The organism is Microbacterium sp. 70-16 (assembly GCF_001898315.1).
GTDB lineage: Bacteria > Actinomycetota > Actinomycetes > Actinomycetales > Microbacteriaceae > Microbacterium.
On record NZ_MKTQ01000029.1, the window covers coordinates 1 to 55,299 of the forward strand.

Here is a 55,299-nt window from a genome sequence, read left to right on the forward strand (position 1 = left end):
ACGAAGTAGGGGTTGATGTAGCCCTTGTCGAAGCGCATGCCCTCGGTGAGCTCGAGCTCGGTGCCGAAGGTGTTGGACTCCTCGACGGTGACCACACCCTCCTTGCCGACCTTGTCGATCGCCTCGGCGATCAGCTCGCCGATCTCGGGGTCTGCGGCGGAGATGGATGCCGTGGCGGCGATCTGCTCCTTCGACTCGACCTCCTTGGCCGAAGCCAGCAGCTCGTCGGAGATGGCCGCGACGGCCTTCTCGATGCCCTTCTTCAGGGAGATGGGGTCGGCGCCGGCTGCGACGTTGCGCAGGCCCTCGCGCACGAGCGCCTGAGCCAGGACCGTGGCGGTCGTGGTGCCGTCACCGGCGACGTCGTCGGTCTTCTTGGCGACCTCCTTGACGAGCTCCGCACCGATCTTCTCGTACGGGTCGTCGAGCTCGATCTCCTTGGCGATCGAGACGCCGTCGTTCGTGATCGTGGGGGCGCCCCACTTCTTCTCGAGCACGACGTTGCGGCCACGGGGGCCCAGGGTCACCTTGACGGCGTCGGCCAGGATGTTCAGGCCGCGCTCGAGGCCACGGCGGGCCTCCTCGTCGAAAGCGATGATCTTTGCCATAAGTGTGTCGTCCCTCCCGGACGTGAGGATGAGTCTTTAGCACTCGCAAGGATGGAGTGCTAACTCATTCTGGCACTCGGGCATGACGAGTGCAAGCCGCCGCGGACGCGCGGGCAGCGGGGAGGAAACGGGGACTCAGGCGATAACGCGGACCGACTCGGCCTGGGGCCCCTTCTGGCCGGTTCCGACGGTGAACTCGACGGCCTGACCCTCTTCGAGCACGCGGAATCCGGTCATGTCGATGTTCGAGTAGTGCACGAACACGTCCTGACCGCCCTCGACCGTGATGAAGCCGAAGCCCTTCTCTGCGTTGAACCACTTGACGGTGCCGTTGGTCATGCGAAATCTCCTGATGCTGCGGTGGGACTTCGCCATGCTAACCAGCGCGGATGCCGCGAAATCGCCGATCCCGCGACTGTTGACACGCGCGCATCGAAGAGTTCACACGCGTGAAACACACACCGCCCGTCGGGGCGTGCGGCAGGGTCAGCCCGCGTCGGTGCGGTCGAGGCCGATCACGATGACCAGCTGCTTGACCGTCTCGTCGCCCCACAGGCCCGCGTACGCGTCGCTGAGTTCGACGGCCGCTCCCCCGATGGCCTCGGCGAGGCCGCGGGCTGCGCCCTCGTCGGCCGCATCGGAGTAGAACACCGTCGTCGTCGCGAAGTCCTCCGACCCCGCACCGCCCGCCGTGATGTCGTCGGCCGACCAGCCTGCCGCCACGAGCGTGTCGCTCATGGTGCCGGCCAGGCCCTCTTGCGGGGTCGCGTTGAGGATCGTCACCTTGTACGACGTGTCGAGCACCGGGTCAGCCGTGGGCGCGACCGTGGCTACGGGCGCGGACGTCAGCGAGAACGTGATGCGGCCCGTCGCGAACAGCGTGCCGAACACGCCGATCGTCACGAGGACGATCGTGGCGATCGCCGACCACAGCAGCACGACACCGCCGCGCATGCGCGGGTTCTCTGCCCGGTGCGCCCCGACGCGTCCGGCGTCAGCGGGAAGCTCGTCGAAACGGTCTCTCGGCGGCGGGGTCTTGGGCACCAGAGAATGTTACCCGGCCGCGCCTGTGCGCACGCGCGACGCCCGCTCGCGGGCACGCGTCTCGCGCAGCCGCCGCAGCCGGTGCACGAGCAGGGCGTCGTAGGCCGCGGCATCCGGATGATCGATCGCGCGCTCGAGCAGCTGGTAGTAGCGGGCCGGCGTCAGTTCGAGCTGACGGCGGATCGCCTCTTCCTTCGCGGCGCCGTGACCGTTCCAGCGGGATTCGAAGTCCAGCAGGGTTCGGTCGCGGTCAGAGAGGGGCACCATCTCAGGCTACGGTCGGTGCGCGCAGAAACCCGGATGCCACTCGGTGTCACCGCGACATCGCGAGCCAGCCGCCGAGTGGATCGGTCGCGGCGAGCACGTCGCCGTCCAGCGCGAGCGCGAATCCGCCCGGCCACGCGGCGGTGTCGACCGGCGTCGCCCAGCCCTCGTGCAGACCCGGAGCGTCGAGCGTGATCCAGCGGCCGGTGCCGCGGGCGGCCGCGATGAGCTCGTGCCGCGCCACCCACGGGATGTGCGCGAGCACGCCGGGTGTCTGGACGACCAGCGTCGCCTCCGCGGGGGCTGCCGCTGCGACCTCGGCGAGCAGGTCGGCACCGTCGCCCGCGACGAGCAGGGGCGGGTCGGATGCCGCGATGCGCAGCGCCGCGTCGACGCGGTCTGCCCGGCCCGCCTCCCCCGGCCATACGAGGCCGGTGAGCCAGGCGTGCGTGTCGGGCGCGGCCGGGTTGAGCGGGGCGAGGTCGATGCCGGCCCGCCACACGATGTCGGGCAGGGAGACCTCGGGCATCCGCTCACCGCGAACCTCGCACTCGAGCACGACCGGCGACGGCCCGCCGGCGGGGTCGAGGGCGATCTCGCCCGCGGCGCCGCGGTAGCGGTACGAGTAGCGGTCGGGAAACAGGCACAGCCCCGCGCTCGCGCCGATCTCGAGCAGCGCGATGGGCCCGGGGATGCGACTGAGCGCCGGCAGCAGCGCGGCGCAGCGCAGCGGCTCGTTCGTCTGCAACGACCGCTGCTCACATTCACGGACGACGGCGTCGGCGTGCACGAGCACCCAGTCGCGCCACGTCGCGGCGTCGGGCTCACCGGCGCCGAGCAGGCGCGTGACGGCGAACACGAGCGGCGGTTGGCGGTGTCGCGCGGGAATGCGCGCGAGCACGCGCTGCAGCTGCGGGTCGGCCGCGACCTGCGCGGCCCACGCGGCATACAGGTTGGAGCGCCCGGGAGCCTCCTCGCGGGCGAACCGCTCGTACCGCGCGGCGACGGCCTCAGCCTCGGCATCCATGCCCCCAATCATGCCGGTCGCACAGGAACAGGATGGGCGCTCTTCGGGTTGAATAGTGGTGGAGTAGAGGAGTCCCCGATGACCTACCAGGTGAACAAGACAGACGAGCAGTGGCGGGCCGAGCTCAGCCCCGAGCAGTACGCCGTCCTGCGACAGGCGGGCACCGAGCGCGCCTGGACGGGAGAGCTGCTCGACGAGCACCGCGCGGGCCTGTACACGTGTGCCGCGTGCGGGGCGGAGCTGTTCCAGTCGGGCACGAAGTTCGACTCGCACTGCGGCTGGCCGAGCTTCTACGAGTCGGTGCGGCCCGAGGCCGTGCAGCTGCTCGAAGACAACAGCCACGGGATGGTGCGCACCGAAGTGCGCTGCGCGAACTGCGGATCGCACCTCGGCCACGTGTTCCCGGACGGGTTCGGCACGCCGACCGGTGACCGGTACTGCATGAACTCGCTGTCGCTCTCGTTCTCGCCGAAGGCATGAGCGAGGTGTCTGCGCGGCCCGCTCTCGAGGCGGTCCGCGCCCGGCGATCGTGGTCGAAGGTGACCGATGCCGCGCCGGATGCCGCAGAGTTGCTCGAGCTCGTCGCTGCGGCGGGGCGTGTCGCCGACCACTCGTCGCTGCGGCCGTGGCGGATCATCGAACTGCGCGGCGATGACCGCCTCGCGCTCGGCGCGGCGATAGCGAAGGCCGACGGCGACGACAAGCCCTCGACCAAGCCGCTGCGCGCTCCGTTGCTGATCGCCATCGTCGCGAGCTACCGCGACAGCGGGAAGGTGCCGCACTGGGAGCAAGAGGCGGTCGCTTCGGGCGTCGCACACGTGCTGAGTCTGCTGCTGGACGAGGCCGGGTGGGGCGTCATCTGGCGCACCGGCCACTACACGCGCAGCAAGGCCGTCGCGCAGGCGCACGGGCTCGGCAAGCACGAAGAGCTGCTGGGCTGGCTGTACGTGGGCGGCAAGCCCGAGCGCAGTCGCCCCGAGCGGCGCAAAGCGGTCGACGCGAGTGGATTCGTGAGCCGGATGCCCGCCGTCACGACGGTGCCCGATCAGCCGAGCCTGCCTGACCAGCCGAGCCTGCCGGGCGAGATCGCGCACTGGCGCAATAAGCCCGACAAGGGCAAGAAGCACAAGAAGGCCGACAAGGGCGAGAAGAAGAAGGCGAAGAAACCCGATAAGGGTTAGCCGATCCCGGCCGTCAGCGGCCTCGCCCGTCCTTGCCGGTCAGCGGCGGCGCCACGGTGCGGCCGCGACGGCGACCCCCGAGCCGGCGACGATGACCATCGCGAGCTCGATGAGCCATCCCGTTCCCGCGTCGGCGGGCCACAGGGCGTCCAGCGCGAACGCCGTCACCAGCTGCCCCGCCACCGCACCGAGCCCCAGCAGCAGGACGCCGGTGTGCACGACGAGCGCTGCCGACATGAAGATGTAGACGACGCCGACGACCCCGCCGAGGTACAGCCACGGGTCGGTCGGATAGGCGGCGGGCGGGCCCGCGATCACGGTGTGGATGACAGCCACGGCCAGCAGGATCGCGGTGCCGCCGATGAAGTTGACCAGCGTCGCCGTGAGCGGCGTGCCGACACGCTGCCGCAAGCGGCCGTTCGTGGCCTGCTGCCACGCGATGCCGGCACCGGCGATGACCGGCATGACGAGCATCCACCACGGCACCCGCTCGAGCACACCGCCCTGCAGCGAGATCGCGACGGCGGCAAGGGCCAGCCCTCCCCCGGCGACGCGCGGCATCGTGACGGCGACGACGCCGGCGGGGCCGTACCCGATGCGGTCGAGGACGAGCCCCGACAGGGTCTGGCCCGCGACGACACCCACCGTGAACAGTGAGACGCCGATGATCGCGACGGCGAGTCCCTGCGTCTCGACGGTGAAGGCGCCGGCTGCCCCGCCGGCGAGCATCCACCACGGGATCGTGCGAGCGCGCACCCCGGATGCCAGGGCGCGAAAGCCGCGTCTGCCTGCCGGCAGCAGTGCCGACAAGACGATCAGCACGACAAGTCCTGACCCGAAGGAGATGACGGCGGCGGTGAAGCCGTCATCGAGCCGCAGCCCGAGCTGACCGTTGATGCGCGCCTGGATCGCCGTGAGCACGCCGACCAGGACGGCACCGGCGAGCGCGACGGCCGCTGGCAGGCGGTGCGGGGTCGTCGTCACGGCCACCCAGCCTAGCCGGGCGCCGCGATCAGGCGTGTCTGCTCAGTGCCCGCTCAGCGTCCGCTCAGTCGTAGCCGAGAACGCAGATCGCCTCGGTGATGGTCTCGGGTTCGGTGCGGGGGTGCGGCTCTTCCACGTTCCCGAATCTATCCGGATGCCGCAGTCTCCACCCCGACGCATCGCCGGTGAAAACCCACGTAGGCTCCCGCGTGTGACGATCTGGACCGACCTTGCCCCGACCCTGCTGGGCGTCGCGATCCTCGCGGCGATCACGGTCGCCGTGCTGTCGGCCTTCCGGGTCGCGCGTTCGTGGGAGCCGCTGCTGGCGATCGTCCGCGGTGCGCTGCAGTTGGCGGTCATCAGCGTCATCCTGTCGGGGATCATCTCCGACCCGCTGTGGATCGCGCTGGCCCTCGTCGTGATGTTCACGATCGCGTCGGCGGTCGCGACGGGCCGTCTGGGCTGGTCGTGGCGGACGGGCGGGCTGACCGCGGCGGCGATGGCGACAGGCATCCTCACCGCGACGCTGTTCGTGTTCGGCACGCACGCCCTCGAGTTCACGCCGCGCTACGCTCTCGCGATCGGCGCGATCATCATCGGCAACTCGATGAGCATCGCGACCCTGACCGGCCGCGACCTCGTCGCCGTCATCGACGACCACTGGGACGAAGTGGAGGGCTGGCTGTCGCTCGGCGCGACGCCGCGCCAGTCGACCATCATGCTGGCCCGCCGCGCCGTGCGCGAGGCGCTGATCCCCTCAATCGACCAGACCAAGACGACGGGCCTGGTCGTGCTGCCGGGCGCCTTCGTGGGGGCGATCTTCGGCGGGATCTCGCCGCTGGAGGCGGGGCGCTTCCAGATCGTCGTCCTGGCGGCGATCCTGGCCGCAGGGTCAATCACGTCGGTGCTCGTCGCGCACTTCCTGGGCGACGTGCGCACGCGGCCCATGCGACGCTGACGCGGCGCGGCGGTCGGTGAGACGGTGCCGGCTACAGGACTTGAACCTGCAACCCCCTGTTTACAAGACAGGTGCGCTACCAATTGCGCCAAGCCGGCGGGGCGGCATCCAGTCTACGGTGCCGGGCGGTGCCTGCTGTGACGACTTACGGGGTGACGGATGCCGTCGGTGTCGGCGTCGCGCTCTGCGCCTTGGCGGACTTGCCGCTCGCGGTCGTGAGCACGAACTGCGAGAACTCGGCCGGGTCATCCGACGCGCCGACGTAGGCCTGGCCGTTCACGGTGACCAGCGAGTTGCCCGTCAGCGCAAGGCCGTCGGTGCCGTCGATGCCGGCGACGGCGCTCTCGGTGGACGTCTTGACCCACGAGGCGAACGCCTCGGTCTCGATGCAGTCGCGCAGCCGCGTCAGGTCGTCGCCGCCGTTGGCCTGCGCGAGATCGGCGAGCATCTTGTCGGAGAGACCGTCCGAGTCGATGCTCGGCTGACGCTCGAGCAGGTCGGCGTTGAACGCGAAGAAAGAGTCCGGCGCATACGTGGCGACACACGCGGCGGCACTAGCCGCGCGCAGCGAGTACTTGGTGCCGTTTGACTTCGCCGTGAGCATCGCGACCGGGTGGTAGGTGAGCGTCACCGCGCCGTCGGTGACCCAGGTCGACAGCTGCGCCGAGTTGGCCAACTGCCATTCGCGGGCGGTCGGCGACAGGTAGTCGACGTACACGTGGATCTCGACCGGGGCGGTCGTCGTCGGAGTCGGCGTCGGGGTCTCGTCACCCTGGACCTCAGGCTCCGCCGTCGGAGTCGGCGTCGCCACTTCGGCGAGCGAACCGAGCGCGGCCGATCCGGTGATCGCGGTCACGGCGAACCCGCCGTCGTCGGCGCTCTTGGGCGTGAGCTGCGGGCGGCTGACCGCGCCACTGATCGTCCACGACACGACGACGGCCACGACAGCCACCGCCGCCACGGCACCCGTGATGAGGGCGACCCGGCGCGCGATGCGCGCCCGCGACTGCTGCACGTGCACCTGCTGGGCCTTCTCGCGCACCGCCTCGCGGCGGCCCGGCACGACCTGCGTCTCGCCGGTCGGCGTGACCTCGTTCGCGGGGGTCTCCGACGTCGCCGATTCGTCGCTGGATGACGCGTTCGGGGTGTCGTCGTGGGACATGGGACCTCTCGGAGAACTGCGGGGTGCGCGGCGACGACTCGTCGAGGCGCTCGGTCGCCCCGGGGACGGCGACATTCACGATGCTACGGCGCCACCCTGGGAAATGCCCAGACGGGGCCTCTCGCTTCGATGTCAGCTCGGCACGATCCACTGCCGACACGTGCGATAATGACCCTGCGCCCAACGATGGGCGTGCGGGTTAGCCCCCGCTCATTCCATCACTACGGATCGTCCGGCACGTACCTGCCGGTGAAGGAGAAGAACAAATGGCATCCGTCACGTTTGACAACGCCACCCGCCTCTACCCCGGAGGCACCCGCCCCGCGGTCGACAAGCTGAACCTCGAGGTCGCCGACGGCGAGTTCCTGGTCCTGGTCGGACCGTCCGGTTGCGGTAAGTCCACGTCGCTGCGCATGCTGGCCGGCCTCGAAGAGGTCAACTCGGGCCGCATCCTCATCGGCGACCGCGATGTCACCGACATCCCGCCGAAGGACCGCGACATCGCGATGGTCTTCCAGAACTACGCGCTGTACCCGCACATGACGGTCGCCGAGAACATGGGCTTCGCCCTGAAGATCGCCGGCGTCGGCAAGGAAGAGCGCGCCCAGCGCGTGCTCGAGGCCGCCAAGCTGCTCGACCTCGAGGAGTACCTGACCCGCAAGCCGAAGGCCCTCTCGGGTGGTCAGCGTCAGCGCGTCGCGATGGGTCGCGCGATCGTCCGTCAGCCGCAGGTGTTCCTCATGGACGAGCCGCTGTCGAACCTCGACGCCAAGCTGCGTGTGCAGACCCGTACGCAGATCGCGTCTCTGCAGCGTCGCCTGGGCGTCACGACGGTCTACGTCACGCACGACCAGACCGAGGCTCTGACGATGGGTGACCGCATCGCGGTGCTCAAGGACGGCCTCCTGCAGCAGGTCGGCTCGCCGCGTGACCTGTACGAGAAGCCGAACAACGTGTTCGTCGCCGGCTTCATCGGCTCGCCCGCGATGAACCTGTTCCCGGTCGACCTCGCGAGCGCCGGCGGCATCCAGTTCGGCACCGCTGTCGTCGACGCCGACATCGACAAGCCCACGAGCGCCACGCAGGTCACCGCCGGTGTGCGCCCCGAGGACATCATCGTCAACCCGGCCGACGGCCAGGGCCTGTCGGTGACGGTCGACCTCGTCGAGGAGCTCGGCGCGGACGGCTACCTGTACGGGCACACCGACATCAGCGGCAAGCGCACCGACATCGTCGCGCGCGTTGACGGCCGCAACCACCCGAACGCGGGCGAGACCGTGGTCCTGGCCCCCGTGCCGCACCACGTGCACGCATTCGACATCGAGTCGGGCGAGCGCCTCACCAAGAAGGCGATCGCTTCGGCGTGATCCGACACTGACACGACGCGGGTGGCTCCCGGTATTGATCCGGGGCCCCCGCGTCGCGTCATATCCGACCCGCACGAGATCGGGAGCAGCACGTGGCCGATTCGCTCAGCATCACCGCCAGCAGCATCGACGCGGGCCTGCTGGCCCTGCCCTGGGCGACGCCGCTCGACGAGTGGCGCAGCGACCACATCGTGTCGCTGCCGAAGGGGCTCTCGCGCCACCTCGTGCGGTTCGCGAACCTGTCCGGCCGCGTGGTCGCCGTCAAAGAGACCACGGGCGAGATGGCGCGTCGCGAGTACGAGATGCTCGGCATGCTCGCGCGCCTGGATGTCCCCTGCGTCGACCGCGTCGCGGTGATCGACGGCCGCAGCACGCCGCGCGGCGAGCCGCTGCCGGCAGCTCTCGTCACGGCGCACCTCAAGTTCTCGCTGCCCTACCGCGCCCTGTTCACGCAGACGCTGCGCCCCGACACCGCCGGGCGCCTCGTCGACGCCCTCGCGGTGCTGCTCGTGCGCCTGCACACGGTCGGCTTCTTCTGGGGCGACGTGTCGCTGTCGAACACGCTGTTCCGGCGGGATGCCGGCGCGTTCGCCGCCTACCTCGTCGACGCCGAGACGGGTGAGCTGCACGAGGCGGGCCTCACCCGCGGCCAGCGCGAGCACGACCTCGACGTCGCCCGCACCAACATCGCCGGCGAGATCATGGACCTCGAGGCCGGCGGGCGCCTGGAAGGCGGTGTGGATGCCATCGCGATCGCCGACGGCATCATGTCGTCGTACCGGTCGCTCTGGGCCGCGCTCACCGATCAGGAGACCTTCTCGGCCGGTGAGGCGTGGCACATCACCGAGCGCGTGCAGCGCCTGAACGGGCTCGGGTTCGACATCGGCGAGATGTCGATCCAGCAGGATGCCGACGGCACGCGCGTCTCGATCCAGCCGAAGGTCGTCGACGCCGGCCACCACCAGCGTCGCCTGCTGCGTCTGACGGGGCTCGACGTCGAAGAGAACCAGGCCCGGCGCCTGCTCAACGACATGGATGAGTTCCGCGTGCGCGTGTCACGCCTCGGCTCTGACGAGGAGATGGTCGCGCACGAGTGGCTCACCCGCGTGTTCGAGCCCGTCGTCAAGGCGATCCCGTGGGACCTGCGCAGCAAGCTCGAGCCCGCCGAGGTGTTCCACCAGGTGCTCGAGCACCGGTGGTACATGTCTCAAGAGCGGGGCCGCTCGGTGCCGATCGCCGAGGTGCTGTCCTCGTACGTCGACACCGTGCTGCGCCACCGCCGCGACGAGGCGACCCTGATGGGCCCGCCCACCGAGACCGTGTCGATCCCGATCATCACCGCGCCGATCGGCACGCACGACGACGATGACGACGAGATCGACTGGCGCGACCTCGTCTGAACGTCAGTACCCGACGGTGAAGCGCTCGCGGTGGTGCTTCGGCTGCTCGATCTCGTCGAGCACGGCCACCGCGAGGTCTGCGCCGGAGATGTAGGACTCCCCCGCGGCATCCGTCACGAGCACGTCGCCGCCGTCACGGTACACACCCGTGCGCTCGCCCGGGTTCCAGGCGCCGAAGCTGCCCGCGGGGTGCACGAAGAACCAGTCCCGGCCGGTCTGCTCGCTCTGCAGGTCTTCCAGCACGCCGATCGCCTCGAGCGCCTCGGCCTTGAACTCCTCGGGGAAGCCGCTGTCGACCAGGCGCGGGCCGCCGGGGGCGACGAGGCTGCCACCGGCACCGCCGATGACGCCCAGGCGCACGCTCTCGGGCAGCGAGTTGTTGAGCGCCTCGAGGTTGGGACGCATGAGTCCCTCCATCGTGCCGCGCGGCGAGACGGCGCTGACGACCACGTCGACGCCCTCGAGCTGCGTCACGAGGCTCGGCACGTCGAGCAGGGTGCCTTCGATGTACGTCGCGCCGGCGACGCGGTCGGTGGGCACCGAACGTGCGATCGAGAGAACGCTGTGACCGCGTTCGACCGCCTCGGCGACGATGTAGCGGCCGGCGTATCCGGTTCCGCCGATGACTGCGATGAGGGCCATGGATCTTCCTTCCGTCGAGTGACGTCGGTAACAGCCGCGGCGGGGGCGCGTCTATTCCCGGGAAGGCATCATTCCGATGCCGCGCGGATCGTCGCGACCTGATACAGCGCGACGGATGCCGCAATACCGGCGTTGAGCGACTCGGTCGCCGACGAGATCGGGATAGACACGATCTGGTCGCACGTCTCGATCACGAGGCGCGAGAGCCCCTTGCCCTCGGATCCGACGACGATCACGACGGGGCGGTCGGCGAGTTCGAGCGCCGGCAGCGACACGTCACCGCCGCCGTCCAGGCCCAGCACGAACACGCCCTGCTTCTTGAACTCCTTGAGCGTCGTCGTGAGGTTCGACGCCATCGCGACGGGGATGCGGGCGGCTGCCCCCGCGCTCGTCTTCCACGCGGCCGAGTTCACTCCCGCCGAACGGCGCTGCGGGATGATGAGCCCCTGACCGCCGAATGCGGCTGTCGAGCGGATGATCGCTCCGAGGTTACGCGGATCGGTGACGCCGTCGAGGGCAACCAGCAGCGGCGTCTGGCCCGTCTCGACGATCTGCTCGAGCAGGTCTTGCGGGTGCGCGTACTCGTACGGCGGCACCTTCAGCGCGACGCCCTGGTGCACGCCGTCGAAGCCTGCCATGCGATCGAGTTCGGGGCGGGTCACTTCCATGACGGGGATGCCACGGTGCGTCGCGATCGACAGCATCTCCTTGACCCGGTCATCCATCTCGACACGCTGCGCGATGTAGAAGGCCGTCGCGGGGATCTTCGCGCGCAGCGCCTCGAGCACCGAGTTGCGGCCCGTCACGTTCTCGGTGTCGTCGCCCGCCTTCGCCTTGGGCGCACGGTTGATGCCGGCCACCTTCGGCTTCGGCTTGCCGCCCGCCGCCGCGTACCGCTCGGCCGCGGCCTTGCGCTTGCCGGCCGGGTGCCACGCGCGGTCCTCGGCTTTCGGCGTCGGTCCGCGCCCCTCCAGCGATCGCTTGTTCTTGCCCCCGGATCCCTTCGTGGGACCCTTCCCGCCCTTTGCGGCGCCCGGGCGCCCTGGCTTACCGGCCATCGAGACTCCAATGTGTTCCGTGTGCTGTGTCTTCCAGGACGACCCCGGCCGCCGCGATCGCGTCGCGGATGCGGTCGGCTGCCGCCCAGTCCTTGTCGGCGCGCGCCTGTGCGCGCTGCGTGATCATCGCCTGCACGAGCGCGTCGAGCGCCTGCGTCTCGGCGCCAGCCGCGGCATCCTGCCACTGCGGATCGGCGGGATTGAGGCCCAGGACGCCCGTCATTCGGCCCACCTCGACGAGGGCGCGCGCGGCGGCATCCCGGTCGTCGGTGTCGAGTGCCGCGTTGCCCGCGCGCACCGTCTCGTGCACGACGGCGAGCGCCTGCGGCACGCCGAGGTCGTCGTCCATCGCGCTCGCGAACGCCTCGGGCAGGTCGGCCGCCACGAGCGGCGTCGCGGTGCCGAGCACGCGCGCCGCGCGCTGCTGGAACGTCCGGATGCGCGCGAGCGCGGCGTCGGCCTCGGCGAACGTCGTCGGGGTGATCTCGAGGCTCGACCGGTAGTGCGCGGCAGCGAGCGCGTAGCGCACCACGAGCGGATCGGTCTCGGCGAGCACGTCGTGCGCGAGCAGGAAGTTGCCGAGCGACTTCGACATCTTCTGGTCGCCGACGGTCACGAGCCCGTTGTGCAGCCAGTAGCGCGCGAAGCCGTCACCGGCGGCCGTCGACTGGGCGAGCTCGTTCTCGTGATGCGGGAAGCGCAGGTCGATGCCGCCACCGTGGATGTCGAACTCGGGCCCGAGATAGCGCCTGCTCATCGCCGAGCACTCGATGTGCCAGCCGGGCCTGCCCGGCCCCCACGGAGACTCCCAGACGGCGTCGGCCGGCTCGCCGGGCTTGGCGCCCTTCCACAGGGCGAAGTCGCGCGGGTCGCGCTTGCCCCGCTCGTCGGCGTCGGCGGCGGGCTCCATGGCATCCACGCTCTGGTGCGTCAACGAGCCGTACGCGGGCCACGAGCGCACCGCGAAGTAGACGTCGCCGGCGTTGGCGTAGGCGTGCCCCGCGTCGATCAGCCGTGCGATGAGCTCCTGCATCTGCGGGATCGAGCCTGTCGCGCGCGGCTCGTACGTCGGCGGAAGGATGCCGATCGCGGCATATGCCGACGAGAACTCCCGCTCCATGCGATAGGCGAGCGCCCACCACGGCTCGGTGGGCGTCGCGTTGGTGAGCACCTTGTCGTCGACGTCGGTGACGTTGCGCACGAACGTGACCCGTCCGAAGCGGCGCTGCAGCCAGCGGCGCAGCAGATCGAACGCGAGCGCGGCGCGCAGGTGATGGATGCCCGGCCCTGACTGCACCGTCGGGCCGCACACGTACATCGTGACGTTCGCGGGATCGAGGGGCGTGAAGTCGCGCAGGGCCTGCGCCTGAGTGTCATAGAGCCGGACCGTCACCGTTCCAGCCTACCGGCGAGGCCCCGCGCAGACGTGAGGGTCACGCGATGCGCTACAACGGAGATGTGCTGCACGTGATCGCCGTCCTCCTCGCCGCGGTGCTGTTCGGGACGACCGGCACATCGCAGGCGCTCGGCCCCGACGGCACGACACCGCTGGCTGTCGGCGTCATGCGCATCGTCATCGGCGGGACCGCCCTCGCTCTGCTGGCGTTCCCGCTTGCGTCACGGCACGCGAAGCGGCATCCATCTGCCACGCGGCCCCGCCTGGGCATCCGCCCCGCGCTGCTGATGGCGCTCACCGGACTGTGTCTGGCCGTCTATCAGCCGCTGTTCTTCCTCGGCACGGCGCGCAACGGCGTCGCCGTCAGCACGGTCATCGCGCTCGGGTCGGCGCCCGTGCTCGCGGGGCTGCTGGAGTGGGCGCTGACGCGCCGCCTGCCGAGCGCGACCTGGATCGGGGCGACGGCGCTCGCGACGACCGGCGTCGTGCTGCTGGGCTTCGGCGGATCGGCGGGGTCGGGCGGCACCGATCCGGTCGGCGTGGCAGGCGCGGTCGGCGCAGGCGCCAGCTTCGCCGTCATCGCCAATGTGCAGCGCCGACTGCTCGATGCGGGGTGGGATGCCTTCACCGTCGTCGGCGCGATGGGGGCGAGCGCCGCGGTCGTCGGCGCACTCGCGATGCCGCTGGTCGACCTCTCGTGGCTGGCGCAGCCGCGCGGCTGGGCGATGGCGCTGTGGCTGGGCCTCGCGACGGTTGCGGCCGCGTACACGCTGTTCACCTGGGGGCTCCAGGGCCTGTCGGCGGCGACCGCCGCGACGCTGACGCTCGGCGAGCCGCTCACGGCCTCGGTCCTGGGGCTCACCGTGCTCGGCGAGCACCTCTCCGCGCTCGCCACGGTGGGCCTTGCCGTCCTCGCCGCGGGGCTCGCGATGCTCGCGTGGGGCTCGCGCCGCGTGCGCGACCCCGAGCCGTTCGCCGTCGAGGGGTGAGCCGCGGCCGAACTGCAAGGTCGCCGCTGCGACCGAACTGCAAGGCCGCGGCCGCGACACGCCGGGGCATCCCGCCGTCGCCACGGCGTGTCGTCCACGATCCCTTGCAGTTGCGAACGAGCGGGCCGAGGGCTGACCGCGCGACACACGCCCGACACACGGGTGCGCCAGGCTGGGATCATGACCCTGCGCATCGCCGTCGACGATCTGAGTGGAGCGCCCACGCGCGCGCTGCTCGCCGCACATCTGGCGGGCATGCAGCAAGGTTCGCCCCCGGAGAGCGTGCACGCCCTCGACCTGGCCGCGCTGCGGCAGCCCGAGATCACGGTGTGGTCGGCGTGGCGGGGCGACGATCTGGTCGGCGTCGGCGCACTCAAGCAGTTGGATGCCTCGCGGGGCGAGCTGAAGTCCATGCGCGTCGACGAGCGCTTCCTCGGCACAGGCGCGGGGCGTGCCCTGCTGCGGCACATCATGACGGCGGCCGCGGAGCGTGGCATCCGCTCGCTCTGGCTTGAGACCGGCTCAGAGCCCGCCTTCGCACCGGCGCGCGGACTGTACGCCAGCGAGGGCTTCGTCGAGTGCGGGCCGTTCGATGGCTACCTGCCCGACCCGCTGTCGACGTTCATGACGCGCGAGCTCTGAGCGGTACTTCTCAGCGCGGGACGACGAGGGCGACGGCGAACGCCGCGACGCCCTCCCCCGCACCGGTGAAGCCGAGGCCGTCGGTCGTCGTCGCCGACACCGCCACGGGCGCGCCCAGCGCTGCCGTCAGCGCGGCCTCCGCCTCGGCGCGGCGGGCGGCGAAGCGCGGCCGGTTCGCCTGCACCTGCACCGACACATTCCCGATCTGGAATCCGGCGGCTTCGACCAGGCCGCGCGTCTGGGTCAGGAAGGCAGCCGCGTGCGCGCCGGCGAGCTCGGGGCGGTCGGTGCCGAAGTGGGTGCCGATGTCGCCGAGGCCCGCCGCGGCGAGCACGGCGTCGACGATCGCGTGCGCGACGGCGTCACCGTCGGAGTGCCCGTGCAACGACGGCTCACCCGGCCACTCCAGCCCGGCAAGCCACAGGGTGCCGTCGCCGCCAAAGGCGTGCACGTCGGTGCCGAGTCCCACGCGCGGCAGGATGCCCACGGGTGCCGCCGCCTGGCCGACCAGCGTGCGCGCGCGCTCGAGGTCGGCGGGCGTCGTGATCTTGAACGCCCGCTCGTCGCCCGCGACCGTCGACACCGCGATGCCGGCCGCCTGCACGAGCGCGGCGTCATCGGTGTGATCGTCGGATGCCCCGGCGTACGCGGCATCGAGCACGGTGCGCCGGAAGCCCTGCGGCGTCTGGGCCGCCGTCAGGCTCGCCCGGTCGACGGCCTCGACCACGGCATCCCCGTCGACACGCTTGATCGTGTCGATGACCGGCAGCACCGGCAGCACGGCGTCGCGGCCGCTCTGAAGTGCCGCGATGACGCGCGCGAACACGGCGGGCGGCGTCAGCGCACGCGCGGCGTCGTGCACGAGCACGTACTCGACATCGGGCCACACCGCGGCAAGTCCCGCGGCGACCGACTGCTGTCGCGTCGCACCGCCGGCGACGACGCTGACGAGGTCATGCCGGTCACCCGCCGCCTCGTGCGCATCGGTCAGCGCATCGCCCACGCGACTGGCGGGCGCGACGATGACGACCTGCGCCTGCGGCGCGGCGAACACGCCCGTCAGGGCGTGTCTCAGCACGGTGTGCGCGTCGATGCCGACGAAGGCCTTCGGTGCGGCGGCGCCGAGCCGCTGGCCCGACCCTGCGGCCACCACGACGATCGCGACACGGGGCACCGGGATCACGGAGGACATCATGCCTCCGAGATTACCGAGCCTGCGTCAGCTGGCGAGAACCTCGTCGAGGACGCCACCGGCGTGCTCTTCGTCAGCCTTGAGCGCGAGGGCGATCTCAGACACCAGGATCTGGCGCGCCTTCGCGAGCATGCGCTTCTCGCCGGCGGACAGACCGCGGTCCTGGTCGCGGCGCCACAGGTCGCGCACGACCTCGGACACCTTGATGACGTCGCCGGAGGCAAGCTTCTCGAGGTTCGCCTTGTACCGGCGCGACCAGTTCGTCGGCTCTTCGGTGAATGCCGCACGCAGCACGTCGTAGACGCGGTCCAGACCCTCCTGGCCGATGACGTCGCGAACGCCGACCAAGTCGACGTTGTCAGCCGGGACCTCGATGATGAGGTCTCCCTGCGTGACGTTGAGCTTCAGGTATTTCTTGGTCTCGCCCTTGATGATCCGGTCTTTGACCTCGATGATCGTCGCGGCGCCGTGGTGCGGATAGACGACCGTCTCGCCAACCTCAAAAAGCATGCAGTTATGTCCTTTCGGCAACCTCCAGGATACCACAGCGTGCATACGCTAAGGTTCGCCGATTGACCCGGCAGACACGCCATGAGAAACACCGAAGTCCCCCCTAGAATGGACACGCACTGCCAGACATCCCTAGGAGGATCCGTGAAAACGCGCCGTCTCGCGCCCGTCGCCCTCGCCGCCGCGCTCCTGCTGGGCATGACCGGCTGCAGCATGATCTCGCCGCAGGCGACCACACTCTCCTACTCGCCGGCCGACGGCGTCAACATCCCGGCATCCGGCCCGCTCGAGGTGCGCAACGCGCTGCTGGTCGCCGACGAGTCCGGCTCGGCGGCGAACTTCCTCGCCGCGATCGTCAACGACACCGACGCGACGGCGACCCTCATGGTCGGCATCGACGGCGTCAATAAGAGCGTGCGTGTTCCCGCCAAGACCACCGTGAGCCTCGGCTTCGACGGCGCCGACCCGCTGCTGTTCGAGGGCCTCGACACCGTGCCCGGCACCGACCGCGACATGACGTTCCAGTCCGGCGACGGCGAGGGCGTGCTGCAGGCCGTCCCCGTGCTCGACGGCACGCTCGACTACCTCGCGGACTTCGTCCCGGAGGACTGACCGCGCGCTGCGCGAAAGCTGCGCAAGCTCAACGAAGCCCCGGCCCGTTTACGAACGGACCGGGGCTTCGTCGTAGGTCCCGTTTACGCCTCGAAGCGGTAGCCGAGCCCGCGCACGGTGAGCAGCATCACCGGCTCGCCAGGGTTGCGCTCGATGCGCGAGCGGATGCGCTTGATGTGCACGTCGAGCGTCTTGGTGTCGCCGAAGTAGTCGCTCCCCCACACGCGGTCAATCAGCTGACCGCGGGTCAGCACGCGGCCGGCGTTGCGCATGAGCACCTCGAGCAGCTCGAACTCCTTCAGAGGCATGGGGATGATCTCGCCGTCCACCGACACCGTGTGGCGATCGATGTCGATCACGACACGGCCGCCGTCGACGATCCGGTCGTCGAGGTCGACCTCTTCGCCGACCTCCGAGCGACGCAGCACAGCCCGCATGCGCGCGAGCAGCTCGCGCGACGAGTACGGCTTCGTGACGTAGTCGTCGGCGCCGAGCTCGAGACCGACGACGATGTCGACCTCAGAGTCCTTCGCTGTCAGCATGATGATCGGCGTCTTCGAGGTCGTGCGGATGACCCGGCAGACCTCCGTCCCGGGCATCCCGGGCAGCATGAGGTCGAGCAGCACGATGTCGGCGCCGCGCGCCGAGAAGGCCTCGAGGGCGGCGGGGCCGTCTTCGGCGATCTCGACGTCGAAGCCCTCGCGGCGCAGAAGGTAGGCCAGCGGGTCGGCGAGGTCGGGTTCGTCCTCGACGATCAGGACGCGGGTCATGGAGTCTCTCCCTTCACCCGCGAGACCTCGCGGGCTTCCTTCAACTTCTTCTTCTTTTTCTTCTTGCGGCGCTTGAGCTCGAGTTCAGCGCCTTCCGGAGCATTGATCGCGGGTAGCCGTACCGTGAATGTCGAACCGCGCCCCGGGCGCGACCACAGCTCGACCTCGCCGCCGTGACGCTGCACGGCATATTTGACGATCGACAGGCCAAGGCCCGTCCCACCGGTGCGCCGTGAACGCGCCTGATCAGCACGATAGAACCGTTCGAACACGCGCTGCTGCTCGCTCTCGGGAATACCTATGCCCCGATCGGTCACCGCAATCTCGACGACGCCGTCGATCGCGCTCACGCCGACCCCGACCTGCCCGCCCTCGGGCGAGTAGGCCACCGCGTTCGCGACGAGGTTGGCGATCGCCTCGGTGAGCACCTGCACGTCACCGCGGACGTACGCGCCGCGCACGCCACCGCGGGCGATCGTGATGCCGGCACCGGCGGCAGTGATCGACTGCGACTCGATCGCGCTGGCGACGACCGCGTCGACCGACACATCGCGCAGTTCGGTGAGGTCGTCGGCCGACTGCAGCCGCGACAGGTTCATGATGCGCGAGGTCAGCTGCCCGAGACGGGCCGCTTCACCGGCGAGCCGGCCCGCGAAGTGCCGCACCTGCTCGGGGTCGTCGGCGGCCGACTCGATCGCCTCGGCGAGCAGGGTGACGGCGCCGACCGGGGTCTTCAGCTCGTGGCTCGTGTTCGAGACGAAGTCGCGGCGCATCTCCTCGACCCGCTCATGCTCGGTGATGTCGCGCACGACGACAAGAGTCAGCCGGGGCGTGATGACGCTCGCGCGCGCCGTCACGAGGCGTTGCTCGACCCCGCGCCGCAGCCGCATCGACCCGGTGTCGGCGCTGTCGGTGCGACGCGCCGAGCGCACGACCGCGCGCAACTCGTCGCTCGGCAGCGAATACCCCTCGAGCATGCCGAACATCTCGGCGGGGGTGGATGCCGCGACGATCAGCAGCGACGTATCGACGACGACGGCTACCTCGTCCATCCCCTGCAAGACCGCCCGCGCACCGTCGGGCAATTCGAGGGATGCCTCCACGCGTGCCCGGTCGCGGGCGCGCAGAGCGATCAGCACGAGAGCGGCCAGGCCACCACCGATCAGTGCACCCAGCGCGAGCGCCACGAGCGCCACCTGCGTCGAGTCCATCCCCCCAGCGTAGGCTGGGCCCACACCTACGGCCGACGCATGACGAATGTCCCGGCGTCACCGTGTGCACTGTTCACCACAGCAGCACCGTTCGTTAACCTTCGAACGGCAGGATCAGCGCGGCCCGGTATCGCCGGAGAACGCGATCCGATCGCCCCTGACAGCCCAAGGAGAGGTTCCTGATGCGCGAAGTCTTCCACCAGTCACTCGAGGACGTGCAGGCGCGTCTGGTCGAGATCTCTGAGCTTGTCACCGTCGCCATTGAGAAGGCGACGCGTGCGTTCGGCTCGAGCGATGTCACGCTCGCCGAAGAAGTCATCGAAGAAGACCAGGTCATCGACGACAAGGCGATCGCGCTGGACGAACTGGCCATCCAGATCCTCGCGCGTCAGCAGCCGGTCGCCCGCGACCTGCGCATCGTCGTCGCAGCGCTGCGCGTGAGCGCTTCGCTCGAGCGCATGGGCGACATCGCAGAGCACATCGCGCAGCTGACCCGCATGCGCTTCCCCGAGCGCGCCATCCCGAAGGGCCTGAAGAGCACCTTCACGAAGATGGGCGAGCTCGACGTCGAGGTGTCGCGCACGCTCACCGAGCTGCTGCGCAACGAAGACCTCAGCCTCGTCGAGACGCTGCGCGCCCTCGACGACCAGCTCGATGACCGCCACCTCGCCGTCTTCGAGAAGGTCCTCAGCGAGAACTGGCAGGGCGAGGCCGGCGCGACCGTCGACGCCACCCTGGCCAGCCGCTACCTCGAGCGCTTCGCCGACCACGCGCTGTCGGTGGCCAAGAAGGTCGCCTACCTCGCGACCGGCGACTGGACCAGCGACACCGACTCGATCAACGCCCTGGTCGCCGAGACGGCACCGGCCACCGACGAGGGCTGAACACTTCGACAGAAAACGGGAGGGGACGCCAGGTGGCATCCCCTCCCGTTTTTGTGACGTGTGCGCGCGTCAGGCCTTCTTGCCCTGGTTCGCGACCGCGGCGGCGCCGGCAGCGGCGGCCTCGGGGTCGAGGTAGCGGGCGGGCTCGAGCGGCGTGAAGTCCTCGCCGAGCGTGTAGACCAGCGGGATGCCCGTCGGGATGTTCAGCTCGGCGATGTCGGCGTCGCTGATGCCGTCGAGGTGCTTGACCAGGCCGCGCAGCGAGTTGCCGTGCGCCGTGACGAGCACGGTCTTGCCGGCCGCGAGGTCGGGCTTGATGTCGGACTCCCAGTACGGCAGCATCCGGTCGATGACGATCTTCAGCGACTCGGTGTCGGGCACCTCACCGTCGATCCCGACGTAGCGCGGGTCGCCCACCTGGCTGTACTCGTCGTCAGCGGGAAGCGGCGGCGGCGGAACGTCGAACGAGCGGCGCCACAGCATGAACTGCTCGTTGCCGAACTCTTCCAGGGTCTGGGCCTTGTCCTTGCCCTGCAGCGCGCCGTAGTGCCGCTCGTTGAGACGCCACGAGCGCTTGACGGGAATCCACAGCCGGTCGGCGGAATCGAGCGCGATGTTGGCGGTCTGGATGGCGCGGCTGAGCACGGAGGTGTGCAGGACGTCAGGCAGGATGCCCGATTCCTTCAGCAGCTCGCCGCCGCGCGCGGCCTCGGCCTTGCCCTGCTCGGTGAGGCGGACATCCACCCAACCGGTGAACTGGTTCGTCTTGTTCCACTCGCTCTGCCCGTGGCGGAGGAGGATCAACGTGTAGGGAGCGGTCATGCCGCCATCCTATCGATCCGGGCGCTGGCATCATGGGGTGATGTCGCCGGAAAAAGCTCCGCCGCCCGCGCGGGGCGTGGTGGGTCAGATCACCCGCGGCACGACCAACACGAACCGGCTGCGCCGCATCGATCGGTGGATCGCCCGGCACCCCGTGTTGCGCCGCGCGAGCGACCCGCTCGTGGTCGATCTCGGCTACGGCGCGAGCGGGGTGACAGTGCTCGAGCTGGAGGCGCGCCTGCGCCGCGCGCGGCCCGACGTCGAGGTCGTGGGGCTCGAGATCGACCCCGCGCGCGTGGCCCGCGCGAGCGCGCAGCTGGCCGACGTCCGCGCCGGGGCGACGTCGTTCGCGCCCGACGCGCACGTGTCGTTCGCGCGCGGCGGCTTCGAGGTTCCGCTGCCTGCGGGGCGGCGCGCGGCCGTGATCCGCGCGTTCAACGTGCTGCGCCAGTACAACGAGGGCGAGGTGCCGGATGCCTGGGCACGCATGTGCGCGCGCCTGCAGCCGGGCGGCATGCTCGTCGAGGGCACGTGCGACGAACTGGGGCGCGTGTGCACGTGGATCGAGGTGGGGCCGGATGCCGCGCCGCGCACCCTCACGCTGTCACTGCGGCTCGCGGGGCTGAACTCCCCCTCGATCGCCGCCGAGCGCCTGCCGAAGGCGCTCATCCACCACAACGTCCCCGGCGAGGGCGTGCACGCGTTCCTCGCGGCGCTGGAGACCGAGTGGGTGCGCGCGGTGGCATCCTCGGCGTTCGGCCCCGAGCACCGCTGGCGCACGGCGCTGCAGGCGCTCGCAGATGCCGGCTGGCCCGTGCAGGGCCGCGCGCGCTGGCGTCTCGGTGAGGTCACCGTGCCGTGGAGGATCGTCGCGCCGAAGTAGGCGTCAGGTGCGCGGCAGCGCCGCTGTGGTTCACGTGCGCGGCAGAGCCGCGCGGGCCTCGGCGGTAGGCATCCCCGCCGCGGTCATGAGGTCGACGGCGAGGGGGCGCAGCGCTCCGATGAGGTTCTGGTCGACGCTCGACCGGCCGGCGGCGAGCGCGGCCGCGTCGAGCCGCGACGCGACGGCGCGCACCGCTTCGCGCGCGGCGGGCTCGTAGGCGATGTCGGCGAGCGACTCCGAGATCATCCGCGCCCCCGCGCCGAGCTCGGTGAGCAGGTCTGCCGCGACGGGGCGCGCCACACCGTCGTCGCACAGGTACACGACTCGCCGGCCGATCACCCGCAGGTTGCGGATCGCGAGGTCGAGCTGCGCCCGGATGCGCTCCTGCCGCTCGAACTCCGTGCGCTGACTGCGCAGGAACGGCGAGATCCGAGCGATCGCGATTCCCGACTCGATGCCGGCGCGCCAGGCATCCACGGGCCCCTGCAGCGCGCGCGCCTTCATCAGCCCCCGCTCGGCGCGCCGCGGATCGGCGCGGCGCAGGGCCTGCACGAGCGTCGTCACGGCCTGATCGAACGCGGCGAACACGTCGGCGCCCTCGCGCGTGATCGCGCGCAGCGGGCTGCGCGGGATGAGCGCGGTCACCAGCAGCGCCGCGATGCCGCCGACGACGCCGTCGATCAGGCGCAAGAACGGCACGCTCGCCGGGATCACCATGACGATCGCCGACTGGATCGCCGCGGCGATCGCGAACGCGGGCTGCTCGGAGAGGAACCGCGCGACGATGAGGGTCGCCGCGAGCGTGAGCCCCAGCTGCCACCAGCCGATGCCGGCGACGAGCACGATGAGCTCGGCGATGAGGATGCCCACGATCATGCCGACGACGGTCTCCAGCACGCGCAGGGGCCGCGCATCGCGCACGAGGCCGAGGCTGGAGATCGTCACGGTCGCCGCCAGCAGCGGCACCGGGTGACCCAGCAGATAGTGCGCGAACGCGAAGGCGACCGTCGCGGCGATCGTGATCTGCGCGATCGCCGGCAGCGACTCGCGCACCCGCTCGGCGCCGCCGCGCGGCGACAACCGTGCGCGCAGACCCGTGGGCACGGCCGTGGTCTCGGGCGTGGGTTCAGACCCGCTCATGACGCCTCAGCGGCGGCGCGAGAGGCGCGGCAGACGGGGCACGGCGGCGGTGCGCCCGGCATCGGGCGGCACGATCGTCTCTTGCGCGGCGGCGACCGTGCCGTCGTCGGTGGTCACCACGAGGGTCGCGTCAACCGGTGTCGTGCGCTTGATCAGCGCGAGCGCGATCGGCCCCTCCTCGAAGTGGCGGGCTGCCGACGTGACGGCGCCGACGATCTCGCCGTCGAGCGCGACGTCTGCGCCGGGGGCGGGCAGTGTGCCGTCGCTGCCGTCGAGCTGCAGAGCGACGAGGCGGCGTGGCGGATGCCCCAGATTGTGCACCTTCGCGACAGTCTCCTGCCCGCGGTAGCAGCCCTTGTCCAGGTGCACCGCGGTGCGCAGCCAGTCCACTTCGTGCGGCAGGGTGCGCCCGTCCGCTTCGCGGTCGGCGCGCGGCCGCCACGCTGCGACGCGCAGCGCCTCGGCGGCGATCAGGCCCGCGAGGGGCTGCTCGCCCGCGGCGGCCGCGTCGGCGATGCGCTCGTACTCGGCGACGTCGACGATCGCCTCCGCCCAGTCACGCTCGGCGCCCGGATGCGGGTCGACGGCGGCGTAACCCCAGCCGCCTGCGGCGATTCCCGGCCACGGGTCGTGCCAGACGGCGGCCGCGCGCAGCCCCGCGACGGCGGCGGCCGTGCCGGCGACGACGCGGTGCGTCTCGGAGGCATCCTGCGGGTCGACGCGCAGGCGGAAGCGCATGCGCGTCAGCCAGGTCAACAGCGCCTGCGCGCGAGACCGATCGACGATCAGCCACGTCACCTCGCCGTCGTCGACGACGGCCGCGGCGTGCTCGACATGGCCCTGCGGGTCGAGGACGAGAAGCTCGGTGCTCGCTGCGGGTTCGAGGGCCGTCAGAGCCTGCGACGTGATCGAGTCGAGCCAGCTCAACCGGTCGGGGCCGGTGACGGTCAGCACCGCGCGGGACGCCAGCGGCGCGAGCGCGCGGCCGGCGGCGAGATCACGCTGCTCGCGGTGCGGCGAGCCGACGTGGACGAGTCCCTCGTCGTCGACGACGGCGCCGGGCACGGCAGCGAACGGGTCGGACACGTCGCTCACTCCGCCCGGGCCAGGCGCGCCGACGCGTGCGAGGCCAGCGTGCCGCCGAGGGCGGCGATGTCCCAGGCCCACAGCAGGTGGCCGTCGACGAGTCCGTACATGCGCGTCGCGGCGGTGTACGCCTTCGCGCCGGAGGGGCGCACGATGGCATCCGTCGCCAGGTCGATGCGCGGGCCGCGCACCTGCCCGAGGTAGAGCTCGCTGATGCCGTCGGAGTGGACGATCGCGACCTCGAGCTCGAAGCCGCCCTCCGCGCTGCGCAGCGCCTCGACGTCGTCGGCGGTGCGGCGGGTCTCGCGCGCCGCGAGCGGCGGCAGCAGCGCGGGGCCCGCGTCGAACTCGTCGGCGGGCCGCGCGAGACGCCAGTAGCCGGTCTCGGCGACCAGGGGCGTGCGGGCCTCGCCCTCGCCGAGCAGCCACGCGCTCGCGGCGTAGTTCACGTAGTCTCCGCCGTCATGGCTGAAGCTCACGCGGTGGGCGAACTCGCCGGTGACGTGCGTGCCGCCGACCTCGTGGTCGATGACGCCGGTGCCCTCCCAGACGCCCAGCAGCCACGACAGCGGGACGATGTCCGCCGGGAGATCGGTCGGAAGGTCGATCACGGCGCTCAGCGCTGGCCGCGGTACAGGTTCTTGATCACGACACCCGACACGAAGACGATCGCGAGCGAGGCGAGCGCGAGCAACCCGACGAAGAAGAGTTCGAGTGCAACGAGGTCCATGGCTTCACTCTATCGCGTCGCGCCGTACCGGCGGCTCATCGGCTCACACCGAGAACAGGCTCGCGAGCCCCAGGCCGAGCCCGATCAGGCCCATCACGAGCATGGCGCCGAGCACGCTCGCCGCGACCCGGCGGATGAACCCCTCGGCGTGACCGCCGAGCAGCTGGATCGTGAAGGCCAGGATGAGGCAGCCCGCCAGGCCCACCGGCATCCATGCCGCGCGCCATTCGCTGGGTGCAGCCAGACCGATCGCGACGGCGATGACGGCGGCGGCAGCCCACACCGCCACGATGCCGCCGAGACCGGCACGCGGGGCGAGGCCTGGAATCGTCATGGTTCCATCATGACCGACGGATGCCTCCGATGCATCCGCACGCGGCGCCGGCGGCATCCGTCGACGTCCTAAGATGGGCACACGGCCCGCTCAGCGGACCGGAAGGGACCGCATGGCTCAGCTTCTCGTCTTGAGTTCCGCCCTGGGCGGAGGCGCCGTCCTGCCTGCGCTCGAGCTGCTGAGCCATCGCGTGCGGCAGATTCCCGCCGAGCCCGCGCAGCTGGTGAACGCGCCGAGCGCCGACGTCATCTTCGTCGACGCGCGTGCCGACCTCGTCGCGGCGAAGTCGCTGTGCAAGATCCTGAACACGACGGGGCTGGACGCACCGCTGGTCCTCGTGGTCACCGAGGGCGGCCTCACCGCGGTGTCGACCGACTGGGGCATCGACGACGTGATCCTGCACGGCGCCGGTCCCGCTGAGGTCGACGCGCGCATCCGTCTCGCGGTCGGCCGCCAGTCTGCCGAACAGGTCTCGAGCCGCATCCAGACCTCCGGCATCACGATCGACGAGTCCTCGTATTCGGCCAAGGTGCACGGCAAGCCGCTGGACCTCACCTACAAGGAGTTCCAGCTGCTGCACTTCTTCGCGACGCACCCCTCGCGCGTGTTCACGCGCGAGCAGCTGCTCAGCGAAGTCTGGGGCTACGACTACTTCGGCGGCACGCGCACCGTCGACGTGCACGTGCGGCGCCTGCGCGCGAAGCTCGGCGATCTCGAGCAGCTCATCGGCACGGTCCGCAACGTGGGCTACCGCTTCAACGTCTACGAAGACGATCAGGCATCCACCCCCCGCGAGCACTCGGGCGCCTGATCGGTTAACGCGCCGGTCACCTTCGCCTGCAATGATGAGGGAATGATCGACACCGACGTTCTGGACACCGGTCTGGGCGATGCTGACGACGACGACTTCGACGAGATGGTCGAGTTCGACGATTCGCAACTGCCCGATCACCGCTACATGGACCGCGAGCTCAGCTGGCTCGCGTTCAATCAGCGGGTACTGGAACTCGCGGAAGATCCCGCACTGCCGCTGCTGGAGCGCGCGAACTTCCTGGCGATCTTCGCGAGCAACCTCGACGAGTTCTTCATGGTGCGCGTCGCTGGGCTCAAGCGCCGCATCATGACGGGCCTGGCCGTGCCGACCAACGTCGGTCGCGCGCCGCAGGACGTCCTGGCCGACATCTCCGAGAGCGCGCACGCGCTGCAGCTGCGTCACGCCCGCGTGTGGCTCGACGAGGTGCAGCCGGCACTGACGGAAGCCGGGATCGAGGTGCTCACCTGGGATGCCCTGACCGAGGACGAGCAGTCGGCCCTCTACGAGTACTTCCAGACACAGGTGTTCCCCGTCCTCATGCCGCTCGCGGTCGACCCGGCACACCCGTTCCCGTACATCTCCGGCCTGTCGCTGAACCTCGCGATCCGCATCCGCAACGCCAAGACGGGCCGGCAGGAGTTCGCGCGCCTCAAGGTGCCGCCGATGCTCCCCCGCGTCGTCGCCGTCCCCGGCAACACGGCGGGACGCGCCCGCTATCTGCCACTCGAGCAGCTCATCGCGCACCACCTGGGAGACCTGTTCCCCGGCATGGAGATCCTCGAGCACCACGCCTTCCGCCTCACCCGCAACGAAGACGTCGTGATCGAGGAGGACGAGACAGAGAACCTCATCCAGGCGCTCGAAGCCGAGCTGCTGCGGCGCCGCTTCGGCCCGCCGATCCGCCTCGAGGTCACCGAGGAGATGGACGAGGTCACCCTCGACCTGCTCCTGAACGAGCTCGAGGTCACCGACCAGGAGGTCTACCGCCTGCCCGGGCCGCTCGACCTGCGCGGTCTGTTCGATCTGGCCCGCATCAAGCGTCCCGATCTGCACTACACGCCCCACGTCCCGGTGACCGCGACCGCGTTCCAGCCGGCCGAGCAGAACGGCCGTGCCGACATCTTCGCGGCGATCCGCAAGGCGGACGTGCTCGTGCACCACCCGTACGAGTCGTTCACCACGAGCGTCGTGGCGTTCCTCGAGCAGGCCGCGCGCGACCCGCACGTGCTCGCCATCAAGCAGACGCTGTACCGCACGTCGGGCGACAGCCCCATCGTGCAGGCCCTCATCGACGCCGCCGAGCGCGGCAAGCAGGTGCTGGCCCTCGTCGAGGTCAAGGCGCGGTTCGATGAAGCCAACAACATCGTGTGGGCGCGCAAGCTCGAGAAGGCCGGCGTGCACGTCGTCTACGGCCTCGTGGGGCTGAAGACCCACTGCAAGCTGCTGCACGTCATCCGCGAGGAAGACGGCGCACTGCGCAGCTACAGCCACATCGGCACGGGCAACTACAACCCCAAGACGAGCCGGCTGTACGAGGATTTCGGTCTGTTCACCGCCGACGAGCAGGTGGGCCGCGACCTCACCCGCCTGTTCAACGAGCTGAGCGGCTACGCGATCGAGAAGAAGTTCAAGCGTCTGCTCGTCGCCCCGCTGCACCTGCGCAAGGGCCTGCTGCGGCTCATCGAGAACGAGCGCCGCAACGCCCTCGACGGCAAGAAGGCCCGCATCCGCATCAAGGTCAACTCGATGGTCGACGAGCAGATCATCGACGCGCTGTACCGGGCGAGCCAGGCCGGCGTGCAGGTGGATGTCTGGGTGCGCGGCATCTGCTCGCTCAAGGTAGGACTGCCCGGCGTGAGCGAGAACATCACGGTCCGCTCGATCCTCGGTCGCTACCTCGAGCACTCCCGCATCTTCGCGTTCGAGAACGACGGCGAGCCCGAGGTCTACATCGGCAGCGCCGACATGATGCACCGCAACCTCGACCGTCGCGTCGAGGCGCTCGTGCGCGTCATCGCCCCCGCCCACGTCAAGGAACTCGTCGACTTGTTCGACCTCGCGATGGGCGACGAGACGAGCTCGTGGCACCTCGAGTCCGAGGGCGGCTGGGTGCGTCACAGCATCGACGCCGCCGGCAAGCCGCTGCTCGATCTGCAGGATCGCACCATGACGCAGGTCCAGCGGCGCCGCCGCGGACGGGTGGTGCGATGACCGACACAGCCGTCTACGCGGCTGGTGGCGTGCTCTGGCGCCTGGTCGAGGGAAAGCTGCGAGTGCTCGTCATCCATCGCACGGCGTACGCCGACGTCACGCTGCCCAAGGGCAAGGTCGATCCCGGTGAGACGCTCGCCGAGACCGCCGTGCGCGAGATCTTCGAAGAGACCGGCATCCGTGTCGCCCTGGGCATCCCGGTCGGTGTCTCGCGCTACCGCATGCCGAACAAGCGACAGAAGATCGTGCACTACTGGTCGGCCGAGGCGACCGACGACGCCATCCGCGCCTCCGCGTTCGTGCCGAACAAGGAGATCGCGGCGATCGAGTGGATCGCGCCGCGCAAGGCGCTCGACTACCTGTCGTATCCGGTCGATGTCGAGATCCTCGAGCAGTTCCTGCGCTATGTCGACGACGGCGTGCTCGCGACCTTCCCGATCGTCGTCCTGCGCCACGCCAAGGCCGTCGACCGCGAAGACTGGAACGGCACCGACGTGCAGCGCCCGCTGACCGGCCGCGGCGCCCGGCAGGCATCCTGCCTCGCCGGTCAGCTGCAGGCGTTCGGCGTCCGCAAGATCGTCTCCAGTGACGCGACACGGTGCGTTTCGACCGTGACGCCACTGGCCGCCGCGACCGGCCGCACGATCACTCGCACGACGCACCTCGGGCAGGATGCCTGGGAAGCGGGCACTTCCGACGTGCGCACGATCGTCGGCAAGCGCGTGCGATCGCGCAAGCCCGCCGTGCTGTGCAGTCACGGGCCCGTGCTGCCCGGCATCCTCAGCGAACTGGCGCTCGCGACCGGCACGCTGCGCGGCTCGTACCTCGGCAGCGCCTCGGCACTCGACCCGGGTGCGTTCTCGGTCGTGCACCTCTCGGCGACGAATCCGGGATCGGGCATCGTCGCGATCGAGACGCACGAGCCCAAGATCTAGCCGCGTGGAGCCTGACGACGGCGGCCTGCGGCTCGCCTGGGCACCGGTGCCACCCGATCGCGCGCAGCGCCGCGAGGTCGCGCGGGATCTGCTGCGCGGCCTGCTCGCCGCCGAAGGCTGGCCTGAAGTGGCCTTCGAACAGGCCTGTCCGCACTGCGGCGGAGCGCACGGCCCGCTGCACGTGACGGGCGCGCCGTGGCGGGCATCCGTCAGCTACGCGGGAGGTCTCGCCGTCGCGGGCGTGTACCCGGCGACGGCGCCGGGCTTCGCGATCGACGCCGAGCCGCTCGTCGACCCGACGCGCGACGCCGCCGGCATCCCGGGCGGACTGCTGCGGTGGGTGCGCGTCGAAGCGACGCTGAAAGCCGACAGCCGCGGCCTGCGCGTCGACCCAGCGGTGGTCTCGGTCGCGGGCCGCCCCGGCGGCTGGACGGCGACGATCCCCGGGCGGGTCGCCGTGGTCGCGGACGGCTGGGAGCCCACGGCCACTCCCCCGGGCATCCTGGTCAGCGCTGCGATTCTCAGCCCGCGGCGAGCTTAGGCAGCCGCGGCAGCGAGCGCTCGTCGACCCACGCGGTGAACAGCGGAGCGAGGTCACGGCCGGCGATCTGCGCCGCGAGGTGACGGAAGTCGTCGTCGGTCGCGAGACCGTGTTGGTGTGTCGCGGTCCACTCGCGCAGCAGACGGGCGAACGGCTCGGCGCCGAGCTCACACCGCAGCGCATAGAGCGTGAGAGCGCCGCGCTTGTAGACGCGGTCGTCGAACATCAGCTCGGGTCCGGGATCGCCGAGCACGAGATCCTTCGGCAGCGCCCGCAGTCGCGCATAGTGCGCCACGGCCTCCTGCGCGAGTGTCGCGGCGCCGGATGCCTCCGACCACAGCCACTCCGCGTAGCAGGCGAACCCCTCGTTGAGCCAGATGTCGCGCCACCGGCCGATGCCGACGCTGTTGCCGAACCACTGGTGCGCCAGCTCGTGGGCGATCAGGCGCTGCTCTTCGGGCTCGAGGTGGTTGACTCCGAAGACGGCCATGCCCTGCGCCTCGAGCGGGATCTCCAACTCGTCCGGCGTGACGACGAGCGCGCAGTCCTCCTGCGGGTACGGTCCGAACACGTCCTCGAACAGCGCGAGCATCTGCGGCACCGGCGCGAATGCGTCGGCGGCCGGCGCGCGCAGCGCGGGCGGCGTGAACAGCCGCACCCGCTCGTCGCCGGCAAGGTCGCTCTGCTCGTAGTGTCCGACGTGGACGGCCGCGAGGTAGGTCGCCACCGGCACCGCCGACTCCGCGACCACCGTCGTGCGACCGGCGCGGGACGACCGTGAGATCGGGCGCCCCGTCGGGACGGCGAGGTATCCGGCATCCGTCGTCACGGCGATGCGCATGCGCGCACGGTCGTCGGGCCGGTCGTTGCACGGGAACCACGTCGGAGCGCCGGTGGGCTGCGACGCCACGAGCGCGCCGTCATCCAGCTCTTCCCACCCGATGACGCCCCACCGCGACCGGCGCGGGCCGGGTGTGCCGGCGTACACGACCTCGACCGAGAACCGCTCACCGGCCGCGAGCCGGTGCGGCAGCGTGACGCGCAGCACGCGCGGCCCCTGCGTGTACTTGGTGCGCCGGTCACCGTCGACGCGCACGCGCGTCGCGCGCAGCCCGATGAGGTCCAGTCCGATCGTCGAGATCGCCGCCGCGGCGACGGCGTTGATCGTGGCGTGCCCCTCCAGTCGGTTGGTGCGCACCCGGTAATCGAGCTCGAGATCGTACGACTCGACGTCGAAACTGGTGTCCCCGCTCTGCGGTGTGTACGGGTCGCCACTCACGATGTCGACTGGTAGGCGCGCACCTTGACCGCACGCCACGGGCCGATGGGGTTGCCGCTCCACCGCGATCCGACCGGAACGGTCTCACCGCGCATGACAAGGGAGGCAGGACCGACGGTCGCGTGTGCGCCGATGGTTGCCGCGGGGAGGATGACGCTGTGCGGGCCGAGAGTGGCTCCGACTTCGAGTTCGACGGCGTCCATGCTCATTATTCGATCATGGAACAGGTGCGTCTGCACAACGCAGCCCCGGTTGACGGTCGATCCGTCGCCGAGGGTGACCAGATCGGGTTCGGGCAGCCAGTAGCTGTCGCACCACACGCCGCGACCGATCTTCGACCCGAGCGAGCGCAGCCAGACCGCGAGGGCCGGTGTGCCGGCCGCGGCACGCGCGAACCAGGGGGCGGCGACCATCTCGGTGAACGTATCGGACACCTCCGTGCGCCACACGAAGCTCGACCACAGCGGCTGCTCGCCCGGCCGAATCGGGCCGACGATGAGCCACTTCGCCGCCGTCGACACGGCCGCGGCGACCGCGCCCGCCAGCAGCAGCACGACGCCGGAGAGCAGGATCGCGAACCACAGTCCGAACGACTCGATGAGCGCCGCGAGCGAGAACAGCACGAGCAGGCCGATCGCACACGTCACGACGACGGGGATGAAGCGGCACAGCTCCCACAGTGTGCGCGCGACGCGCAACCGTACGGGCGGCTGGTAGGTGCGCTCGTGGTCGCCCTCCGCCGACAGACGCCGCAGCCGCACGGCGGGCGATCCGAGCCACGACGACCCGGGCTTGGCCTTGGCGGGCGCCGCGGACAGCACGGCGACCAGGCCATCGCGCGGCACGCGGTGACCGGGCGCGGCCATGCCGGAGTTGCCGAGGAACGCGCGCTTGCCGATGCGCACGCCACCCAGCCGCATCCACCCCGCGTGCAGCTCGTAGGACGCGACCATCGTGTCATCGGCGAGGAACGCGCCGTCTTCGATGCGCGTCAGAGACGGCAGCAGAAGGACGGTGGATGCCTCGACGTCACGCCCGACGCGGGCGCCGAGCAGGCGCAGCCACACCGGGGTGAACAGGCTCGAGTACAGCGGGAAGAGGATCGTGCGCGCGGCATCCAGCAGCCGCTCGATCGTCCACGCCTGCCAGCCGACGCGACTGCGCACGGGGTGGACGCCCTCGTGCAACCCGATCGACAGCAGGCGTACAGCGACGACGACAGCGATCGCGAAGACGAGACCGGCGACGATCACGCCCGGCACGAGCCACGCCATCGCCCCGCCGAACGCCGCAGCGAGCGAGTCCGCCCCCGCGATGCCGCGGGCCACGACGAGCGCACCGACCGCGAAGGCTGCCAGCGGCAGCAGCGCGAGCACGACGGCGGATGCCGCATAGGCCCAGAGCCACCGGGTGGGAGCGGGTGCGCGATCAACCGGCCACTGCGCCGACGAGGTGCCACCGACCCGCTCGGCGGGTGAACCCGCCCAGGTCTGGTCGGCGCGCACGCGGCCGAACACGGCCGAGCCGGGGGCGATCTCGGCACGGCGACCGATGCGCGTTCCCGGAGCGAGCGTGCTGCGCGAGCCCACCGTCGCGCCCGCGCCGATGCGGATCTCGCCGATGCGCACGACGTCGCCGTCGATCCAGTAGCCCGACAGGTCGACCTCGGGCTCGACAGCCGCGCCGTCGCCGATCTCGAGCATGCCGGTGATAGGGGGTAGCGCGTGCAGGTCGACGCCCTCGCCGATGCGGGCACCGAGAGCGCGTGCGTAGTAGCTGACCCACGGGGCGCCCGCGAGGCCCACGGCGTCGACCTGGTCGGCGATCTGTTCGGCGAGCCACAGCCGCACGTGCGTCCCGCCGCCGCGCGGATAGTCACCCGGCTGCAGACCCCACAGCAGGACGCGCGCGGCGGCCGCCGCGATCGCCATGCGACCGAATGGCGTGCTGAAGATCAGCAGGCCCACGATGATGACCCCCAGCGGGGCGTCGGGCAGCACCTCGAACCCGGGGAACAGCCGCAGAATCGCCGAGGCCGTGAGCAGGTAGAGCATCCAGCGGATGCCGGTGAGGATGAACAGCGGCACGCTCAGCACCGACTGCACCCACTGCATGCGCCGTGGCGTCGGCTCGGGGCGATGGAAGCTCTCGGGCGTGTCCTCGTGCAGCGCAGTGCCGAGGGCCTTGGCCATTGCGCCCAGCCGCGGCACGTCGTAGATGTCGGCGACGGCGAACTCGGGCACCCGCGTGCGGATGCGCGAGACGAGCTGCGCGGCGGCGAGCGAACCGCCACCGAGGTCGAAGAAGTCGACGGAGCGGTCGGTGACCGGCATGCCGAGCACCGCCTGCCACTGCGCCGCGAGCCACGCTTCGCCCGGCGAAAGGTCGGATGCCGTGATCTCGACGTTCGGCAACGGCCACGGCAGCGCGGCGCGGTCGACCTTGCCCGACGTGCGGACGGGCAGCTCGTCGACGACGGCCAGCAGCGGAACCATCGGCGCGGGAAGACGTGTGGCGAGGTCGGCGCGCGCGGCGATGCGGTCGAAGTCGGGCGATGCGGCGAGGTAGCCGACCAGCACCGGCACGCCGCCCTCGGTCGTGCGGACGGCGGCGGCCGCCCCGGTGACTCCGGGCAGATCCTGCAGCGCCGACTCGACTTCGCCGAGCTCGATGCGGCGTCCGCCGACCTTCACCTGATCGTCCGCGCGACCCTGGAAGATCAGGCCTTCAGATTCGAAGCGCACGAGATCCCCCGAGCGGTAGGCGCGCTCCCAGCCGAGCGTCGGCATCGGCGCATACTTCTCGGCATCCTTCGCCGGATCAAGATAACGTGCCAGGCCGACGCCGCCGATGATGAGCTCACCCACGCCACCCTCCGGCACGGGCTGCCCCTGCCCGTCCACGACCGCGAGTGCCCAGCCGTCCAGCGGCAAGCCGATACGGACGGGGCCATCGCCGCCGAGCGGCGCAGCGCAAGCCACGACGGTCGCCTCGGTCGGGCCGTACGTGTTCCACACTTCGCGACCCTCGGCCGCGAGACGTGCGGCAAGCTCGGGCGGGCAGGCCTCACCGCCGAAGATGAGCAGGCGCACGTTCTCGATGGCATCCGCCGGCCACATCGCGGCCAGCGTCGGCACCGTCGACACAACCGTGATGCCCTGGCGCAGCAGCCACGGCGCGAGGTCTTCGCCCGAGCGCACGAGCGAGCGCGGCGCGGGCACGAGACATGCGCCGTGCCGCCACGCCAGCCACATCTCTTCACACGAGGCATCGAACGCGACCGACAGGCCCGCGAGCACGCGGTCGTCCGGCCCCAGGGGCGTCTCCTGGAGGAAGATGCGCGCTTCCGCGTCGACGAATGCTGCCGCCGAGCGGTGCGACACCGCGACGCCCTTGGGCACGCCCGTCGAGCCCGAGGTGAAGATGATCCACGCGTCATCCTCGGTCGTCGGCGGCGGCACGGCGACGATCGCGTGTGTCGAGGGGTGCGGCGCATCGCCCGCGAACAGCGGCGCAGCGAACTCGTCCTCGGCGTCGGCTGCCGGCATGTACTCGCCGGACCCCGTGATGACACCGCGAACGTGGGCTTCGCCGAAGACCAGCCGCGCACGCTCGTCGGGATCATCGGCGTCGACGGGCACGTACGCCGCGCCTGCGGCGAGGATCCCCAGGATCGCGATGTACAGCTCCTTCGAGCCGGAGGGCATCCGCACACCGACGCGGTCGCCGCGACGCACGCCGGCCCCGTGTAACCGCGCGGCCGTGGCGCCCACGCGCGCCATCATCTCGCGATAGCTGAGCGCTCCTGACCCGTCGTCGATCGCCGATGCCTCGGGATGCTGCGCCGTCGTCGCGCGCACGATGTCGACAAGAGTGCGGGGATCGGGCGCCTCTGCGATTGTGTCGAGGATGTCCTGACCGTCTACCGCCATGGCGTCAACCGTAACGATGAGAAGTGAACAACGCGCAAATACGACCCGCAAACGCGGCCGACAGTCGCGCACGCCGTTCACCTCGCGTTTACCCATACAGCGCAGTCTCGTAAGAGTGGGTGTCTAGCGTCGGGGCGTGCCCTGCACCGGGCCATTTATCCCTGACATGTGAAGGATTCACAGTGAAGCTCAACCGCATCGCCCAGCTGGGCGCAGTCGCCGCCATCGCGGCGCTTACGCTCACCGCTTGCGCATCGAACGAACCAGCCCCTGCGGCCACTGACGACGCAACCGACGTCGCCACCACCCTCTCCGGCGAGCTTGCCGGTGCTGGCTCCTCCGCACAGGACGTCGCTGTGCAGGCCTGGGCCGCCGGCTTCCAGACCATCAACGGCGAAACCACCATCACGTACGACCCGGCCGGCTCCGGCGCAGGTCGCGAGTCGTTCCAGGCCGGAGCCGTCGGCTTCGCCGGATCTGACCGTGCATTCAAGACCGACGAGCTCACCGAAGGCCCCTTCAGCGCTTGCGTCGAAGGCACCGACATCATTGAGATCCCGTCCTACATCTCGCCGATCGCCGTGATCTTCAAGCTCGATGGCATCGACACCCTCAACATGGACCCGGCCACGGTCGCGGGCATCTTCGCGGGGACGATCACCAACTGGAACGACCCGGCGATCGCCGCGACGAACGAGGGCGTCACGCTCCCCGACCTCGCCATCACGCCGGTGCACCGCGCCGACGACTCGGGCACGACCGAGAACTTCACCGACTACCTCTACCAGGCCGCGCCCGACGTGTGGACCTGGGAGCCGGACGGCGTCTGGCCCGAGACCACGGTCGCTGGCGAGGCTGCCCCGCAGACCTCGGGCGTCGTTGCCGCCGTCGAGGGCGGCACCGGCACGATCGGCTACGCCGACGCGTCGCGCGCCGAAGGCTTCGGTCAGGTTGCCGTGCAGATCGGTGACGAGTTCGTCGCGTTCTCGCCGGAGGCTGCCGCCGCCGTCGTCGACGCTTCGCCGCTGGAAGAGGGCCGCACGGCCGGCGACCTGGCGATCGAGCTCGACCGCACGCCGGACTCGGCTGCGTACCCGATCGTTCTGGTCAGCTACATGATCGCGTGCGAGGAGTACACCGACACCGCCATCGCACCGCTGGTGAAGGGCTTCCTCGAGTACGTCATCAGCGCAGAGGGCCAGGATGCCGCTGCCGCCGCAGCCGGCAGCGCGCCGATCTCTGACACGCAGCGTGAGAACATGCAGGCCGCGCTCGACCTGATCGTCACGCAGTAATGCCCCACTGCCCGGCCCGGCGCATGCGCCGGGCCGGGCACACCCCTGAGCACACTATTGAGGGAAAAGGACCCATGACCACGACAACCGACGCGGCAGTCACCGCGAAGCCGAAGCCCCCGCAGCGGCCCGGCGACCGTTGGTTCTCGGGCATCGCCCTGGCCGCTGGCGCCATGATCCTGGTCACCCTCGCCGCGGTTGCTATCTTCCTGATCATCCAGTCGGCCCCCGGCATCACGGCGACGAATGAGACGGCGTCGATTCTGCGGAGCGACTTCTGGGACTATGTGTGGCCGCTGGCGTTCGGCACAATCTGGGCCGCACTTCTGGCCCTGCTGATGGCGGTTCCGTTGTCGGTTGCCGTCGCCCTCTTCATCTCGCACTATGCACCTCGACGGCTCGCCCAGGGCCTCGGCTATGTCGTGGACCTCCTGGCCGCGGTGCCCTCCGTCGTCTTCGGCCTCTGGGGCATCCTTGTCCTCGCGCCCGCCGTCCTCCCCGTCTACATGTGGCTCAACACCTACATGGGATGGTTCCCGCTCTTCAGTGGCACGGTCTCTGGCACCGGCCGCACCATTTTCACCGCGGCGATCGTGCTGGCCGTCATGGTCGTCCCGATCATCACAGCCATCTGCCGCGAGATCTTCCTCCAGACGCCGGTCCTTCACGAAGAGGCCGCGCTCGCCCTCGGCGCGACGCGCTGGGAAATGATTCGCATGGCTGTCTTCCCGTACGGCCGCAGCGGTATCGTCTCCGCCTCGATGCTCGGTCTCGGTCGCGCCCTTGGCGAGACGATGGCCGTCGCCATGGTCCTGTCGATCGCGAACGTCATCGACCTCCGCCTTCTCACCGCAGAGAACCCCGGAACGATCCCCGCAAACATCGCGCTGACGTTCCCCGAGGCCTACGGAACCAACATCAACGTACTGATCGCCACGGGCTTGATCCTCTTCATCGTCACCTTCGCCGTGAACGCCGTCGCGCGCTGGATCGTTGACCGGCGCAAGGAATTCTCGGGAGCCAACTGACATGACCACTGCAATTGCGCCGTCGCAGATCCCGCCGGCATCTCCCGCCCGGACCTCCAGCGGACTGACCAACGGTCACCTTGCTCCGTGGGCTCCCTGGGCGATTCTCGGCTTGAGCGCCGCGGTCAGCGCATCGCTCTTCGGCGTGATCGCGCTCGCAGAAGGTGGCTCGTTCAATATCGCCGGATGGGCCATCGTCTCGGTTTTGGCTTATCTCGTGCTGATCACGGTGATTTCCACCCTCGTCGAGGGCAGTCGCAAGGGCCTGGACCGTTTGGTCGTCGGCGTTGTCTCGTCAGCCTTCGCCCTCGCGATGGTTCCCCTGGTCTCGGTCACCGTCACGGTTGTCACCAACGGCGTTGCCGGCATTTCGGCGGAGTTCTTCAGCTCCTCCATGCGCAACGTCGTCGGCGAGGGCGGCGGAGCCCTGCACGCGATCGTCGGAACCTTGCTGATCACCCTTGCTGCCGCTGTGGTGTCGATTCCGATCGGGCTGTTCACCGCGATCTATCTCATCGAGTACGGTCAGGGCAACCGCCTCTCGCAGGGCATCCGGTTCCTCGTCGACGTGATGACCGGCATCCCTTCGATCGTCGCGGGTCTGTTCGCCTTCGCGCTGTTCGCTCTCTTCCTCGGCCCAGGTGCACGAATGGGAATCATGGGTTCGGTCGCTTTGGCCGTGCTGATGATCCCCGTCGTCGTGCGTTCGAGCGAGGAGATGCTGCGACTCGTCCCGAACGAGCTTCGCGAAGCGGCGTACGCGCTCGGCGTGCCCAAGTGGCTCACGATCGTCAAGGTGGTCCTCCCCACCTCGATCGCCGGAATCACGACCGGCATCATGCTGTCGATCTCCCGTGTCATTGGCGAGACGGCGCCTCTGCTGCTCACAGCGGGCGTCACTGCGTCGATGAACTACGACCTCTTCAATGGGCGTATGGCCACCCTCCCCGTGTTCGCGTACTCGCAGTACATGAACCAGGGAACGCCCGCCTCAGCGTTCATCGATCGGGCGTGGGCGGCTGCGCTCACACTTATCGTGATCGTCATGGTCTTGAACCTCGTGGCCCGCCTGGTTGCGAAGATCTTCTCCCCCAAACTCGGCCGCTGAGTGCGCGGCAGTCCCGAACCCTCACGAAATCGAAATCACAGGTGACCCGTGTCCAAGAGCATTGAAGTCAACGACCTCAACGTCTACTACAGCGACTTTCTCGCCGTCGAGGGTGTCAGCCTCGAGATCCAGCCGCGCAGCGTCACGGCTTTCATCGGCCCGTCGGGCTGTGGCAAGTCCACGTTCCTGCGAACGCTGAACCGCATGCACGAAGTGATCCCCGGCGCACGCGTCGAGGGAGAAGTCCTCCTCGACGGGGACGACCTGTACGGCGCGGGTGTCGACCCCGTGCTGGTCCGCCGCCAGGTGGGCATGGTCTTCCAACGCCCGAACCCGTTCCCCACGATGTCCATCAAGGAGAACGTGCTGGCGGGCGTCAAGCTCAACAACAAGCGCATCTCCAAGAGCGACGCCGACGCACTCGTCGAGAAGTCGCTGCAGGGTGCGAACCTGTGGAATGAGGTCAAGGACCGCCTCGACAAGCCCGGTTCGGGTCTGTCCGGTGGCCAGCAGCAGCGTCTATGCATCGCGCGTGCGATCGCTGTCTCCCCCGATGTGCTCCTCATGGACGAGCCCTGCTCGGCCCTCGACCCGATCTCGACCTTCGCGATCGAAGAGCTCATCCAGGAGCTCAAGGCCGACTACACGATCGTCATCGTGACGCACAACATGCAGCAGGCGTCCCGCGTCTCGGACAAGACGGCGTTCTTCAACATCGCCGGCACCGGCAAGCCCGGCAAGCTCATCGAGTACAACGACACGAACTCGATCTTCACGACGCCCGCTGTACAGGCGACCGAGGACTACGTCTCCGGCCGCTTCGGGTGATCTTTTGCGCGGCTGTTGCTGACGCTGGCGTCGGGCGCGGCGCCAGAACAGGCAACCGCACCGAAACAGGCAGATCTGTCGCAGATCTGCCTGTTTTCGTGTAGTCGCCTGTTTTCGCGCGGAGCGCGCGGAGTCAGTCGCGCGGGCTGAGCAGGTAGGCGTTCATGGATGCCGTCAGCGTGGCATCCTGTGCCATCGGCACGTCGTCGATCGCGACGATCGGAGCGGCCAGGCGCACGCTCGAGACGAGCCAGGCGGCGTCGGCGGTCGCCAGGTCGCCTGTCGGGATGGTGTCGTAGGCGACGCGGAAGCCCTCGGACTCGAGGAACTCGAACAGGCTCAGCTGGGTCGTTCCGTGCAGGATGCCTGCGTTGGGGGCCGGCGTGACGAACGTGTCGCCGCGGCGCAGAATCAGCGACGCGGTGGGTGCCTCGAGCACGAAGCCGTCGCTCGTCAGGAAGATCGCGTCATCGGCGCCACGCCGCCGCGCCTCGCGCAGCGCGGCCATGTTGACGGCGTACGACAGGGTCTTGGCGCCCAGCAGCAGCCACGGCGCGCGTGCGGGCACGTCCAGCGCGTAACCGCGGTCGAGCGTGACGACACGGATGCCGTCGGCGCGCACCCGCGCGAAGTCGGTCGCCTCGGCCGCCGTCACCCACGCGGTCGGCGCGGGACCGTGCTCGACACCGCGGCTGAGGATGAGCTTGATGACGGCCTCGCCCGGTCCGCACTGGGCTGCGGCGAGATCGACGGCGGCGCGCCACTGCACGAGGTTGGGCTCGGGCAGGTCGCACAGCTGCGCCGAATGCGCGAGGCGCTCGAGATGCGCCGTGACCTCCTGCGCGTGCCCGTCGACGACGCCGATCGACTCGAAGATGCCGTCGCCGCGCTGCGTGCTGAGCTCGCCGACCGTCAGCGCGGGCGCCGCCGGATCGAGCTCGGTGAACGTGTCGGAGAAGTCGGTGACCGTCGTGCCGGGGTCTGCCGGGTCGATCATGAGAGCGAAGCGCCATGCCATGCCCCGAGCCTACGCCGGGCGGGAATACCGGGCCGCCGCCCTTGTTACACTTGATCAGCCGGGCCGCAGTAACCCCGGGCTCCATCTTTCGCCGCTATGAGCGGCCTCGCGCCGAGAGGCGTTCTGCGGCCCGGCTCTTCCATGCCGGGGCGCAGGGCGCGCCTCTCCCGCGCAGCGGCCGGCCTCAGGTCAGCGATTCGCGCCGCCACAGCCCCGCGCAGGCCGTCAGGTCGGCGGCGTACGAGTCCAGCCGCAGTGCGCGCGTCGTGAACCCGGCCGCGCGCTCGGGTTCGGTCGCGTCGTAGTCGCCGGCGATGTCGACGGCTCCCGCGGCTTCGACGCGGCAGAAGGATGCCGCACGGTCCAGCGCCACGGCGAAGTCGCCCGTGAAGATGCCGCGCAGGATCTCATCCACCAGCGCCACGAGTTCTTCGGGGCCTGCCGGCGTCGGTGCGCCGGCGACGACGACGTCGACCGAGGTCCGCACGGCGCGCCCTCGCTCGTACAACAGCGCGGCGGTGTGCGCGTCGTCGCGCACCATCAGCTGCAGCAGGTACAGCCGCCACAGCGCCCCCGGCAGCGAGCGGGCCGGCGAGTGCGACCACAACTCGGCGATCGTGTCGATGCCGTGGGCATCCGTGAAGGTGACGAGACGCTGGATGATCTCGTCGGTCGGCTCTTCGCGCACGCGGGTCAGCAGAGCGGATGCCGTGGCGTGCGCGATGCGCGAGACATCCGCCGGATCGGTCGAGCCGAAGCGACGATCGAACGTGTCAGCGGGACGCTGGACGGGGCGGTGGTACTCCCGTCGGTCATCGCTCACTCATCAAGGGTACCGGCGCCCGGGTGGGGGCGGGCCGGGTTCACTGCCAGAGCGCCGCGAGCGCTCCGGCCGCCCACCCGAGGACGATGAGCAGCACGGACGTAACGACGCCGATCGCGATCCCCCGCGTCCAGTTGCGGCGTTGCAGCGTCTGCACGACCTCCGTCGGAGGGGATGCCTCGGCGGGCGTCACCGAGGCGGGGGGCGCGCTCGGCACCGGTGCGGGCAGTGCGGCTGGTTCTGTCGCCGCGGCCGCCACCGGCTCGCTCGTTGCGACAGGCGCGGTGAGTTTGGTCGCGACAGGCGCGCTCGGCACCGGTGCGGCTGCGTCCGGCGAAGCCGGTTCAGTCGCAACCGCGGACGGAACCTCCGGCGGCTCATCCAGCCGCGTCGTCTGCGACACTCGGCGCAGCAGCCGGGCTCGCACGGGCAGCGGCGGCGTGACCGCACGTGAGGTGTCGGGCTGAGCGCCCAACTCGCGCGCGCTGCGCCTGCTCAGCGGGGCAGCGCTCGGAGAAGTCTGTCCGACGAGGCGACGGCGCGCGATCCCCATCACCCATGCGTCACCGGTCTGCACGGCTCGGTCGAACCAACCCGCAGTCGCCCAGACCTCGACGAAGACCAACTGCAGTTGCTCCGCGGCATCCCCGGGAACCGCATCGACCAGCAGGCCGTACACGCGCGCCCCCATCAGGTCGTAGAGACGTGCGAGAGCGCCCTCGTCACCTCCAGCGACGAGGACCAGCAGCTCTGCCGCGGGATCGCGCGCCGTCGATTCTGCGGGCGCCCCGCCGTCGTCGATGACCATGCCACACAGCATGCCTCATCGCGGCCCAACGTGTCTGCGACCCACCCGAACACTCGGCCCCTCCATAGGCGGCCCGGTCCGCGGACTAACCCCGCATCGCGCGCGAACGCCAGTTCTCCGGTGCGCGCTCGAGCGTGACGATGGCGTGGCAGTTGCGACACCTGACGTCGCACTTGTCGATCTCGTCCTGAAGCCGGCGAATGCTGAACCCCTCTCGCACCATGGACATCACGTCCTTGCGCTTGGCCGCGCCCGAGCGGTGATCGAAGTCGAGCACCCGCAGGTCGGTGTTGCCGCAGTCGACGCACGGATGCGCACGGAGATACTCGACCAGAAAGGCCTTCGCCTCGAGACGGCGTTGCGCCGTGCGCTCGACGATGCGGCGGACGTGTCTGTCGCGGTTTGCCCCGTAGTACTTACGCGACGAGGCACGGTTGCACTCGCGGCACACTTCCTGCAGGCCGTCCGCCCGCGAGCGCTTTCGGTTGAACTCGGACAGTGGCTTAGACTGCCGACAGGTGCCGCACGTCTTCTGTTGCGGTGCATGCCCCCGTAGCTCAGAGGCAGAGCAACCGGCTTTTAACCGGTGGGTCGAGATATCGTAATTCTCCGGGGGCACCATAGCGCCGGTTGTACACCGGGCCACCGACATCCGCTCAGCTGTAGACGCTCCCCAGCTGGCTGATCATCGTCGAGACCATGTTGATCGTCCATGCGATCGTGACGACGTATCCGAGCACGGTGACGCCGATCCACACCCACAGCGGCGCCCAGCCGCCGGCCACCGTGCGACGGCCCAGCACGACGGCGCGGCCGATCATGTACACCGCCAGTCCGCCGCTCACGAACGCGAAGAACGACCATCCCCAGTGGAACGGCCGCGGCACCCCGCGACGGCGCAGCTCACGCCAGTCGAGCCAGCTGAAGACGACGAACAACCCCAGCAGCGCCGTGCCGATCAGCGAGACGCCGATGAGCCGCATCTCCCACTGCAGGATCCCGGTCGGATCGTCGTAGCGCGACGCGTTCAGCACGGCGTTGACGTAGCCGTCCCAGTCGATGAAGAACAGCACAGCGAACGGCAGCAGCGATGCCGCGATCGCAAGCCACACCCAGACGGTGTTGGTGTCGACCTGCGCCTTCGGCGGCACGACGTAGGCGTGCGCCGCGGCATACGCCGGCGCAGCCGAGTACGCGGGCGCCGCGGCGTACGCCGGTGCAGCCGAGTACGCGGGCGCCGCCGGAACGGCGGTCGCGGCGGCCCGCTGGTGAGTGGTCCAGCCGACGCCGTCCCACCACAGCTCGCGCGTGGGGTCGGTGGGGTCGGGGTACCAGCCCGCCGGGGCGCTCATGCGGCATCCACCAGGTCTGCACCGAGGTGCGCGAGTTCGGCCAGCGCCGCCTGCGACGACTCCGGTGCAACTCCTGCCACGAGCCCGGTGAGGATCCGCACATGGATGCCATGCTCGATGGCATCCCGCGCCGATGCGCGCACGCAATAGTCGGTCGCGATGCCGGTCACGTCGACCTCGATGACGCCGTGCGAGGTCAGCAGGTCGGCGACGTGCTCACCGGCATCCGTCGTGCCCTCGAACAGCGAGTAGGCGGGCTTTCCCTGCCCCTTGCGCACGTGGTGCGTGACGGCGGAGGTGTCGAGCCCGGGGTCGTACGCGGCGCCCTCGGTGCCGGCGACGCAGTGCACGGGCCAGGTCGAGACGAAGTCGGGTTCTGCCCCCGTCGCGAAGTGACCGCCGTTGTCAGAGTCGGCGTCATGCCAATCGCGCGACGCGACAATGAGGGCGTACTCCCCCGCGTGTGCTGCCAGGTGCGCCGTGATCCCTGTCGCGACGGCGTCGCCGCCGTCGACGCCGAGCGCACCGCCTTCCGTGAAGTCATTCTGGACATCGACGATGAACAGGGCTCTGGTCATACCTGCAGACTACGCGGAACGGCGGGGCACGCGTAGGCCTGATCAACCGCGCGCGAAGTACACGACCCAGCTCGCGACGAAGCTCAGCACGCCGAGGGCGAGCAGCCCGCCGGCCGACAGGATGACGGTCTTCAACCCTGCGGGGCGGCGCTGCAGGCGCATGCGACCTCGCCAGCCGAGTTTGTACCAGATGGATGCCTCGGAGGCGCCCGCGAGCACCTCGGCATCGGCCGGGCTCGCGATCGCGCTGTTCGCGTCGCCGTCGGCATCGAACCAGCGCACGACGGTGTCATCACCCTCACGGTCGACGATCGCGTCGGCCGGCAGCCACGTGCCGTCGGCCGCCCACAGGATGACGAGCACGACGGCGAGGGCGAAAGCGCCGCCGAACCCGATCCAGGTGAACACCTCGAGCAGGATGTCGATCGCCGTCATCGTGGGCCGTCCTCATGTCGAGATGCGGAAAGGGCCCCGGGAAACCCGGGGCCCTTTCCGTTCGAGCCGCCCAAGGGAATCGAACCCTTGACCTTTTCATTACGAGTGAAATGCTCTGCCGACTGAGCTAGGGCGGCGCAGGGCGTTTGGCGCCGTGCACGATGATCGATCTTACAGGGTCGACACCTCCGCCGCGAATCGACGCCGTGCCGCGTGGCGTGGCATCCGGTGTCGCCGTGTTACGTGCCGATTCGAACCCGCGCGGCGACCCCCGTACGGTCGAAGAGGCACCGCGACGAGGCGAGCGCGGACGGCCGATCCCTCCTCCGCGCTGAGCGGTGCCCCGATACACAAGGAGCACCACCATGTCCAAGAAGTCCCTGGCCGCCGTCGCGCTGGCCCTCCCCCTCGCGATCCTGCTGGGCGCCTGTTCCTCGGGCACCGCTGACCCCGCGACCAGCGGCAGCGCCGACGCGGTGTCGACCGAGACGGTCCGCATCGGTGTCGTCGGCGCCGGCGACCCGTACTGGGAGACCTACAAGGAGGCCGCCGCGGCCGAGGGCATCGACGTCGAGATCGTCAACTTCGACTCGTACGACCAGCCCAACCCGGCGCTGTCGGCGGGCGAGCTCGACCTCAACCAGTTCCAGCACATCATCTACCTCGCGACCTACAACGTGAACGCGGGCGACGACCTGCAGCCGATCGGTGCGACGGCCATCTACCCGCTGGGCCTGTACTCGACGAAGTACACCGACGTGGCTGACATCCCCGAGGGCGAGACCATCGCCGTCCCGAACGACGAGTCGAACCAGGCGCGTGCGCTGCTCGTGCTGCAGTCGGCGGGCCTGATCGAGCTGAAGGACGGCGGATCGATCTTCTCGACCGTCGCCGACATCGAGGACGGCTCGAAGGTCAAGGTCGAGGCCGTCGCCGCCGACTTCACGGCATCGTCGCTGCCCGACTTCGCCGGCGCCGTCGTCAACAACGACTTCGTCTCGAAGTCGGGTCTCACGAGCGACCAGCTGCTCGCGCAGGACGACCCGTCCGACCCGGCGTCGTTCCCGTACGTCAACATCTTCGCCGCGCGCGCCGCAGACGTCGACAACCCGACGTACCTCAAGCTCGTCGAGATCTACCAGGACACGACCGCCGTGCAGGAGGGTGTGCTCGAGGCATCCGGCGGCACCGGCGTGCTCGTCAAGACGCCGGTCGCCGACCTCGTCACCTCGCTGAACGACACCGAGGACGACATCCGCGCGAACCAGTGATCCGCAGCTGACACGATGTGAGGCGAGGCCTGCCCAGGCTTCGCCTCACATCCGTGTCTGCGACGCCGACAGGAGTCCCCATGACCCTCATCCGCCTCTCCGGCGCGACCAAGATCTTCGACGCGACGGCGAAGGATGCCGAGCCGGTGCGCGCCGTCGACGACGTCTCGCTCGACGTCGCCGCGGGCGAGATCTGCGGCATCATCGGCTACTCGGGCGCCGGCAAATCGACCGTGCTGCGCCTGGTGAACGCGCTCGAGCTGCCCACGAGCGGTTCCGTCGAGATCGACGGCGTCGACATCACCCGCCTCGGTGAACGGGAACTGCGCCGCCTGCGCGGTGACATCGGCATGATCTTCCAGCAGTTCAACCTCTTCGAATCGCGCACCGTGGCCGGAAACGTCGCCTACCCGCTCGAAGTCGCGGGAGCCCCGCGCGCCGAGATCCGCACGCGCGTCGCGGAGCTTCTCGAGTTCGTGGGCCTCACCGGCAAGGCCACCAGCTACCCCGAGCAGCTCTCCGGCGGCCAGAAGCAGCGCGTCGGCATCGCCCGCGCGCTCGCGACGAGCCCGCGCATCCTGCTGGCCGACGAGGCCACGAGCGCCCTCGACCCCGACACGACGCAGGAAGTGCTCGCGCTGCTTAAGCGCGTGAACACCGAGCTCGGCGTGACGATCCTCGTGATCACACACGAGATGGACGTCATCCGCACGATCGCCGACCGCGTCGTCGTCATGGAGCACGGCCGCATCATCGAGCAGGGCACGGTGTTCGACATCCTCTCCGCTCCCCAGCACGCCGCGACCGCCCGCTTCGTCGCGAGCATCATCGAAGACGTCCCCACCGGCGACGACCTCGACGCCCTGCGCGCCCGCCACCCCGGCCGCATCGTCACGCTCGACGTGCGCGAGGGCGCCGCCGCCCAAGGCGACGTGTTCGCCGCGCTCGCGGCGCACGGCGTGCGGTTCGAAGTCGTACACGGCGGCATCAACGACATCCGCGGACGCGTGTTCGGCCACCTGACCCTGGCGCTGACCGGCGAGAAGGATGCCGTGGAGCGGGCGATCGCCGCGGCCTCCGCCTTCGCCACCCTGATCGAGGAGGACGCCCGTGGATAGGCTCATCGACCTGCTGCCCGAACTGTGGAGCGCCACGGTCGAGACGCTCTATGTCGCCAGCGCTGCCCTGATCCTGGGCGGGCTCGGCGGACTCGTCCTGGGCATGGCGCTGTACGCGACCCGCCCCGGCAGCCTGTTCCCGAACCGCGTCGTGTTCGGCATCCTCAACGTCATCGTCAACACGATCCGACCGATCCCGTTCATCATCCTGCTCGCCGCCGTGCAGCCGATCGCCCGCAGCGTGGGCCTGCCCGGTATCGGCGTGCCGTTCGGGATCTTCGCGATCACGATCGCCTCACTGTTCGCCATCAGCCGCATCGTCGAGCAGAACCTGCTGACGGTGCGACCCGGCGTCATCGAGGCGGCGCGCGCCGCCGGAGCGAGCCGGTCGCGGATCCTGTTCCGGCTGATCCCGCGCGAAGCCCTCGGGCCGCTCATCCTCGGGTACACGTTCGTCGTCGTCGCCCTCGTCGACATGACGGCGATGGCCGGTGCGGTCGCCGCGGGTGGCCTCGGCGAGTTCGCGATCAACTACGGCTTCAAGCAGTTCAACCCGTGGGTCACCTGGTCGGCGGTGCTCGTCATCGTCATCATCGTGCAGGCCGTGCAGTTCCTCGGCAACGGGCTGGCGCGCCGCATCCTGCGTCGCTGACGGGCAGCACAGGACCGGATCAGGCGCTGCAGGTGAGGCCGTCCTGCGGCACCGTGCCGTCGACGAGGTAGCTCTCGACGGCCGTGTCGACGCACGTGTTGCCCTTGTTGTAGCCCGTGTGGCCTTCGCCCTCGCGCGTGACGAGCACGCCCGACGACAGTTGCTCGGCCAGCGACACCGACCACGCATAGGGCGTCGCGGGGTCGTTGGTCGTGCCGACCACGACGATCGGCGCGGCGCCGTCGGCGGTGATGCGCTCACGCACGCCGGTCGGTGCGTAGGGCCACACCTCGCAGACGTCGACGCCGTCCCAGTACGGCGCGATCGTCGGCGCCTGCGCGGCGATGAGGGCGTCGGAGGCATCCTGATCGGCCTGTGAATCATCGACCGGGTAATCCATGCAGTTGTACGCACGGAACGCCTCGGTCGAGTTGTCCTGGTAGGTGCCGTCGTCGTTGCGGCCGTTGTAGAAGTCGGCGAGCAGGAACGCCATGTCGGCATCGCCCGACAGCGCGTCCGACAGCGCCTGCGTGAGGTAGGTCCAGTTGCTCTCGGAGTACAGGGCGGCGATGATGGCCGTCATCAGCGAGTCTGCGCCGAGCATCCGTCCGTCGCTCGCGCGCAGCGGGTTCGCGTCGACGCTCGCCAGCAGCGTGCTCAGGTCGCCCATGGCCTCATCGAGCGTGCCGCTGAACGGGCAGTCACTGCCGCTCAGGCAGTCCATCATGTAGGCGCGCAGCGCCGATTCGAAGCCGACCGCCTGCGTCGTGCCCACATCGAGGCCCGAGACGGACGGATCGATCGCGCCGTCGAGCACGAGCCTGCCCACCCGCTCGGGGAACAGCTTCGCGTACGTGGCCCCGAGGAACGTCCCGTACGAGTAGCCGAGGTAGTTCAGCTTCTCGTCACCGAGCACGGCGCGCAGCAGATCCATGTCGCGGGCCGCGTTGTCGGTCGTGATGTACGGCAGGATGCCGTCGGAGTTCGCCTCGCACGCCTGCACGAACTGCTCGTTGCGCGCCGTGAGCTCGGCTGTCCAGCCGTCGCTGCCGCGCGGGTCGGCCGGGATGTCGTACAGCATGTGGTCCATGTCGGCCGGGTCGAGACAGGCCACCGCCGTCGACCGCCCCACACCGCGCGGGTCGAACCCAATGACGTCGTACGCAGTGAGCACGGGCGCGCTGACCGCGTAGCTCGCCGAGTCGGCGATGAGGTCGTACCCGCTCGCGCCCGGGCCGCCGGGGTTGGTCAGCAGCGACCCGATCGCGTCGCCGTCGGTCGCCGCGCGTCGGATGAGCGCCAGATCGATCGTCCCCGCGTTCGGGTCGGTCCAGTCCAGCGGCGCCGTCACGGTCGTGCAGTCGTAGCTGCCGGCGTCGGCACCGCTGCACGAGGTCCAGTCGACGGTCTGGCCGTAGAAGTCCTCGAAGCCCGCCGGAGCTCCGTCGGTGACCGGCTCGCGGCTCGGCGCCGGTGTGGCCACCGTGTCGGGAATCGCGGCGGCGAGGCATCCGGTCAGCATCGTCGCGGCGACGGCGAGGCCGGCCACGACGGCGAGGGCGCGTCGAGTGAGGTTCACGGGGTCCTTCCGCTCGCGACCGTCACCAGCATGCTCTCCAGCGCCAGCGCCGGAGCGGCATTGCCTTCGAGGTTGGTGCGGGTCGCCGAGATCTGGTCGAGCACGGTCAGGGTGCGCTGCGGGGTCCAGGCGGCCGCGAGCGCGGTGATCTCATCGGTGAGTTCGCGGTTGATGAGGTCGTCGGTGCGGCCGAACTGCAGCATGAGGGTGTCGCGGAACATCGACTCGAGGTCGGTCAGCACGCGGTCGATCCCGTCGCGCAGGCTGCGCGTCGCGCGGCGCTTCTGCTCGTCCTCGAGCGCGCCGAGCTGCCCGCGCACGGCGGGCGGCACGGCCGCGCCGGGAGCGATGCCGAGGGTGCGCAGCAGCGCCTCGCGCTCGGCTTCGTCGCGTTCGGCGGTCAGCGCCTTCGCGTCGTCGGTCGCGAGCTGCACGATGCGCGCCGCGGTCTCGACGGCCGTGCCCACCCCGCGCACGCCGAGCACGGCGCGCAGCGTCTCGTCGCGGCGCGCACGGGCATCCGCGTCGGTCGCGAGGCGCACGGCCATGCCGATGTGCCGCTGCGCGAGCCGTGCGGACTGCTCGGCGACCTGCTCGTCGACGCCCGTGCGCAGCGCGATCAGACGCGCGACGTCGGCGACCTCGGGCTCGTGCAGGCGCACCGTGCGCACGCGCGAGCGGATCGTCGGCAGCAGGTCGGCCTCACTCGGCGCGCAGAGGATCCACACGGTGCGCTCGGGCGGTTCTTCCAGCGCCTTCAGCAGCACGTTCGAGGTGCGCTCGACCATGCGGTCGGCGTCTTCCATCACCATGACGCGGTAGCGCCCCAGCGACGGCGAGAAGTACGACCGCTCGACGAGAGCGCGGGCATCTTTGATCGAGATGATGACGCCCTCGGTGCGCAGCGCCGTCAGGTCGGGATGCGTGCCCGCCAGCACCTGCCGCATCGCGTTCTCGTCGCCGGGTTCGGCGATGAGCGCCGCCGCGAACGCGTTCGCGAGAGTCGAACGACCCGAGCCTGCCGGACCCGTGATGAGCCACGCGTGCGCGAGCTGGGAGGGATCGGATGCCGCGGCCTGCAACTGCTGCAGAGCGGCATCCTGCCCCCAGACCTCGCTCCACGGGAGCGCAGCAACGGCGGGCGAAGTCATACAGCCCAGCCTACGGCGTGCCTCCGACGCCGCGACGCGGGCTTCGCGCGAGCGCGGCGCTCACCCGCGCGCGCACGGCCGCCGCAAGGTCGGCGGCAGGCAGGCTCGCGTCGAGCACCAGGAAGCGGTCGGGTTCGGCGGATGCCAGGTCGAGGAACGCCGCGCGCACGCGCGCGTGGAAGTCCGCCTTTTCCGCCTCAAGCCGGTCGAACGGCTTGTCGTCGGCGTCCAGCCGGGCACGGGCCGCGGCCGGGTCGAGGTCGAGCAGCACCGTCACGTCGGGGAGAGCCCCTTCGGCGGCCCACAGCGACAGGTCGCGGATCTCGGTGGCATCCAGCACCCGCCCGGCACCCTGGTAGGCGACCGACGAGTCGAGGTAGCGGTCCTGGATGACGATCTCGCCGCGCTCCAGCGCGGGGCGCACCAGCGTCGCGACGTGGTGCGCGCGATCGGCCGCATACAGCAGCGCCTCGGCGCGCGGCGCGACATCGCCGCGATGGTGCAGCACGATGTCGCGCACGAGCGTGCCGACCTCGGTGCCGCCGGGCTCACGGGTGCGCACGACGGTGCGTCCCTGCGCGCGCAGCCACTCTTCGAGCAGAGCGGCCTGCGTCGTCTTGCCCGCGCCGTCGCCGCCTTCGAAGGTGATCCAGAGCCCGCGCGCCATCACTTCTTCTTGGCGGCGGCCGTGCGGGTCGCCGTGCTGCGCCGCGTCGTGCGCTTGGGGGCGGGGCCCTTCGCGCGCTTGTCGGCGAGCATCTGCACCGCGATCTCGAACGTGATGTCGTCGGCGGTCTGGCCGCGCGGGATCGTCACGTTGGTCGTGCCGTCGGTGACGTACGCACCGAAGCGGCCGTCCTTGATGCGGATCGGCTTCTCGCTCACGGGGTCTGCCGCGAACTCCTTGAGCGAGGTCGCCGCACGGTTGGCGTACTTCGGCTGCGCGTAGATCTCGAGGGCCTGCTCGAGCGTGATGTCGAAGATCTGGTCTTCGCTCGAGATCGACCGCGAGTCGGTGCCGCGCTTGATGTACGGGCCGTACGGACCGTTCTGCGCCGTGATCGGCGTCTCGGTCTCGGGATCGATGCCGACGGTGCGCGGCAGCGAGAACAGCTTCAGGGCGGTGTCGAGGTCGATCGTGTCGGGCGACATGCTCTTGAACAGCGACGCGCGGCGCGGCTTGGGGGCTTCGACCTTCTTCGTGCGCTTCTTGGGCGCATCGGGGTCGACGACGGGCTCGGGCTCGGCGGGCAGCACCTCTTCGAGGTAGGGGCCGAACCGGCCGTCCTTCACGACGATGTCGCGGCCGTTGTCGGGGTTCTGCCCGAGCACGCGGTCGCCCGCGATCGGGGCGTCGATGAGCTCGCGCGCCTTCTCGGGCGTGAGCTCGTCGGGGGCCAGGTCGCCGGGAACGTTGACGATGCGCGACGTGCCGTCTTCGTTCGGGACGTCGAGGTACGGACCGTAGCGGCCGAAGCGCAGCGTCGCGACGTCGCCGATGCGCGTCGCGTTGATCTCGCGCGCGTCGATCTCACCCAGGTTGTCGAGGATGTTGCGCAGGCCTACGTGCTCGTCCGAGCCGAAGTAGAACTCCTGCAGCCACTCGACGCGCTGCTGCTCGCCACGCGCGATCGCGTCGAGGTCGTCTTCGAGCGCCGCCGTGAAGTCATAGTCGACGAGCTCGGTGAAGTGCTGCTCGAGCAGGCGTACGACGCTGAACGCGAGCCAACTCGGCACGAGCGCCTGACCGCGCTTGGTGACGTACTCGCGGTTGATGATGACGTCGATGATGCTCGCGAACGTCGACGGGCGACCGATGCCCTTCTCTTCCAGCGCCTTGACCAGGCTCGCCTCGGTGTAGCGGGGCTTGGGACTGGTCGAGTGACCCTTCGGCTCGATCTCGCGCAGGGTCAGCACATCGCCGACGGCCAACTGCGGCAGCGACTGGTCGTCGCTCTTGTCGTTGTCGCCGCGCTTCTCGTCGCGGCCCTCCTCGTACGCCTCGAGGAACCCCTTGAAGGTGTACACGGTGCCGGATGCCGTGAACGAGGCGGTCTTCCACGTGACGGCGCCGCCCGCGGAGGTGTCTGCCTCCATCACGACGGTCGTGGTCTCGTACTTCGCGTCGGACATCTGCGAGGCGACGGTGCGCTTCCAGATGAGGTCATACAGGCGCAGCTCGTCGCGATCGAGGCCGGACGACACCGACGCGGGCGTGCGGAACTCTTCGCCCGACGGACGGATCGCCTCGTGCGCCTCCTGCGCGTTCTTGCTGTTGTTGCGGTAGCTGCGCGGGTTCGCGGGCACCGCGGTGTCGCCGTACAGCGCGACGGCCTGTGCGCGCGCGGCGGCGATCGCCTGCGTCGACAGCGCCGTCGAGTCGGTGCGCATATAAGTGATGTAGCCCTTCTCGTAGAGCCGCTGTGCGACGCCCATGGCGTGCTTGGCGCTCATCGAGAGCTTGCGACCGGCCTCCTGCTGGAGGGTCGAGGTCGTGAACGGGGGCTTGGGGCTGCGCGTGCCGGGCTTGGCTTCGACCGAAACGACGACGGCTTCGCCGGCCGCCTCCAGCGCGCCGGCGAGCGCGCGTGCCTGCGCCTCGGCGAGGACGACGACGGCCTTGCGCAGCTGGCCCGCGTCGTCGAAGTCGGTGCCGCGCGCGAGCGGTGCACCGTCGAGACGCGCGAGGCGCGTCGCGAAGGCATCCGCACTCTCGGCGTTCGGGGCGGCGACGGCCTCGACATCCCAGTAGTCGGCCGAGACGAACGCGATGCGCTCGCGCTCGCGGTCGACGACGAGGCGGGTGGCGGCGGACTGCACGCGACCTGCGGAAGTGCCCTGGCCGACCTTGCGGCGCGTGACGTCGGAGACGTCCCAGCCGTAGAGGCGGTCGAGGATGCGGCGGGTCTCTTGCGCGTCGACGAGGGCGAGGTCGAGTTCGCGCGTGTTGCCGACGGCTGCCTGGATGGCATCCTTCGTGATCTCGTGGAACACCATGCGCTTGACCGGCACCTTGGGCTTGAGGGCCTGCAGCAGGTGCCACGCGATGGCTTCGCCTTCGCGGTCTTCATCGGTGGCGAGCAGAAGCTCGTCGGCGTTCTTGAGTGCGCGCTTGAGTTCGGCGACGGTCTTCTTGCCGCGATCGCTCTCGACATAGAGAGGAGTGAAGCCGTTCTCGATGTCGATCGAGTACTTGCCGACCGAGGTCTTCTTCAGCTCGGCGGGGATGTCCTTCTTGTCGGCGAGGTCGCGGATGTGGCCGACCGAGCTGAGCACCTCGTAACCATCACCGAGGTACCCCTGGATCGATCGCATCTTCGTCGGCGACTCGACGATGACGAGCTTCTTTCCGGGTGTCGCGCTCGATGCCGGTGCCTTGGTGCTCTGGGCCACGTGGCGTCCTTTCTTCGATGCACACCATACACACGTGCCGGACATGAGAAGGCTGTGAGAGCACAACCCGTTATCGACGGGGCCTCGACGCGTGACGTCACGGCGAGGCCGACGCGGGCCCCGCCCGCGCCCGCGCTTCGGCGGTGAGCAGGCCCGCGCCGACCCGCACCCGGACAGTGGCGACGAGCCCGTCCACGTCGCACGTGACGACGATGGCACCGGATGCCCCGGCAAGCGCTGCGGCACGTTCGCACGGCACGCCCGTCACGGCGCCGGATGCCGTGTCGGCGGCGGCGAGCGCGGCGGCGTCGGCCACTCCCGAGGCGTGCGCACCGCGGATGACCGCCGTGCCCACGGCGCTGCCGCCGAGGGCGAGCACGGCGGTCGCGGCCAGGACGCCGACACCCAGCGCGACGCCGGCCATCAGCGCCCACCCGACAGCGCGCACGAGCGTGCCCGCAGGTCGGGCAGCGGCAGCGGGAGATGCGTGGGGGCGGATGCCGTGACACACACCAGATCGCCGTCGGTCGTGACGCCGTCGACGGTGCCACCCGCGACGGCGGCGACGATCTCGGCCACGCGCGCGCTCGGCTCGCCGCGCGCGGCGAGTCGAGCTGCCTGCGCGACGCCCTGCTCGAGGCGCACCTGACGACCGGCGGCCGCGAGGCCACCGATCGTCAGGGCCACCACCAGGACGACGGCCGGCACGACGACGGCGAACTCCGCCGTCGCCGAGCCTCGATCGCCGCGCAACACGATCACGCCACGGTGAGCGCGCGACGCACGAGATCGGTCAGGATACCGCGGACTTCATCTGACCGCATGATGACCACGAGCAGCCCCGCGAAGGCCACGGCGGCCATCGTCGCCACGGCGTACTCGGCGGTCGCGGCCCCCGTGTCGTCGCCGAACGCGGCCGCGGCGCGACGGCGGGTCAAGCGGGGCAACGGGGGCAGGGTCGGCAGGGCCGACGTGGGGTGCACGCCGGCGCGGAACGGGTTCAGTGCGGTGGGGAACATGGTGTCTCCTTCTTCAGGGGCCTTCTTGGCGGGTTGTAGATGGGCGGGCACGATCGGGGCGCGTCACGGCGACGCGAGCAGGGGTGCGGAGACCGCCAGGACCGACAGCAGCATCGGCCCGACGCCCAACAGCAGGAACGCCGGCAGGGTGCACAGGCCCATCGGCAGCAGCAGGCGTGCGCCGAGCCGCGCAGCGCGGAGGCGCCCTTCGGTGCGGGCGCGACGACGGATGTCGGCGGAGGTGGCACGCAGCAGGTCGACCGCCGGCGCGCCGGCGCGCTCAGACAGCGCGAGCACGTCGTCGATCTCGGGCTCGGGATCGCCACCACCCGAGGAGGCGACGACGGCGAGCGCACGCTCGATCGAGACGCCGCTCGACAGCGCGATCGCGATCGTGTCGCCCTGCACGCCGGGCAAGCTGGGCGCCGGCTGCGCCGCCGCGACCAGGCGGCTGCTCCACCGGTGGGCCGTGAGCATGAGCACGATGCCTGCCACGATGCAAACGATGCCGGCCGGCTGTGTCAACGTCGAGACGATATCGAAGCCGAGCGCCGCGCCGAGCCCGATCGCGACGAGAGGCAGCCACGAGACGAGCCGTGCCGTCGCCGCCGGGTCGGCGAGCGCGACGGCGACGTCGTCGCGGGTCTCTTGCGCTTCGCGCAGGGCATCCGCGAATCGGCGCAGACTCGGCGCGAGTGGCGCGCCGACCGTCTCGGCGACTCGCCACGCGACGGCGACCTCGCCCCACGCCCCGGGCTGGCGGGCGAGCACGTCGCCGACCGGCGCGGCGTCCACGACGACCGCACCGGCGACCTCGTCGCCGCCGTCGGCGAGAAGCTGCCACGTGCGTGCCGGGGTGACGCCCGCCTCCAGCAGCACTGCGAGCCGCTGTACGGATGCCGCCGCCGATGCCGCCGCCTGCGCGGCATCCGCCTTGGCGGTTCTTCTGCGCTGAGTCGTCTTCATGTGATCGCCTCGACGCCGAGCCGGCCGTCCTCGAGAACCGGGCGGGCGAATCCCGCGATGCGGCGCACCCCGTCGGTGCCGCGCTCGACGTGCACGACGACACCGATCGCGCTCGTCACCTGCCGCGCCGTCGCGTGGTCGTCCCAGCCGGCGAGCGCACCGAGCGCCTCGAGCCGGGCCGGCAGATCGCGGATGCTGCCGGCGTGCACGGTGCCCGCTCCGCCCTCGTGTCCCGTGTTGAGGGCGGTGAGCAATTCGCGCACCTCTTC

General features: G+C 70.2%; 57 protein-coding genes, 3 tRNA genes and 1 pseudogene (1 of these 61 only partly in view). 22 read left to right on the forward strand and 39 right to left on the reverse strand.

The window, feature by feature from the left end; all coding sequences use genetic code 11:
- The 5 genes from BGO46_RS13485 to BGO46_RS13505 form a co-directional block, all read right to left on the reverse strand.
- Positions 1-608 (reverse strand): TCP-1/cpn60 chaperonin family protein (locus tag BGO46_RS13485; RefSeq protein ID WP_299986281.1); only part of this gene is annotated, 608 nt, incomplete at its 3' end.
- 135 nt (positions 609-743) lie between these two features.
- Positions 744-947 carry a cold-shock protein gene (locus tag BGO46_RS13490; protein WP_292675143.1) on the reverse strand — a complete coding sequence of 68 codons (204 nt, stop codon included), beginning with the start codon at positions 945-947 and terminating at the stop codon, positions 744-746.
- 147 nt (positions 948-1,094) lie between these two features.
- A complete protein-coding gene (locus tag BGO46_RS13495) occupies positions 1,095-1,652 on the reverse strand; it encodes a LytR C-terminal domain-containing protein (RefSeq protein WP_292675141.1) in 558 nt (185 codons plus the stop codon).
- 9 nt (positions 1,653-1,661) lie between these two features.
- Positions 1,662-1,916 carry a DUF3263 domain-containing protein gene (locus BGO46_RS13500; protein ID WP_292675138.1) on the reverse strand — a complete coding sequence of 85 codons (255 nt, stop codon included), beginning with the start codon at positions 1,914-1,916 and terminating at the stop codon, positions 1,662-1,664.
- 49 nt (positions 1,917-1,965) lie between these two features.
- Positions 1,966-2,943 (reverse strand): DUF2332 domain-containing protein, encoded by a 978-nt coding sequence (locus tag BGO46_RS13505; RefSeq protein WP_292675136.1) that lies wholly within the window; start codon positions 2,941-2,943, stop codon positions 1,966-1,968.
- A 78-nt stretch (positions 2,944-3,021) separates the two neighbouring features.
- On the opposite strand from BGO46_RS13505, the gene msrB reads away from it, so the two are divergent.
- Together msrB and BGO46_RS13515 are read left to right on the forward strand one after the other, a co-directional pair.
- A complete protein-coding gene (gene msrB, locus BGO46_RS13510) occupies positions 3,022-3,423 on the forward strand; it encodes a peptide-methionine (R)-S-oxide reductase MsrB (protein ID WP_292675133.1) in 402 nt (133 codons plus the stop codon).
- Positions 3,420-3,968: pseudogene (locus BGO46_RS13515) on the forward strand (nitroreductase family protein); the annotation flags it as partial. The gene msrB and the pseudogene BGO46_RS13515, both read left to right, overlap by 4 nt.
- A 195-nt stretch (positions 3,969-4,163) precedes the next feature.
- Here the strand turns inward: BGO46_RS13515 and BGO46_RS13520 are convergent.
- On the reverse strand, positions 4,164-5,114 hold the full coding sequence (locus BGO46_RS13520; RefSeq protein ID WP_292675130.1) for a DMT family transporter: 951 nt from the start codon (positions 5,112-5,114) through the stop codon (positions 4,164-4,166).
- 205 nt (positions 5,115-5,319) lie between these two features.
- Here BGO46_RS13520 and BGO46_RS13525 point away from each other — a divergent pair, with 205 nt between their 5' ends.
- Positions 5,320-6,066, forward strand: coding sequence for an ABC transporter permease (locus BGO46_RS13525; protein WP_292675127.1), 747 nt, complete (start codon positions 5,320-5,322; stop codon positions 6,064-6,066).
- Positions 6,067-6,091: 25 nt separating this feature from the next.
- Here the strand turns inward: BGO46_RS13525 and BGO46_RS13530 are convergent.
- Together BGO46_RS13530 and BGO46_RS13535 are read right to left on the reverse strand one after the other, a co-directional pair.
- A tRNA-Thr gene (locus BGO46_RS13530) sits at positions 6,092-6,164 on the reverse strand.
- Between the two features lie 47 nt (positions 6,165-6,211).
- Entirely contained in the window at positions 6,212-7,228 is a 1,017-nt protein-coding gene (locus BGO46_RS13535) for a thioredoxin domain-containing protein (protein ID WP_292675124.1), read from the reverse strand.
- A gap of 266 nt (positions 7,229-7,494) precedes the next feature.
- Here BGO46_RS13535 and ugpC point away from each other — a divergent pair, with 266 nt between their 5' ends.
- Together ugpC and BGO46_RS13545 are read left to right on the forward strand one after the other, a co-directional pair.
- On the forward strand, positions 7,495-8,595 hold the full coding sequence (gene ugpC / locus BGO46_RS13540) for a sn-glycerol-3-phosphate ABC transporter ATP-binding protein UgpC (RefSeq protein WP_292675122.1): 1,101 nt from the start codon (positions 7,495-7,497) through the stop codon (positions 8,593-8,595).
- Between the two features lie 92 nt (positions 8,596-8,687).
- On the forward strand, positions 8,688-9,995 hold the full coding sequence (locus BGO46_RS13545; protein ID WP_292675119.1) for a DUF4032 domain-containing protein: 1,308 nt from the start codon (positions 8,688-8,690) through the stop codon (positions 9,993-9,995).
- Between the two features lie 3 nt (positions 9,996-9,998).
- Here BGO46_RS13545 and BGO46_RS13550 read toward each other — a convergent pair whose 3' ends face one another.
- The 3 genes from BGO46_RS13550 to cysS form a co-directional block, all read right to left on the reverse strand.
- On the reverse strand, positions 9,999-10,637 hold the full coding sequence (locus tag BGO46_RS13550) for an NAD(P)H-binding protein (RefSeq protein WP_292675116.1): 639 nt from the start codon (positions 10,635-10,637) through the stop codon (positions 9,999-10,001).
- Between the two features lie 68 nt (positions 10,638-10,705).
- Positions 10,706-11,695, reverse strand: a complete 990-nt coding sequence (gene rlmB, locus BGO46_RS13555; protein WP_292675113.1) for a 23S rRNA (guanosine(2251)-2'-O)-methyltransferase RlmB — start codon at positions 11,693-11,695, stop codon at positions 10,706-10,708.
- Complete coding sequence (gene cysS / locus BGO46_RS13560; protein WP_292675110.1) at positions 11,685-13,088, reverse strand: cysteine--tRNA ligase; 1,404 nt, start codon at positions 13,086-13,088, stop codon at positions 11,685-11,687. The genes rlmB and cysS overlap by 11 nt, the downstream gene beginning before the upstream one ends.
- Before the next feature lie 47 nt (positions 13,089-13,135).
- On the opposite strand from cysS, the gene BGO46_RS13565 reads away from it, so the two are divergent.
- Together BGO46_RS13565 and BGO46_RS13570 are read left to right on the forward strand one after the other, a co-directional pair.
- Positions 13,136-14,080, forward strand: a complete 945-nt coding sequence (locus tag BGO46_RS13565; protein WP_292675107.1) for an EamA family transporter — start codon at positions 13,136-13,138, stop codon at positions 14,078-14,080.
- Between the two features lie 180 nt (positions 14,081-14,260).
- The gene (locus BGO46_RS13570) at positions 14,261-14,722 is read left to right on the forward strand and encodes a GNAT family N-acetyltransferase (RefSeq protein ID WP_292675105.1); all 462 of its coding nucleotides are present in this window, start codon (positions 14,261-14,263) and stop codon (positions 14,720-14,722) included.
- Between the two features lie 10 nt (positions 14,723-14,732).
- Here the strand turns inward: BGO46_RS13570 and ispD are convergent, their stop codons facing one another.
- Positions 14,733-15,917, reverse strand: coding sequence for a 2-C-methyl-D-erythritol 4-phosphate cytidylyltransferase (gene ispD, locus BGO46_RS13575; RefSeq protein WP_292675103.1), 1,185 nt, complete (start codon positions 15,915-15,917; stop codon positions 14,733-14,735).
- Positions 15,918-15,941: 24 nt separating this feature from the next.
- Positions 15,942-16,424, reverse strand: a complete 483-nt coding sequence (locus BGO46_RS13580) for a CarD family transcriptional regulator (RefSeq protein WP_292897081.1) — start codon at positions 16,422-16,424, stop codon at positions 15,942-15,944.
- Positions 16,425-16,568: 144 nt separating this feature from the next.
- On the opposite strand from BGO46_RS13580, the gene BGO46_RS13585 reads away from it, so the two are divergent.
- Positions 16,569-17,036 carry a DNA modification methylase gene (locus BGO46_RS13585; RefSeq protein WP_292675100.1) on the forward strand — a complete coding sequence of 156 codons (468 nt, stop codon included), beginning with the start codon at positions 16,569-16,571 and terminating at the stop codon, positions 17,034-17,036.
- Positions 17,037-17,119: 83 nt separating this feature from the next.
- Here the strand turns inward: BGO46_RS13585 and BGO46_RS13590 are convergent, their stop codons facing one another.
- Both BGO46_RS13590 and BGO46_RS13595 read right to left on the reverse strand, forming a co-directional pair.
- A complete protein-coding gene (locus tag BGO46_RS13590) occupies positions 17,120-17,806 on the reverse strand; it encodes a response regulator transcription factor (RefSeq protein ID WP_292675097.1) in 687 nt (228 codons plus the stop codon).
- On the reverse strand, positions 17,803-19,017 hold the full coding sequence (locus tag BGO46_RS13595; RefSeq protein WP_292675094.1) for an ATP-binding protein: 1,215 nt from the start codon (positions 19,015-19,017) through the stop codon (positions 17,803-17,805). Before BGO46_RS13595 ends, BGO46_RS13590 begins: the two co-directional genes overlap by 4 nt.
- Before the next feature lie 182 nt (positions 19,018-19,199).
- Here BGO46_RS13595 and phoU point away from each other — a divergent pair, with 182 nt between their 5' ends.
- Entirely contained in the window at positions 19,200-19,901 is a 702-nt protein-coding gene (gene phoU, locus BGO46_RS13600) for a phosphate signaling complex protein PhoU (protein ID WP_292675091.1), read from the forward strand.
- Positions 19,902-19,970: 69 nt separating this feature from the next.
- Here the strand turns inward: phoU and BGO46_RS13605 are convergent, their stop codons facing one another.
- Complete coding sequence (locus tag BGO46_RS13605; RefSeq protein ID WP_292675088.1) at positions 19,971-20,723, reverse strand: phosphoglyceromutase; 753 nt, start codon at positions 20,721-20,723, stop codon at positions 19,971-19,973.
- A 40-nt stretch (positions 20,724-20,763) separates the two neighbouring features.
- Here BGO46_RS13605 and BGO46_RS13610 point away from each other — a divergent pair, with 40 nt between their 5' ends.
- A complete protein-coding gene (locus BGO46_RS13610; RefSeq protein WP_292675086.1) occupies positions 20,764-21,606 on the forward strand; it encodes a class I SAM-dependent methyltransferase in 843 nt (280 codons plus the stop codon).
- Positions 21,607-21,636: 30 nt separating this feature from the next.
- Here the strand turns inward: BGO46_RS13610 and BGO46_RS13615 are convergent, their stop codons facing one another.
- From BGO46_RS13615 to BGO46_RS13630, 4 genes are all read right to left on the reverse strand, one after another.
- On the reverse strand, positions 21,637-22,746 hold the full coding sequence (locus BGO46_RS13615) for an FUSC family protein (protein ID WP_292675084.1): 1,110 nt from the start codon (positions 22,744-22,746) through the stop codon (positions 21,637-21,639).
- Between the two features lie 6 nt (positions 22,747-22,752).
- A complete protein-coding gene (locus tag BGO46_RS13620; RefSeq protein ID WP_292675163.1) occupies positions 22,753-23,832 on the reverse strand; it encodes a glycine cleavage T C-terminal barrel domain-containing protein in 1,080 nt (359 codons plus the stop codon).
- A gap of 5 nt (positions 23,833-23,837) precedes the next feature.
- Positions 23,838-24,443, reverse strand: a complete 606-nt coding sequence (locus BGO46_RS13625) for an FABP family protein (protein WP_292675082.1) — start codon at positions 24,441-24,443, stop codon at positions 23,838-23,840.
- Between the two features lie 162 nt (positions 24,444-24,605).
- Positions 24,606-24,896, reverse strand: a complete 291-nt coding sequence (locus BGO46_RS13630) for a hypothetical protein (protein WP_292675080.1) — start codon at positions 24,894-24,896, stop codon at positions 24,606-24,608.
- Between the two features lie 112 nt (positions 24,897-25,008).
- On the opposite strand from BGO46_RS13630, the gene BGO46_RS13635 reads away from it, so the two are divergent.
- From BGO46_RS13635 to BGO46_RS13650, 4 genes are read left to right on the forward strand one after another with little or no spacing between them, the layout of a single operon-like run.
- The gene (locus BGO46_RS13635; protein ID WP_292675077.1) at positions 25,009-25,707 is read left to right on the forward strand and encodes a response regulator transcription factor; all 699 of its coding nucleotides are present in this window, start codon (positions 25,009-25,011) and stop codon (positions 25,705-25,707) included.
- Positions 25,708-25,749: 42 nt separating this feature from the next.
- Positions 25,750-27,921: an RNA degradosome polyphosphate kinase gene (locus BGO46_RS13640; protein ID WP_292675075.1), complete on the forward strand. Its 2,172-nt coding sequence runs from the start codon at positions 25,750-25,752 to the stop codon at positions 27,919-27,921.
- On the forward strand, positions 27,918-28,856 hold the full coding sequence (locus BGO46_RS13645; protein ID WP_292675072.1) for an NUDIX domain-containing protein: 939 nt from the start codon (positions 27,918-27,920) through the stop codon (positions 28,854-28,856). Before BGO46_RS13640 ends, BGO46_RS13645 begins: the two co-directional genes overlap by 4 nt.
- A 4-nt stretch (positions 28,857-28,860) precedes the next feature.
- Positions 28,861-29,397 (forward strand): chemotaxis protein CheY, encoded by a 537-nt coding sequence (locus tag BGO46_RS13650; protein WP_292675070.1) that lies wholly within the window; start codon positions 28,861-28,863, stop codon positions 29,395-29,397.
- On the opposite strand, the gene BGO46_RS13655 is transcribed toward BGO46_RS13650, so the two are convergent.
- A complete protein-coding gene (locus BGO46_RS13655) occupies positions 29,378-30,676 on the reverse strand; it encodes a M1 family metallopeptidase (protein WP_292675066.1) in 1,299 nt (432 codons plus the stop codon). The two genes, BGO46_RS13650 and BGO46_RS13655, sit on opposite strands and share 20 nt — an antisense overlap.
- Positions 30,673-34,608 (reverse strand): Pls/PosA family non-ribosomal peptide synthetase, encoded by a 3,936-nt coding sequence (locus BGO46_RS13660; protein WP_292675063.1) that lies wholly within the window; start codon positions 34,606-34,608, stop codon positions 30,673-30,675. The genes BGO46_RS13655 and BGO46_RS13660 overlap by 4 nt, the downstream gene beginning before the upstream one ends.
- A gap of 182 nt (positions 34,609-34,790) precedes the next feature.
- Between BGO46_RS13660 and BGO46_RS13665 the strand changes: the two genes are divergently transcribed.
- The 4 genes from BGO46_RS13665 to pstB all read left to right on the forward strand — a co-directional run bounded on the left by BGO46_RS13665 (position 34,791) and on the right by pstB (position 38,867).
- The gene (locus BGO46_RS13665; protein WP_292675060.1) at positions 34,791-35,903 is read left to right on the forward strand and encodes a phosphate ABC transporter substrate-binding protein PstS; all 1,113 of its coding nucleotides are present in this window, start codon (positions 34,791-34,793) and stop codon (positions 35,901-35,903) included.
- A 74-nt stretch (positions 35,904-35,977) separates the two neighbouring features.
- Positions 35,978-36,931, forward strand: coding sequence for a phosphate ABC transporter permease subunit PstC (pstC, locus tag BGO46_RS13670; RefSeq protein ID WP_292675161.1), 954 nt, complete (start codon positions 35,978-35,980; stop codon positions 36,929-36,931).
- Position 36,932: 1 nt separating this feature from the next.
- The gene (gene pstA, locus BGO46_RS13675; RefSeq protein WP_292675057.1) at positions 36,933-38,039 is read left to right on the forward strand and encodes a phosphate ABC transporter permease PstA; all 1,107 of its coding nucleotides are present in this window, start codon (positions 36,933-36,935) and stop codon (positions 38,037-38,039) included.
- Positions 38,040-38,087: 48 nt separating this feature from the next.
- On the forward strand, positions 38,088-38,867 hold the full coding sequence (gene pstB / locus BGO46_RS13680) for a phosphate ABC transporter ATP-binding protein PstB (RefSeq protein ID WP_292675054.1): 780 nt from the start codon (positions 38,088-38,090) through the stop codon (positions 38,865-38,867).
- Between the two features lie 133 nt (positions 38,868-39,000).
- On the opposite strand, the gene BGO46_RS13685 is transcribed toward pstB, so the two are convergent.
- The 4 genes from BGO46_RS13685 to BGO46_RS13700 all read right to left on the reverse strand — a co-directional run bounded on the left by BGO46_RS13685 (position 39,001) and on the right by BGO46_RS13700 (position 41,967).
- Positions 39,001-39,885, reverse strand: coding sequence for an aminodeoxychorismate lyase (locus BGO46_RS13685; protein ID WP_292675052.1), 885 nt, complete (start codon positions 39,883-39,885; stop codon positions 39,001-39,003).
- A gap of 184 nt (positions 39,886-40,069) precedes the next feature.
- Positions 40,070-40,708 (reverse strand): DNA-directed RNA polymerase subunit beta, encoded by a 639-nt coding sequence (locus tag BGO46_RS13690; protein WP_292675049.1) that lies wholly within the window; start codon positions 40,706-40,708, stop codon positions 40,070-40,072.
- Positions 40,709-40,748: 40 nt separating this feature from the next.
- Complete coding sequence (locus tag BGO46_RS13695; RefSeq protein WP_292675046.1) at positions 40,749-41,516, reverse strand: hypothetical protein; 768 nt, start codon at positions 41,514-41,516, stop codon at positions 40,749-40,751.
- 85 nt (positions 41,517-41,601) lie between these two features.
- Entirely contained in the window at positions 41,602-41,967 is a 366-nt protein-coding gene (locus BGO46_RS13700; protein WP_292675043.1) for a hypothetical protein, read from the reverse strand.
- A gap of 95 nt (positions 41,968-42,062) precedes the next feature.
- On the opposite strand from BGO46_RS13700, the gene BGO46_RS13705 reads away from it, so the two are divergent.
- Positions 42,063-42,137, forward strand: a tRNA-Lys gene (locus BGO46_RS13705).
- A gap of 35 nt (positions 42,138-42,172) precedes the next feature.
- On the opposite strand, the gene BGO46_RS13710 is transcribed toward BGO46_RS13705, so the two are convergent.
- The 4 genes from BGO46_RS13710 to BGO46_RS13725 form a co-directional block, all read right to left on the reverse strand.
- The gene (locus tag BGO46_RS13710) at positions 42,173-42,868 is read right to left on the reverse strand and encodes a DUF2510 domain-containing protein (RefSeq protein WP_292675040.1); all 696 of its coding nucleotides are present in this window, start codon (positions 42,866-42,868) and stop codon (positions 42,173-42,175) included.
- Positions 42,865-43,446, reverse strand: a complete 582-nt coding sequence (locus BGO46_RS13715; RefSeq protein ID WP_292675036.1) for an isochorismatase family protein — start codon at positions 43,444-43,446, stop codon at positions 42,865-42,867. Before BGO46_RS13715 ends, BGO46_RS13710 begins: the two co-directional genes overlap by 4 nt.
- A gap of 42 nt (positions 43,447-43,488) precedes the next feature.
- Entirely contained in the window at positions 43,489-43,881 is a 393-nt protein-coding gene (locus BGO46_RS13720) for a hypothetical protein (protein ID WP_292675034.1), read from the reverse strand.
- Between the two features lie 64 nt (positions 43,882-43,945).
- Positions 43,946-44,018: transfer RNA gene (locus BGO46_RS13725), tRNA-Thr, on the reverse strand.
- Positions 44,019-44,246: 228 nt separating this feature from the next.
- On the opposite strand from BGO46_RS13725, the gene BGO46_RS13730 reads away from it, so the two are divergent.
- From BGO46_RS13730 to BGO46_RS13740, 3 genes are all read left to right on the forward strand, one after another.
- A complete protein-coding gene (locus BGO46_RS13730; protein WP_292675032.1) occupies positions 44,247-45,152 on the forward strand; it encodes a MetQ/NlpA family ABC transporter substrate-binding protein in 906 nt (301 codons plus the stop codon).
- A gap of 80 nt (positions 45,153-45,232) precedes the next feature.
- A complete protein-coding gene (locus BGO46_RS13735) occupies positions 45,233-46,270 on the forward strand; it encodes a methionine ABC transporter ATP-binding protein (protein ID WP_292675029.1) in 1,038 nt (345 codons plus the stop codon).
- Entirely contained in the window at positions 46,263-46,922 is a 660-nt protein-coding gene (locus tag BGO46_RS13740) for an ABC transporter permease subunit (RefSeq protein ID WP_292675026.1), read from the forward strand. Before BGO46_RS13735 ends, BGO46_RS13740 begins: the two co-directional genes overlap by 8 nt.
- Before the next feature lie 19 nt (positions 46,923-46,941).
- On the opposite strand, the gene BGO46_RS13745 is transcribed toward BGO46_RS13740, so the two are convergent.
- The 9 genes from BGO46_RS13745 to BGO46_RS13785 all read right to left on the reverse strand — a co-directional run.
- Entirely contained in the window at positions 46,942-48,444 is a 1,503-nt protein-coding gene (locus BGO46_RS13745; protein ID WP_292675158.1) for an alpha/beta hydrolase, read from the reverse strand.
- 53 nt (positions 48,445-48,497) lie between these two features.
- Positions 48,498-49,652: a DNA polymerase III subunit delta' gene (locus BGO46_RS13750; protein ID WP_292675022.1), complete on the reverse strand. Its 1,155-nt coding sequence runs from the start codon at positions 49,650-49,652 to the stop codon at positions 48,498-48,500.
- A gap of 10 nt (positions 49,653-49,662) precedes the next feature.
- Positions 49,663-50,319, reverse strand: coding sequence for a dTMP kinase (gene tmk / locus BGO46_RS13755; RefSeq protein ID WP_292675019.1), 657 nt, complete (start codon positions 50,317-50,319; stop codon positions 49,663-49,665).
- Positions 50,319-53,045 (reverse strand): type I DNA topoisomerase, encoded by a 2,727-nt coding sequence (topA, locus tag BGO46_RS13760; RefSeq protein ID WP_292675017.1) that lies wholly within the window; start codon positions 53,043-53,045, stop codon positions 50,319-50,321. The genes tmk and topA overlap by 1 nt, the downstream gene beginning before the upstream one ends.
- Before the next feature lie 97 nt (positions 53,046-53,142).
- Positions 53,143-53,469 carry a helicase gene (locus tag BGO46_RS13765; RefSeq protein WP_292675014.1) on the reverse strand — a complete coding sequence of 109 codons (327 nt, stop codon included), beginning with the start codon at positions 53,467-53,469 and terminating at the stop codon, positions 53,143-53,145.
- Positions 53,469-53,801 (reverse strand): TadE family type IV pilus minor pilin, encoded by a 333-nt coding sequence (locus BGO46_RS13770; protein ID WP_299986305.1) that lies wholly within the window; start codon positions 53,799-53,801, stop codon positions 53,469-53,471. The genes BGO46_RS13765 and BGO46_RS13770 overlap by 1 nt, the downstream gene beginning before the upstream one ends.
- Positions 53,802-53,803: 2 nt before the next feature.
- A complete protein-coding gene (locus BGO46_RS13775) occupies positions 53,804-54,001 on the reverse strand; it encodes a DUF4244 domain-containing protein (RefSeq protein ID WP_292675155.1) in 198 nt (65 codons plus the stop codon).
- A gap of 126 nt (positions 54,002-54,127) precedes the next feature.
- Positions 54,128-55,030 carry a type II secretion system F family protein gene (locus BGO46_RS13780; RefSeq protein WP_292675008.1) on the reverse strand — a complete coding sequence of 301 codons (903 nt, stop codon included), beginning with the start codon at positions 55,028-55,030 and terminating at the stop codon, positions 54,128-54,130.
- A protein-coding gene (locus BGO46_RS13785; protein ID WP_292675005.1) for a TadA family conjugal transfer-associated ATPase crosses the window boundary here: on the reverse strand, positions 55,027-55,299 show its 3' end. The gene runs 840 nt beyond the window's last position; the window shows 273 of its 1,113 coding nt (coding positions 841-1,113); its start codon lies off the right edge, out of view; the stop codon is at positions 55,027-55,029. Before BGO46_RS13785 ends, BGO46_RS13780 begins: the two co-directional genes overlap by 4 nt.

What these genes read in the sequence shown, in the direction of transcription:
- rlmB (WP_292675113.1), bottom strand. Translation starts at nt 11,695, where the DNA reads ATGGCCGGTAAGCCAGGGCGCCCGGGCGCCGCAAAGGGCGGGAAGGGT.
- pstC (WP_292675161.1), top strand. Translation starts at nt 35,978, where the DNA reads ATGACCACGACAACCGACGCGGCAGTCACCGCGAAGCCGAAGCCCCCG.
- BGO46_RS13565 (WP_292675107.1), top strand. Translation starts at nt 13,136, where the DNA reads ATGCGCTACAACGGAGATGTGCTGCACGTGATCGCCGTCCTCCTCGCC.
- BGO46_RS13610 (WP_292675086.1), top strand. Translation starts at nt 20,764, where the DNA reads ATGTCGCCGGAAAAAGCTCCGCCGCCCGCGCGGGGCGTGGTGGGTCAG.
- BGO46_RS13615 (WP_292675084.1), bottom strand. Translation starts at nt 22,746, where the DNA reads ATGAGCGGGTCTGAACCCACGCCCGAGACCACGGCCGTGCCCACGGGT.
- BGO46_RS13780 (WP_292675008.1), bottom strand. Translation starts at nt 55,030, where the DNA reads ATGAAGACGACTCAGCGCAGAAGAACCGCCAAGGCGGATGCCGCGCAG.
- BGO46_RS13535 (WP_292675124.1), bottom strand. Translation starts at nt 7,228, where the DNA reads ATGTCCCACGACGACACCCCGAACGCGTCATCCAGCGACGAATCGGCG.
- BGO46_RS13750 (WP_292675022.1), bottom strand. Translation starts at nt 49,652, where the DNA reads ATGACTTCGCCCGCCGTTGCTGCGCTCCCGTGGAGCGAGGTCTGGGGG.
- BGO46_RS13645 (WP_292675072.1), top strand. Translation starts at nt 27,918, where the DNA reads ATGACCGACACAGCCGTCTACGCGGCTGGTGGCGTGCTCTGGCGCCTG.
- pstA (WP_292675057.1), top strand. Translation starts at nt 36,933, where the DNA reads ATGACCACTGCAATTGCGCCGTCGCAGATCCCGCCGGCATCTCCCGCC.
- BGO46_RS13550 (WP_292675116.1), bottom strand. Translation starts at nt 10,637, where the DNA reads ATGGCCCTCATCGCAGTCATCGGCGGAACCGGATACGCCGGCCGCTAC.
- BGO46_RS13695 (WP_292675046.1), bottom strand. Translation starts at nt 41,516, where the DNA reads ATGGTCATCGACGACGGCGGGGCGCCCGCAGAATCGACGGCGCGCGAT.
- BGO46_RS13630 (WP_292675080.1), bottom strand. Translation starts at nt 24,896, where the DNA reads ATGACGATTCCAGGCCTCGCCCCGCGTGCCGGTCTCGGCGGCATCGTG.
- BGO46_RS13710 (WP_292675040.1), bottom strand. Translation starts at nt 42,868, where the DNA reads ATGAGCGCCCCGGCGGGCTGGTACCCCGACCCCACCGACCCCACGCGC.
- BGO46_RS13595 (WP_292675094.1), bottom strand. Translation starts at nt 19,017, where the DNA reads ATGGACTCGACGCAGGTGGCGCTCGTGGCGCTCGCGCTGGGTGCACTG.
- BGO46_RS13715 (WP_292675036.1), bottom strand. Translation starts at nt 43,446, where the DNA reads ATGACCAGAGCCCTGTTCATCGTCGATGTCCAGAATGACTTCACGGAA.
- ispD (WP_292675103.1), bottom strand. Translation starts at nt 15,917, where the DNA reads ATGATGTCCTCCGTGATCCCGGTGCCCCGTGTCGCGATCGTCGTGGTG.
- BGO46_RS13745 (WP_292675158.1), bottom strand. Translation starts at nt 48,444, where the DNA reads ATGCTGACCGGATGCCTCGCCGCCGCGATTCCCGACACGGTGGCCACA.
- BGO46_RS13635 (WP_292675077.1), top strand. Translation starts at nt 25,009, where the DNA reads ATGGCTCAGCTTCTCGTCTTGAGTTCCGCCCTGGGCGGAGGCGCCGTC.
- msrB (WP_292675133.1), top strand. Translation starts at nt 3,022, where the DNA reads ATGACCTACCAGGTGAACAAGACAGACGAGCAGTGGCGGGCCGAGCTC.
- BGO46_RS13730 (WP_292675032.1), top strand. Translation starts at nt 44,247, where the DNA reads ATGTCCAAGAAGTCCCTGGCCGCCGTCGCGCTGGCCCTCCCCCTCGCG.
- BGO46_RS13605 (WP_292675088.1), bottom strand. Translation starts at nt 20,723, where the DNA reads ATGACCGCTCCCTACACGTTGATCCTCCTCCGCCACGGGCAGAGCGAG.
- BGO46_RS13640 (WP_292675075.1), top strand. Translation starts at nt 25,750, where the DNA reads ATGATCGACACCGACGTTCTGGACACCGGTCTGGGCGATGCTGACGAC.
- BGO46_RS13735 (WP_292675029.1), top strand. Translation starts at nt 45,233, where the DNA reads ATGACCCTCATCCGCCTCTCCGGCGCGACCAAGATCTTCGACGCGACG.
- ugpC (WP_292675122.1), top strand. Translation starts at nt 7,495, where the DNA reads ATGGCATCCGTCACGTTTGACAACGCCACCCGCCTCTACCCCGGAGGC.
- BGO46_RS13570 (WP_292675105.1), top strand. Translation starts at nt 14,261, where the DNA reads ATGACCCTGCGCATCGCCGTCGACGATCTGAGTGGAGCGCCCACGCGC.
- tmk (WP_292675019.1), bottom strand. Translation starts at nt 50,319, where the DNA reads ATGGCGCGCGGGCTCTGGATCACCTTCGAAGGCGGCGACGGCGCGGGC.
- phoU (WP_292675091.1), top strand. Translation starts at nt 19,200, where the DNA reads ATGCGCGAAGTCTTCCACCAGTCACTCGAGGACGTGCAGGCGCGTCTG.
- BGO46_RS13720 (WP_292675034.1), bottom strand. Translation starts at nt 43,881, where the DNA reads ATGACGGCGATCGACATCCTGCTCGAGGTGTTCACCTGGATCGGGTTC.
- BGO46_RS13505 (WP_292675136.1), bottom strand. Translation starts at nt 2,943, where the DNA reads ATGGATGCCGAGGCTGAGGCCGTCGCCGCGCGGTACGAGCGGTTCGCC.
- BGO46_RS13590 (WP_292675097.1), bottom strand. Translation starts at nt 17,806, where the DNA reads ATGACCCGCGTCCTGATCGTCGAGGACGAACCCGACCTCGCCGACCCG.
- BGO46_RS13685 (WP_292675052.1), bottom strand. Translation starts at nt 39,885, where the DNA reads ATGGCATGGCGCTTCGCTCTCATGATCGACCCGGCAGACCCCGGCACG.
- BGO46_RS13580 (WP_292897081.1), bottom strand. Translation starts at nt 16,424, where the DNA reads ATGCTTTTTGAGGTTGGCGAGACGGTCGTCTATCCGCACCACGGCGCC.
- BGO46_RS13765 (WP_292675014.1), bottom strand. Translation starts at nt 53,469, where the DNA reads ATGGCCGGCGTCGCGCTGGGTGTCGGCGTCCTGGCCGCGACCGCCGTG.
- BGO46_RS13490 (WP_292675143.1), bottom strand. Translation starts at nt 947, where the DNA reads ATGACCAACGGCACCGTCAAGTGGTTCAACGCAGAGAAGGGCTTCGGC.
- BGO46_RS13660 (WP_292675063.1), bottom strand. Translation starts at nt 34,608, where the DNA reads ATGGCGGTAGACGGTCAGGACATCCTCGACACAATCGCAGAGGCGCCC.